Raw genomic sequence first — 49687 nt, forward strand, 5'->3', positions numbered from 1 at the left:
GGATTTTTCAGTGGCTTAGTTTGCAATACCCATTGTTCGGAATCGAAAAACAAAAGAAATTATCAATTAACCCCTTGACTTTTATTAGCTGGTCTTATTTAAGTAGATACCTATAGAATTAAATCTATAATAGGATAAAGCTACAAAATAAAATTTTCCATTGATGATTCCTTGTTCTTTTTCTTTCGATACCTACATAATCAACCACATTTTAATTCACATAATACTCTCTTCTCAAACATTGAACTTTGTCCTACTAGTGCACTCTGACAACATACGCAGTTTTTGCCTTAGCCTTAGCCTTTGCCTTTGTCTTTGTCTTTGTCTTTGTCTTTGTCTTTGTCTAAAAGCAGCCAATAAAGTAATAGTCGCACCGACAGCTATTCCAAAATATCCATATTGCATTTACCTTTAGCACGTATTTTTCCATCGTCATATATTGAGGCCTTAAAAAGACCACTTGTTAAATTAATAACGTTATCACACTCAATAACAATAACAATTTTACCACCTTCAAATATAATAATATGAGGTGGTTATATGAACGTCATACATCGTCATTACTTTGAAGGTATTAGTGATAGAGTCTTCAATCATCAACATCGATATTCAGGTCTTAGTAGCGAATCGCCTAATAATCCTATACATGTTCATGAGATATCGGGTTGTAGTACAAAAGATAATGGTCATAGGCACTACTACAAACTAATTACAGGTCCAAGCACCGAAATTGCTGGAGGGCATTTTCATTCTTATCAAGGTTTTACGACTACGGATCAAAGACACTATCATCTACTGTCAGGCAGCACTTTGATTAATAACTTCATGCCGAGTCCTCGTCAAAAATTCACTACCGCAGAAGCCCGGCAAATTGGCGAACAACTTGGAATAGATTGGAGCAAAAACCCATTTAATGTAGAACAATTCAGAATAGGTCTAGATGTGGAATTGGAACACGGTAGAAGAGATCGGGCGACTAATGTTACAGAAGATGACTCGATTACAACAGCCAAAATAGCTTTAGCCCATTTAAATGAGTTTCCGGATTATTACACGAGGTTAACTAAACTTGAAAAAGAAGCTAAAGCATTTTGGAAAAGATAATTCTCTTAGATATATCTTAAGTCAGTTCTGCACTCTAAAAGGTGACTACCTAGTAAGTTACTACAAACTTGAACAAGCCTCTTCGAATAGTTTGAAAGACTTGCTTCCAAATGAAATGAGAAGGCCTAAATACTTATTCGAGTCAAACTTCGCCGTGTTAATTCATATTCCTTTTAAGCTTAATCATTTATTTTACTATTTCACCTTTAAATATTATAAATTCGAACTCTCAATCGCAATTTGATTGTGAGATGAATTGGGCTGCTATTTATTAAAATCTCTAGTTCACTAGGCCTTCTCAGCACTAGCACCGAAGAAAACTAAATCAATGAACAACCTATCTGCCCTCTGCACATACAAAAGGAGCATTGGTCACTGCGTCATAGCAGTTACAACAGCTCCTTTTACAGCATCTCTTAGGAGTACTCAATATTATCCTTATACCCTCATCAGGAATGACCAATGTGCAATATCTCCCCAGGAAGTTTGGGTAGACTCATATTCTTCATAAACCAAAATAAAATGGGCTTATTTTTGACACTGCGAACAAAAGACCGTTGTCCGTCCGGCAAGGCGAACCCGTTCTAATTTCTGCCCGCAAACTTTACATGGTTCCCCTCCCCGGCCATATACTTGTAAAGCCTGTTCGAAGGATCCTTTCTCTCCATTGGCATCGCGATAATCTCGAAAGGATGTCCCTTGAGCATCAATCCCCGCTTGGAGGACGTTTCGGATTGCCTGATGAAGTTCAGATATTTCCTCTTCGGTTAGGGTATCCACAGTACGGTTAGGGGAAATCCTTGCTTGAAAAAGGGATTCGTCAACATAGATATTTCCTAAGCCTGCTAAAACATGTTGATCTAACAAAGCGGCTTTTACAGAGATTTTTTTCTTACCAAATCGCTCTTTCAAAACCTGAGGAGTAAACTCCAACTCTAAGGGTTCAGGTCCAAGTTTTCCTAAAGAAGAATCACTGATGCTCCGAGAGGTGGGTATTGCTTGGATACGCCCAAATTTACGAACGTCTGAAAAATGAACTTCACCCTTGTCTAAACAGAAAACTACATGAGTATGCTTGTCAGGGGGTTGTTTTTCTGTGTAATAGTTTAAACGCCCAGTCATTCTCATATGGGCAATCAGTGTTAGATCATTATCTAATCTAATTAATAGATATTTACCCCGGCGATCTATCCTTTGAATTTGACGATCGGTGACTAGTACTTCAAATGATTGATCTTCCCAACTGATAACTGCAGATGACCAAACTAGTTTAACTTCTTTTATTTTCAAACCATTAACATGCTGGGCTAATGTCCTTCGGATTGTTTCAACCTCGGGAAGTTCGGGCATATTATTTCCTCACCCCTTATATTGAATGAAACGGCTGCATTTCGTACCAGTTAGGGCCAACCTTACATTCCACCGTCATCGGCACGGTTAAAGGATAGGCATTTTCCATTTGTTCCTTTAACATGCGGGCAACATTTTCCAGATCTTCCGGAGCTACTTGAAGCAAGAGCTCATCGTGTACTTGGAGCAGCATAGTTGCTTGAAAAGGTTTCAATCCTTCGGCTACTTTAAGCATAGCTAATTTCATGATATCCGCAGCTGTGCCCTGCACCGGGGTATTCATTGCAATCCGCTCCCCGAACTGACGTTGAACTCGGTTGGAATGCAGGAGCTCAGGAATGCGACGCAAGCGATTTAACAGGGTACGGACTTGTCCGTCTATTTTGGCCTGGGTTACTACATCCTCCAGATACCGTTTAACTCCACTATAGCGTTTAAAATACTGCTCAATATAAAACTTAGATTCTTTGCGCGGGATGCCCAAGTCCCTGGAGAGACCGAATTCAGTTAATCCATAGACCAAGCCAAAATTGACCGCCTTTGCACTTCGGCGCATATCCGAGGTTACCTCTTCCAGTGAAATTCCAAACACTTCGGCAGCAGTTCTGGTATGAACATCTTGTCGCAGGGCAAAAGATTCACAGAGTAAAGGGTCTTGGGAATAGTGGGCTAAAATCCTAAGTTCAATTTGAGAATAGTCAGCAGAGAGAAGTACCCACCCTGGTTCAGTAGGGTGAAAAACCTTTCGCAGTTGTCTTCCCTGCTCTAATCGAATTGGGATGTTCTGCAAATTGGGTTCTGTGCTCGATAAACGTCCGGTTGTTGTCACAGTTTGCTGAAAGGTGGTATGAATCCGACCTTCCTTGGCCTGAGCGAGTAATCCATTTACATAGGTAGACATTAGTTTGTTTAACTGCCGATAGTCAAGAATCTTGGCCACAACAGGGTGGGCAGTGCGAAGTTCTTCTAAGGTCTCCGCATCGGTAGAATACCCGGTTTTCGTCTTTTTGGCCGTAGGCAAGCTCAACTTTTCAAAAAGAATGGTTCCCAACTGTTTCGGAGAGTTTATGTTAAAGGTTTCCTCAGCTAACGCATAAATATCCTGCTCCAGCTGTTTTAAGGTTAGACTTATTCCGTCCCCAAAGGCTTTTAATGTTTCAGAGTCAATGGCAATTCCGTGCCGTTCCATTTGCGCAAGAACCAAACTTAAGGGTTCTTCGATTTCGTGAAGAAGACTAGTAAGTCCCAGGGTACTGATATCTTCTTCAAACTTAGGGGCAACTTGAGCTAAGGCTGCAGCTTCCTCGGCAATATTAGCGAATACATCTTGACTGGGAAAATACTCTTTAACTAAATCCAGAGGCGCAAACTTCGGTCTCGAGGATTGAATAAGGTAGGATGCCAGGCTTAGATCTAAGGCTAACCCCTTGAGTTTCACACCTTCGTTAGCAAGTAATAAGGCTACCGTCTTACTGTCTGCCAAGGTTTTAGGAATCTCATCGCTTCCCATTAATCCCAGCCATGCCTGACAAACCTTTTCCGATGCCTCTTCACGATCCAGAGTAAAGGTCTCCCCTTGGTTAGCTACTCCCCATTCCAGCCATTGTCCCCCTTGCAACCCTGTCCCCTTGTATCGACAGGCTAGGGTAAGAGGTTTCTTTTGGGATTTCCATTCGGCTATCTGAAGGAGCCAGTCTTCTTCTGACATTGCTCGTTCAGGCCAGGTTTCTAACACTGCCTCCGAGTTTTCACTAAGAAGCCCTTCATCATTATGGCGCTCATGCCATAAACGAGTTACATTTCTCAGGTCATACTTCTGCAGAACCGGCAGCACTTTAGAGGCCTGTGGCCGTCGATAAATAAAATCCTCGCTAGAAAAAGTCAAGGGAACTTCTGTCAGCATCGTAGCCAATTTCTTGCTTAGGATAGCCTGATCGGCATATTCTTTTAAATTACTCTGAACCTTTTTCCCTGACACTTTCTCGACATTCGTTAAAACATTCTCGACAGTTTCAAATTCCCAAAGTAATTTCAGGGCAGTTTTCTCTCCAATTCCCGGGACACCTGGGATATTATCTGAGGTGTCACCCATTAGACCCTTAAGATCAATAATTTGATGGGGCCGCAGTTGATAGCGTTCCCACAGAGCAGTCTCGTCGTATCGTTCAATTTCACTGATTCCCTTTTTAGTCAGAAAAATATTAGTCCTGGGGGATATGAGTTGTAGGGCATCCTTATCCCCTGTATATATTTGGATCTCCATTCCCTGAGCTTCCGCTTGTTTAGTTATAGCGGCAATTAGATCATCTGCTTCGTAGCCCGCCAACTCCAGGAGTGGGACATCCATTTCTGCTAATATCTCCTTGAGATAATCAAATTGCGGGCGCAATCCCTCAGGAGTTTCTTTGCGCTGCGCTTTGTAGCCGGCATACTGTTCAATTCGAACAGTTGCCTTCGTTTTATCGAAAGCAACCACCCAGTAATCTGGGTGCTGCTCTTGTTCAAGTTTAAAGAGCATGGTCAAAAAACCATGGAGAACATTGGTTGGTCGTCCATCCGCTGTTGTTAACGGTGGAAGTGCATAAAAAGCACGATTTGCAAGGCTATTTCCATCTAAGATAAGCATACGCGGCATCCTGAATACCCCCATTCTTTATCATTTTACTATATCATACGGAATACCTTCTAACAAACTGTGGAAACAGGACTCCCTTCCACTTATCGAATTAAGTACGCCTTGTTTACAGACTAGCTCCTATGAACAAATCCTTATATTAAGAAGTAAAGCTGGGGAAAACGTGGTAAACTTAATGTGTCCTTTGAAAGCGAAAACCCAACAACATTAAAAAACTTGAGAGGAAGTGAAATATCCTGGTTTATAGCAGCATAAATGAATGAACTACTAAGGATTACCTTAACGATTAAGTAGATATCCTCTTTCCGGTATTCTGTGCAAAACATGTGTTGGAGTTGTTTCCAATCTTATTAGGGGTTATGAGCGTTTGGATACACCAAAACAAACCTTAGTAGCTGAAGTTCTGTAGTGCTGCCACTTTATTTAGTCGGTTAAGTGAATATGCTGGATGGTTTTTAGCATATGTGACCAGGAAGATTCTAATGTCCGATAAGCAGGTTCGATTACTGATGGTTCTAACAAGTCTACTTTGGTCCGGCGCATTTATAACCGGAAAATTCTCCATTCAGGATTTTCCGCCCTATGCCCTTACTTTCTTTCGCTTCCTTTTTGCCTTACCATTTATCTTCACAATTTTGTATATCAAAGAACCGAAAAACCTCTTCCCCCGCGGCAAACAATGGCCGGCTCTTCTCCTGCTCGGATTTGTCGGCACTTTCTGCTATCATGTCTTATTTTTCACTTCTCTGAGCTATACTACCGCAATTAATTCCTCCCTGATCGGAGCCATCAATCCCATGGTTACTACCCTTTTGGCTGCGATGTTCTTCAGCGAAAGATTGACCTTCTACAGGGTATTAGGGATTTTCCTTTCTTTCAGCGGCGTCTTTCTCTTTATTACCAACGGGGATTGGCAAATAATCTCTCAATTTCAAGTAAATCATGGCGATTTTCTAATGCTGCTTGGGGTATTTTGCTTTTCGACTTATTCCCTACTTAGTCGAAGATACATGAAGCAATATAATATATCGCCTTTCATGATCACAGCTTATACCTTTTTAATATGTGTTATTATCTCGTTTCCCTTTGTTTTATGGGAAAACCCTGCTACTTATTTATCAACAGCCACTGCCAGAGGTTGGCTCTCTATTTTATACATGAGCGTATTTGCTTCAGTATTAGGTTATCTCTTCCAATCTATTGCCATTCAACGTATCGGTGCCTCTCGAACCGCCGTTTTTATTAATCTTGTACCTATCTTTACAATTATCCAGTCAGTGACAATCTTAGGGGAGTCCATTACCCTTATTAAATTAATGTGTGCAGCCATTGTTATCACAGGTGTTTATTTGGCAACACGTCCCGATACAAGAACTAATATTTTAAATTTACCTAATAAAGTTGCTTAATTAAGCTTAGATAAGAAAAATCTATGATTAACTGGAGCCTTCTCCCAATGGAGGAATCGGCTCCAAATCAAGTTAGATATAGAAAATCAGATATATTAGGATAATTTACTGGATTCCGACAGGAATCCGGTTTTTTTATTTGATCCAGACGTGTGCTTGATTAGCAATCCAACATTCAGCTTACGTTCAGCTTACGGTCAATTTATTTTCAGGAAACTGCTTTATAATTATTTCCAGTTCTGCCAACAAGCAATAGTCCCTAAATTCAAATAGACTTAGGTTTTTCAGGAGGCAATCATGAAGCTGTTGTTGTTTATAGAAGATAAAACCAATTCTTCAAAGGCACTAAACACCCGCTTAAAAAAAGAAGGTTATGTGGTTGATAGCATTCTCGATAGCGAAATCGGATTAGAAATGGCCTTGCTTGGGTCATATGATCTTATTGTCCTAGATTCGTTTCTGCCAATGATTAATGGCCTAAATTTTATTAAGGAACTTCGAGCCCATCACATAGCTGCCCCTATTTTAGTACTTCACACTAATAATGATATTAAGTTTATGATTGATTGTTTAGATGCGGGTGCCGATGATTATTTGGTAAAGCCTTTTTCTCTTGAAGTTTTCTTAGCAAGACTAAGAGCACTTTCCAGAAGAATAGACAAAGATTATATTGACAATGAGCTGATAGTAGCAGGGTTAGTTTTAAACACACTAAAGTGTAGGGTAGCGAAAGGAAATAATGTCATTAAACTAAGTGTCAAGGAAACCCTATTGCTGGAAACTCTCATGCGAAACTACGGAAATGTTGTTACCAAGGAACGTATCTTCGAGAGACTTTGGGGAGCCAATTCTGTGATAGAATTTGCCAATGTAGATCTCTACATATGCTACCTGAGAAAGAAAATTGGCGCTTCAACGATAAAAACAGTACGTAACATAGGGTATTACTTAGAACAAACAGCTGACCAGTGAAAAATGCTCAAACCTCCAACTAATCTAATGAAGGTTTGAGCATTTTTGCGAAATTATCACTGGGTTATTCCCAGCACATTCGTTCTATGTATATTTCGACTATAACCTTTGGAATGTCTTGGAAACTACGACCCTTTTATCAGTTTAAGTCAACGAAGCTAGTACTTCCTTATAAATCTCTTGGAATTGACCTGCCGGTGGTGTTTGATTGCCTTTTGACCCTTCAGTTTGGTCTTTAGGCCGCTCATTGGGTTGCCCTTGGGGCTGATTCTGATTGTCTGGACGCTTCTCCCTCGGGGTTCCTCTCTCTGGGGACGTACTTAAAAATGTCTTCTGCTCCTCAGTAAATATCGCATTAATGTCGTCGGCTTTTTGCTGAAGGAAGTCTTGACCCGGGTTTTCTGTGTCAATTAGTACCTGTAAAATCGGTTTAATGCTCTCTTTCTGATCACTCGTCAGAACCAGCTGCTCATTTGCTTGCAAACGCCGTATACTCATAGCAGCCTCTACGGCTGGGTTAGGATTAGAAGGTCGAGCACCTGGGCCAGGATTTTGCTGATTGGATGATACTTCTTTTGAGTTTGAGGCCGTATCTGAGGCAGAAGTAGATGCAGCTTGTGAACTGCAACCACTTACCCCTAAGAGGACAAGAGATAGTATTAAACCAGAGATTAACCAAGACTTTCTTGTGGTCTTTTGAACTCGATTAAGTTTTTTCATTTAAATTTTCCTCCCTATTTTTTCAAAAATCCATAAGTGCAAATTATGCATTTTCCGAAACATAATCTCTCTCCTTAACGTTATTCATCTAATCGTTAGATACCCCTTCCACAAGTGGGAGTGATTCTCTGGATTCCCCTTGGTGGAGGTACATTCCCCCGCCTCGGATTCCACCCCGCAAATTACCGCAGCACTGAAAACTTTCAAAAGAAGCATTGCTAACAAGTAGCTAAAACCAAAGGTAATTAGGATTATCCCTGCATAATTGGCCAATTGAAGAGGTTTAACAGAGAGGGAAGTCAGTCCGTCTAAAAAAGGTTTCCAGGTACGGATACCAACGTCCAGATTTAGTGCTTTCATTGATAATGCTCCTTTTCAAAGTATACTTATCGTACATGCTTGATGGATTTGTCTTACTATACCTCTCATTCCTGAATTGAGACTAAATACTACCTGAAGGTTAATTGAGTGTTTCCTGAAAATTAGCTGAAAGCGAAGAATTTGGGAGGGAATTCACTCGCAAAAGTTGCTTTAATAGGCAAAAAAATACCCCTATCTATTTAATAGGAGGGTGTCTTAACATATCTCATCACACTTAGGACTTTTCCTTTGGGTTCCTAGATTTATTTCCAGATGTTATAATATTGGTAATCTTAAGCAATATTTCCTCAAGAAGTCAATCCAGTATTAAATCAAGGGTCTATACTCAACTGCCAATTATGCACTTTGCATATCCTTCAAGTATAGGAAAAGAGGAGATTTCATGCAATCTATTCTCGTATCCGGTGGGGCGGGCTATATCGGCAGCCTTACTGTCAAAACACTTTTAGAGCAGGGTTACAAACCCGTTGTTCTCGATAATCTTGTGACCGGGCATCAGCAATCCGTCATAGGTGATGTTCCCTTTTTTTCGGGAGACATTGCCGATCCATATCTTGTTCAAAAGATTGTCGAGCAAGAACAGATCAGTGCCGTAATTCACTTTGCGGCGAGGAGCTTAGTCGGGGAATCCGCAGAGAAACCTGATCTTTATTTCGAGGAAAATACTGCTAAGACCAACCGTTTTGTAAGTACGCTCCTTAAGTCAGGGGTAAAGCGCTTAATCTTCTCCTCCACGGCAGCAACTTATGGTATTCCTGAAGAAATACCCATTCCCGAAAGTGCACCTACAATTCCCATCAACCCCTATGGCCAGTCTAAACTTATGATTGAACAATCCTTTTCTTGGCTTGAGAAAGCCTATGGCCTCCAATGGATTGCTCTGCGCTATTTCAATGCTGCCGGAGCAGCACTTGATGGTTCTTTAGGTGAGGATCATCTACCTGAAACACACCTTATTCCTCTGATTTTAAAGACTGCATTAGGGCAACGAAAAGAAATACATATCTTTGGCACTGACTATTCCACTCCCGATGGTACGTGCATTCGCGATTATATTCATGTTCTGGATTTGGCGAAGGCACATGTTTTAGCATTGGAAGCTCTGGGAAAAGGGATTGAAAGCGGAGTTTATAATGTTGGAACAGGCTCTGGCTTCAGTGTTAGAGAGGTTATCGAAACGGCCCGCCAAGTCACGGGGCGAAGAATTCCTGTGGTTGAATCTCCACGTCGGCCAGGTGATCCGGATAGACTTGTAGCAAAAGTGGAAAAGATTAAAGAACTTTTGGGATGGAGTCCACAGCATAGTACTTTAGAACAAATCATTGAGAGCGCCTGGGCTTGGCACCTGAGCCATCCCAATGGGTATGATCAATAGGAAGATATTATTCTCATAATATCCAGCTAAAAAGTTCCCTTAAATAACCAAAGGAAGCTTTCGATTAAGCTTTCCTTTGGTTATTTTCATAATATTTTTTGATATTTCCTTGATTATTGTTAACAAAGTTTTTTTGCATTCATAAACAAAAAAGAGCAAACCTTTAATCAAAAACCGGGTTATTCTTCACAAGACTGGGGGAGCCATACATAAAACACAGTTCCCTCTTCCGCCAAACTTTCTACTCTAATTCTTCCGCAATGATGCTCCACAAGAGATTTTGTAATAGCCAGACCTAATCCCGCTCCCCCATATTTTCGAGTTCTGGAGGAATCACTCCGATAAAAACGATCAAATAATTTTGGCAGATGTTCCGCTGGAATACCTGAACCATTATCTCTAACCGTCAACTCCACACCACCTGAAACCATTTCCAAAGCGATCTGGATATCCCCTTTTTCAGGATCAGTATGCTGAACCGCGTTATGAAAAAGATTCAAAATGACTTGTTTCATCTTGTCCTCATCGAAGCAACATTTTGAATGAGAAGCAAGCTTTAAAGTGACTTTTCGATTCCCAGCTAATAATCTTAACTGAGGCGCCATTCCTGTAATGATCTCGTCAAGCTCCCCTTCCGCTAATTGGATATTTGGCGAGCGATCCAGCTTTGCAAGAAGAAGCAAATCCTGAACTAACTTTTTCATCCGTTCGGATTCAGTATACATGCTGGTTAACGATCTGTGCAATTTATCAGGTTGATTCATAGCACCTCGAAGCAAAACCTCTAAAAACCCATGAATTGACGTCAAAGGCGTGCGTAGCTCATGAGATGCATCAGCAACAAAGCGCCGCATTTGTTCTTTCGCTTCTTTTTCCGCGTCAAAAGACGTTTCCAGCCTTTCGAGCATACCATTAAACGAATCTGCCAAGCGGTCAATTTCTACTTGCCCTTGGTCAACCGGTAACCGTTCAGCGAGATTCCCTGCATCGATTTGTTCCACAGTATTGACCATTTTAGACAATGGAACCAAGGTTTTTCTTAAAACAGGGATGAAGGCTAACATACCTCCGATCAAAGCAAGAAAAGAAATCAGTAAAAATGTCAGCAATTGCCGAGTTAAAATATCCCTTAAAGGTTTAGTATTTATACTTACCTGAACCACTCCAACCAATTGATCCCTCGATCTGATTGGCTGAAGAACAATCAATTGCTCATGCCCTGAAGCTTGATCAATAACCTTATAGTTTAGGTTGGGTTTTGAACGCGTGGCATCTTCATAATCTTTTTCGTCAAGTTTAGTGGGGAGTACACCATCTGCTGAAGAATCTGAGAAAACCGAAAAGTTCCCCTTCAGATCATAGAAAGCAATTGTCGAGTCCTGCAGGAAGAAAAAAGGTGACTTATTATGACCATTACCGGGAAGTTTATCACCGAATTCTTCTCCGGCCTTAATATCCGGGATTATATCGGGTAGTTCATTGATATAGTCCCCCGCTAACCTTTCCCAAACATCTGGAGGCATGGATAATACCTGGTTTTGGACACTGATTACTTTATTTTGATAGATAAATCCTTGCATAAAGATATATTGAAAAAAACCTATGATCACCAATAATCCAGCCATAAGCAATAGCGAACGGGATAAAAGTTGAAAACGAAGGGAGTTGGTTTTAGGTATAGTTATAGTTCGAGTTATTTTTTTGATAATGGCTTTCATTTTAGAGATCAACCCGATATCCAGCCCCGCGCAAGGTTCGAATTAGACGGTGCTCTTTATCGTTTAATTTTTCCCGCAAGGACCTAATATACACCTCAACAATATTTTCATCCCCTCCGAAATCATAGCCCCATACCTTGTCCAAGATCTTCGCTTTGCTTAAGACCAATCCGTGATTCAGTACTAGGAATTTCAGCAGCTCATACTCCGTGGTCGAGAGTTCGAGAACCCTTTGCTCGTACAGAATTTCTTTCCGTCGATCGTCAACCCGAAAAGCGCCTAGCTCAACCTCACCAAGGAGATTAGGGAATTGATTCCGTATTCTAGCCTGAATGCGGGCCAGCAATTCTTCAAAGCTAAAGGGTTTCATCATATAGTCATCAGCCCCAAGGGTCAGTCCCTTTACTCGGTCATCCACTTCATCCTTAGCGGTCAACATGATAATGGCCACATTTTCTGTCTTTTTCAGCATTCGACATACTTCAAAGCCATCCATCCCGGGCATCATTACATCAAGAATAATAATGTGAGGCTGGAATTGCTTAGCAAGTGTTACAGCTGCCATACCATCTTGAGCTGTTTGAACCTCAAATCCCTCCTCTTGAAGCCCCATCTCCAGAAACTGCAAAATGTTTGGTTCATCATCGACCAATAGTAGTTTGATGCCCTTTAATTTCTTCATGCTAGTAAGCTCCTTTACAACAGGTAAAGATCATTAATAATTTTACGCAAAACAGAAAGTATGACTTGGTGGGCTTATGCCTAATTATGCAATAGGAGGTTGAATCCAACCTGAGGGAAAGCTGAAAGTTTCCTGAATCCTACCGACATTTTAACTCAAGTTAATAATGGTAATTCTCGTTACCATAATAGTATAATCTACTTAACTGGAATAGCAAACTCACCCTTAATCCAACTTGGAATCTGGAATTTTGCAAGGTAAGCGGGGATTGACAGATTGGTTAATCCATTCCTAATACTTAATGTATTTTTAGTTCATCCAATCTTAAATAAGAACTTTCATAATAAACTATTAAGTTCATTTTTGACACTTTGTCGTTGTATAATAAGCGTAAAATTATTCGAGGTGTTAAAAATGTGCATAGAGTCTGACGATAAAGCAAAGATGATTAAAACATGTCAAGCTATCTTAGAATCATGTGACAAACCTTTTGTCTGGGAAGAAGAAGGTACTTATCAATATGGAAATTACAAAAAGCCTTTTAATCTTGTTCTCCCACATCAACAAATAGATCTCGAACTACATAATTTATTAGAAAAATTCTCAGGCTCCAGCTATTTGTACGATCAGATTAATGCGGTGTGTAATCTTGATGAGGAATGGGTTGAATCTGGAACTTACGGCTTAGATAGAGACTTTAGCTGTGTTTTTAGAAAATATTCCTTAAAATCAGAATATGTTGAGCAAGTAAAGACCTATTTTAGTGAACGACTTAGGGAATTGCAGTTGTGAAAAAGGTGCGTAATTGACCATGGATTTGAACAACTTTACTCGGATAGGCTATGTATTCAAGCCCTCACTGTTGACAAAATAATGGCAAGACCGTAAAGGCGTAGGCACTTTACGGTCTTGCCATTATTTTGTTATAAATACCCTAGACAAGGGTAACCCCTGCCGGACAAGGTGCATAAGATAATAAGGACTAAGCACATTATGTATCTCACCACCGGCGGTGAATTGATGACAAAATGCCTCGCCAGCCGATGGCTGTTGATTTTGCTGCCCATGGGCCGCTCTTATGGATAAATACTCGGCCCGGCACCAAATTCGGAATCGATTCCGAATTTGAGCAGAAAACCGGCGGTGATCCTCCAGAGATAATGCTTAAAATATAGTTCGCTCTTACAGTAGATAGGTGAAAGGATATTTTGATTTATTAGGATGGAGCGGCGAAAAAGAGATAGAGGTTGATCAAATGGTTGGAAAGATCCCTCTAGGTGAGTATTTGAGAACTGGTTTAAATATTTTAAATATTGAGATCTAAGATTTAATTTCGGGGCTCCCTTTCTTTTTGTAGAAAAAAGCAGCCGGTTAAAGGCTGCTCAATTATTATTTTTGATTTGCTTGGATTCCTAAGTGTTCTTTTAAAGCGTCCTGAAGAATGGATGAAAAATTAACATTTTGAGCTTCCGCCTCTTCGTTAAGCCACGAGGGAATGGATAGTGTTTTTTTCACAGCCTTTGAGTTTTTATGTCGGCGATAGGCTGTCATATCAATATCAATCATTGTGACAAACTGTCCATCATCCAAAGGGATGTTATGCGACATTGATGGGGTAGGAATTTCTTCTTTTTCATCCAAGAGATAATCTAGCCAGGTTGCTAAAGAATCACGAGCCATATAGATAGCGTTTGCAAGATCATTGCCCTGACTATTGGTTCCAGGTAAATCGGGAAATCGTATGGCATATCCATTTTCAACGGGTGTAAATATGGCAGGAAAAACATAGATCATGGGGTGTTTCCTCCTTTTTATATTATTTATCTAGATATAAATCCTTTGAATGGGGGCTTATTTCAGCCCCGCATCTTTTAGGATTTGTTTTGCTGTAACTTCGTTGATTTCTCGGTGTCTTGGGACTTGAACGGCTCGTTTGTTAGAGGCTTTATATATCGTATGATCTCCGTTATCCCTTATTTTATTGAAGCCGTTTGATTCAAGTTTCCTAATCAAGTCCCGTCGTTTCATTTGCATCACCTACCCTCCAATATAATTATAATACGTAATATACGTAATGTAAATAAAATGTACATAAAATACGTATTTATTTTAAGGGAGATTGAGTGATCGAATGAGGTATATTATTTCTTGCTTTAAGGTCGTGTTCCTGATACTGATGTGTTAATCTAAATTTGCAGATTTCTTTGGTATGACTACAGACTACCTATTGGGTAGGAGTGAGTTTAAATGTTACGGACAGGAGTATTAATTTAGAAAAAGATTATCACCAAAATTTTTAAATCGCTTCGATAATCTTACTGTGTTATACGATGATAAAAATCATTCACATTTGCATGACCTAAATTCCAAAATGGTAGCAATCGACGAAAACTATACATCAATAATTACTGACTATAAACGCTAAAATAGTGAGCCAAAAATAAAGGAAACGCCAGGAAAAAAGTGAGCCACTTCTATAAAAAACCTTGTATAGTTCAGTAGAGAGAAAAGCTGACATACAGGGGTTCCGACTGCATTGCCTTTTCAAATAAGTCATTTAGCAGAATAAGATATCTATTTTTTTCTTCTTTTCTATCCACTAATTAACACCACCAACGAATAAATTATTGTCATACTATGTGGCAAGTTCTCGTGCGAATTTATATAACTATGGATTATCGACATGTGTCACAGACCCATCTATTGCATAGGGTTATACGACACATGTCGTTTATACCCCTATGCGCAAATTTCGTTTAAAAACATTAGGGGTTATCTGCGAAGCCTTTGGAACATCATCATATTTTTATACAAAATATCAAGTTACCCTAATCATCTCATAATTCTTGCGAAACAAGGGGAAACCTGTCTCAAAATCCAAAAAAGCCCTCTCTCCATTTAGGAGAGGGCTTCAACATGTAACCTAGCATCCACAAGATAACCATTTCTCTTTAAAATTTAAAATCTGTCCAAAGCAATACTCAATACTTCAAAACACAAAACACAAAACAAAAAAGGCCCGAAGGCCTTGAATTTACTGTGGTGGGCGAGGGGGGACTTGAACCCCCACATACTCACATATATCGGATTTTGAGACCGACGCGTCTGCCATTCCGCCACTCGCCCACTATGAATTTTGTCACACAAATCGTGGCGACTTAGATATAATAACACTAAACCAGAGACTTAGTCAAGCTTTTTTGTTGAATTTATCTCAGCAGATTCTCGAAACATTCCAATCTTCCTTAACTTCTGATAGCGGGTTTCACGAATTACTTCCGGACTTTCTGAACGTAGTCTAACCAGATACTTGGAAATCACCTCTGACAATTCATCAGCTGTTTGGTGAAGGTTATTATGGGCTCCCCCTTGAGGCTCCCGAACTAATTCATCAGCAACTCCTAATCTTAACAGATCCTTAGCCGTGAATTTCAAAGCTGCGGCAGCTTCCTTCGCCTTTGTTGTATCTTTCCAGAGTATCGAGGCACAGCTTTCCGGAGCAATAACAGAATAAAAGGAGTTCTCAAGCATTAAAAGCACATTGCAAACTCCCAGAGCGAGTGCTCCGCCACTTCCACCTTCACCGATAACCGTACTGATCACAGGCACATGATACCCTGACATTGCCAGCAAGCATCGGGCAATAGCTTCTCCCTGCCCACGTTCTTCAGCACCCAAGTCACAGGCAGCTCCAGGTGTATCTATAAAGGTTAAAATTGGGCGCCCAAACTTTTCGGCTTGATCCATCAGACGTATCGCTTTGCGATACCCCTCAGGATGTGGCATCCCGAAATTACGCTTAATATTTTCCTTGGTATCCTTACCCTTAACTTGGGCAACCACTGTCACCGGAACACCATGGAAAAGTGCAATTCCCCCCGCAATTGAATGGTCATCAGCAAACAGACGATCCCCTTTAAGCTCTATGAAATCTTCAAACAGCAAGGGGGCATAGTCATAGAAATTCGGCCGCTCGGAATGTCTGGCTATTTGCACTTTTTGCCAAGGCTCCAGGTTCCCGTAGATTTCCTTCTTCAATAAAAGAACTCTTTTTTCTAGGGTGTCCACTTCCTGGGAAAGGTCAATGCCCTTATCCGCAGAAAACTTCTGGAGCTCAGAAATTCTATGTTCTAATTCCGCTATAGGTTTTTCAAATTCAAATAGTTGAGCCATATTCAGCCCCTTCCTGATGGTACCGCAGTATACGTGCTAACTCCGGACGCATCTGAGTGCGGGCCACGATAAGATCAATTAAACCATGTTCCTGGTTAAACTCGGCGGTCTGCGCCCCGGTGGGGAGCTCCTGCCTCATGGTTTGTTTGATGATACGTGGTCCTGTAAATCCAATCAAAGCATTAGGTTCTGAAATAATAATATCTCCTAATGAAGCATAGCTGGCTGTCACTCCACCAAAGGTAGGATCCGTAAGAACGGAAATATATAATAAATGGTTCTCCGCTAACTTTCCTAAAGCTGCACTCGTCTTGGCCATCTGATATAGAGAAAGAATTCCTTCTTGCATCCGAGCGCCACCTGACGTAGAAAAAATAACCACCGGCAATCTCAATTCAATGGCGCGTTCAATAGCCCGAGCAATTTTTTCTCCAACGACAGAACCCATGCTGCCCATCATAAAACCCGCTTCATTAATAGCCACTACAAAGGGAATACCCTCAATCCGAGCTCGCCCGGTAACTACTCCTTCTAAGACACCGGATTTTTCCTGTGCCTCTAAAAGCTTTTCTTCGTATCCGGGAAACTCTAAGGAATCCAAGGGGCTCAAGTCAGAATCCCACTCTTCAAAGCTATTTTCATCGACTAATAATGCAAGACGCCCTTGAGCAGAAATTCTAAAATGGTGTTCGCAGGTCGTGCATACTCGTCCATTTTCATCAAGATTCTTATTGAAGAGAACTTCCCCACACTTTGGGCATTTAACCCAAAGGCCATCAGGAAGTTCTTTCTTACTAACAATTGCTGCCTCTTCCTGCCGAGGTACCTCAGAACTTCGATTTTGCTTCTGATTAGAATTGATAGTAACATACTTTGTCTTCCTGAATATATCTTTAAACATAGTTAGCTCCCCATTGCGCCAGTTATAATTTCATGGGCCTCTTCTGCTTCAGATTCTGGGACAAGAATTTCGACTGATGCATGCTCACCCAGGTGTGTTGATCCGATTGCACGAAGCTGGACAAGCATACCTTCGTCCGTGAGGATTTTTTTATACTTCTCGGCAATTAATTTATTGGGAGCAATATAAATAACAGTCCACATTTTTTGCAAATCCCCCTTTTTAAATCGATTTATGATACCACAGCCCTACTAAATGTGCAACAAAGGGGTTTAATCCACCTTCTTGGAGCTCGCTGCCAAACTGGCATACTTGGCAATCAGCGCCTTTTCTACATGCACAGGTACAAAGTCCGAAACTCCGGCATGTAATTTGGCAGCCCACTTGATTGCACTAGAACTGATAAATGAGTTTTCACTTTGGGTCATCAGAAATATAGTTTCAATGTCCGGGGCAATCTTTTTGTTCATTAAGGCCAGTTGAAATTCATATTCAAAATCGGATAAGGCGCGTAGTCCTCTGATTATAGCAATTGCTCCACATTGGCGAGCGAATTCAACTGTTAACCCTTCAAAAACTCGAACATTTACATTAGGCATGTCTTTGGTTGCTTCAATAAGCAAATCCAGTCTCTCCTCAGGCAGAAATAATGGAGTCTTATTACTATCTGAAGCAATGGCAATAATTAAACCGTCAAATAACTCTTTTGCTCGATCTAAGATATCGAGATGACCTTTAGTCACCGGGTCAAATGTTCCGGGATATATAGCAATTCTCACTTTTACACCTTCTTAATTTGGATGTTTTGTTGGTTTTCGCCTTAAAGACTTAGATTCCTGCAAGTGAGTAGCCATTAAGCAAAATTTTTAGCTTGTCTCCAAACCACATTGCACTTGTCCATCACTTCACAAAGTTCTTTTGTTAACTCATCCCTATCGTCAACCCAAAAACTCTGTTTCCCTTCAAGTACTTTTTTGCTATCCTCAAAATAGAAGTAGACGGGTTGACTCCCCGGAAAACGTTGTAAAACACTTAACACTGTTTCCATTAAGTCACTGTTTTGATTTGAAAACCTCAGATAAAGACGTTTGGGTTTTTCTGAGACTTGAGCTACTGCCGCTAATTCTTGCTTAGGAACCTGAACTGAGCTGGGTTTCAAGTCTTCTAATTTCGTAATTTTCTCAGCGAAAATCTTTTTTTCTTCATCCCTGATGTTGTACCGTCCCACTACAACAACTACATCATCATTACTAATAGAGGGAGCTTGGGCATACACCCTAGGAAACACTAAAACCTCAATTCCGCTCGTCAAATCTTCCAAAACGAAACTGCCCATCATCTCCCCCTTTTTCGTAATGTTCTGACGAAACCCGGTTACCAATCCTCCCAGGGCCACCTTCTTCTCTTCCTCCCCCTCCAGACAAGTCAAAATATCGGAAGACATATAATCTTTCAGCAACGGCAAGACAGATGACAGAGGATGTCCACTTAAATAAAGGCCCAGATACTCCTTCTCCATGTCTAAAATCTCCCGTTCCTTGAAGTCGGGAATCTGAGGTAAAACAGTACCTTCATCCATGTCTTCATCTAAATCAAAAAGAGAAAATTGCCCTGAAAGCCGGTCTTTCTGGCGTCGAGAAGTTGTCTCTAATACTTGATCTATAACGGCCAGAGCCTGCGCCCGTGTACAAATTGATCCAAAGGCACCTGAGCGAACTAAGCTCTCCATAACTCGGCGATTCAAAACCTTTTGGTCAACACGCAGGCAAAAATCATCCAGAGATTTGAACTTCCCCTCTTGCCTTGCTTCTAAAATTTTTTCTACAACGTTGACACCAACATTACGAATGGCCCCTAAACCAAAGCGAATCGCTTGTTCTTCTATCGAAAATCCTACCTGGCTATATTGAACATCAGGAGGAAGTACCTGTATTCCGCTGCTGCGAGCATCTTGAATGTAAAAGGATATTTTATCTGAAGAACCCATCACAGTGCTTAAGAGCGCTGCCATGAATTCTAATGGATAATTAGCTTTTAAATAAGCAGTTTGATAGGAAATAACTGCATATGCTGTTGCATGCCCTTTATTAAAGCCGTATTCCGCAAATTTTGCCATTAAGTCAAATATTTCTTCAGCATCTTCGAGGGTCAAGCCCAATCTCAAAGCTCCCGGAATAATCCATTCTCCACTGCTATCCTGCAAGCCATAGATAAAGTTCTGCCGCTCTTCTGCCATGATTTCTTTCTTCTTTTTACCCATCGCTCGACGGAGCAGATCCGCTCTTCCCAGAGAGTACCCTCCTAGATCTCGAGCAATCTGCATGACTTGTTCTTGATAAACGATAATACCATAGGTCGATTTAAGAATTGGCTCCAGTTTTGGATGCAGATAAGTAATGTTCCCTCCACGTTTCCTGCGGATAAATTCCGGGATCTGTTCCATAGGGCCGGGACGATATAAAGCCACGACGGCAATAATATCCTCAAAGGATGTTGGCTTAAGGTCCTTGAGGATGGCACGCATTCCGCCGCTCTCCAGCTGAAAAATTCCGGTACTGTTTCCGGATGCTAGTAACTCATAGGTTTTTGAATCATCCAAGGCTAAAGTTACTAAATCTAGCTTTAAACCATGGGTTTCTTCAATACGGCGGACAGCCTCTTGCAAAATCGTTAGATTTCTCAATCCCAAAAAGTCCATTTTTAGAAGGCCGATTTCCTCGACAGCCTTCATGGGAAACTGGGTCATGACAAAATCTTCAGAGGTCCTCTGGAGAGGGAGATAATTTGTCAGGGGGTCTTTAGCGATCACGACTCCTGCCGCATGGGTAGAAGCATGACGAGTCATTCCTTCAAGTGATTTGGCAAGAGTATAGAGTCTTTTAATTTCTTCATCCTCATCGACCATACGGGCCAAATCCGGGGACACCTCTAAAGCTTTTTCCAAGGTCATTCCGAGATCTGAAGGTATTGCTTTAGCAACTTTATCAACTCGAAATAAGGGGATAGCCAAAACTCGTCCCCCATCTCGGATAGCCGCCTTAGCACCCATGGTTCCGAAGGTGATAATCTGGCAAACCTTATCAGAGCCATACTTTTCTGTGACATAACGAATGACACGCTCTCGACCCTCCGGGTCAAAATCTATATCAATATCCGGCATAGAAATACGTTCGGGATTCAAGAAACGTTCGAAAAGGAGATCAAAGCGCAAGGGCTCGACTGAGGTTATGCCTAACAGATAAGCCACCATACTTGCCGCCGCTGATCCTCTTCCCGGACCAACCACAACTCCGTTCTCCCGGGCAAATCGACAAAAATCAGCCACAATTAAAAAATATCCTGAAAAACCCGTCTGAAAAATGACCTTTAGTTCGTAATCTAACCTCTGACATTCTAATTCAGTCATTTGAGGATAAAATCGCGGAAAGGCCTTACGGCATTCTGCCTCCAGATAATTATCTAAGGTATACCCTGGGGGAACCTCAAACACCGGTAAATAATTCTCCCCAAACTGAAAATTCATCTGACAACGTTCAGCGATCATAGATGTATTGCTCAAAAGTTCCGGATGTTCCCCAAAGAGGAGAGACATCTCTTGCTCAGATTTCAAAAAAAACTCTTGACTGGAAAAACGCAGGCGGGCTGTATCCTCCAAAGTTTTTCCGGTCTGGATACAGAGCAAAGCGTCTTGAACGAAGGCATCTTCACGATTAACGTAATGTACATCATTGGTAGCCACCATTGGAATTCCTGTACTCTCGTGCACCCGCCACATTCCTTGATTAACTTTGCGCTGCTCTTCTAAGCCATGATCTTGCAGTTCCAGAAAAAAGTTACCTTTTCCAAATATCTCCTCATACTCCCGAGCGGTTTTGATTGCCGTTTCCAGTTGGTCATGAACTAAGTAATCGGAAACTTCTCCGGCCAAACAAGCACTAAGAGCAATTATTCCCTGGGCATGTTTGCGAAGAATTTCCTTATCTACCCTAGGCTTATAATAGAAACCTTCAATATGAGCCATGGAAACTAATTTTATTAAGTTTCGATACCCTTGCTCAGTTTCAGCTAACAAGACCAAGTGATAATTTGAGTCGTCCTTCCCCTGTACTTTATCCGTTCTCTTATTTGGTGCGACGTAAACCTCACAGCCAATAATCGGTTTAATTCCCGCTTGTTTACAAGCCTTATAAAAGTCAATAACTCCATACATAACTCCATGATCAGTGATAGCCAAAGCCGACATTTTCAGTTCCACGGCACGCTGAACTAAATTTTTAATTCGTGCTGCCCCGTCTAGCAGGCTAAATTCTGTATGATTATGCAGGTGTACAAAGCCATGCATATTATGAGCTACTTGAGCCCTCATAAGGATCCCACCTACCTTCCTTAGAAAGCCCCCTCAATCCAGTGGACGAGGGGGCTTTAGCCACATCCATTTCCTAATGGGCTGTATCACTCACCAATTTCTTGTCCCCAATTCTAGCGGTCATTAATCCTTTGGCCACTAAATCGTTATTAGCCATCACTTCGACCTCAATATTACAGTGCTTTTTAGCAACTAATAACAGCTTAGCTGTAACCACAATTTCTGTACCAACTGCAATGGGCTGTAATTGATAAAGCGTAAAATTCTCGGTAATTGCATTAAGTCGATACTTCTTACGCAGGGAAATATAGCCTGCCATATTCATAACTGTCACAATAACTCCACAACTGGCAGATCCGTAATCGTCACTCATAGCGTTAGTGATTTCTCCTTCAATTGTGAGATGCTCGGCATCATCGACAAATCGGAACCCACTTAGCACAAGATTGTCTACAGTTTCACCAAACTGTGGTTGTTTTTGCACTTGCTGATAAGCTTCAATCACATCTTGGAGACTAATGATGCCAATCAATTTCCCCTGATCCGCAACAACGGCAATTTCCCATCCTTCCCAAACCATAATTCGTGAAATATGGGTTACAGGGTCATCTCGTCCGACTAGAAATGGACTTGCATTCATTAAGTCTTTAATAGGTGTCTTAACATCCGCTCCGGCAACATCCACGGCGGATACAATCCCTACCAGAGTCATATCCTTATCAACCACCGGAAAACGACTGTGATCAGTAGTTTGGGACAGTTTTCGCCAATCATCAACCGTGGCATCGATTGTAAGAAAACTAACATCCTCAACCATAATATCTTCAACTAAAATAAGTTCTTTCTGAATCAATCGATCATAGAGTGCACGATTAATCATTGAGGTGACTGCAAAAGTATCATAGGGAGACTGAATAATCACTAACTCATTCTTGCGTGCTAATTCTACAACTTCCTCATCCGGCTCCAATCCGCCGGTTATTAAAAGTGACGAATGGTTATTCAAAGCAAATATCTGGGCGTCTCTTCGATTTCCAACAATACACAATGCCCCAGCTTCTAAGTAACGTGCCATAGTGTTTAATTCCATCGCAGCAATAACGAACTTATTGGGGGAGCGATCAAGATGGGTGAAACCACAAACTACGACACCTTCAGCAATCTGTGAAACTTCACGCAATGTCAGGTCCTCGATTTGTCTCTCCTTCAGCCCTTCAATTCGAATGGTTCCAACCTTTGGAATCGAACGAACAAATCCTTTTCCTTCAGCCTCTTTTATAGCCCGATAAGCCGTTCCTTCACTTACGTCCAGTTCCTTGGCAATAAACCGTACGGAAACCTTACTACCAATTGCCAGATCTTCAATAAAGGTTAAAATTTGTTGATGCTTTGTCAACTATTAACGCTCCCCACTATTTACTATATCGGACTATAATTATATCACATGAATTACTATTCACCTATGTCTTCTACTATCCACTAACTATCTTTTCGACGCCTCTGAGTCATCAATCCTCCGATACGTCCTGCATCCTTGGCACTTAAAGAATGCCAGCCTTTATCATGGATCTGGTCAAGTAATCCTAATTCAGCCGCGATCTCCATTTTCAGCGGTTCTAAAGGATCTAGTCTCTTTACTTTTGGCTTCTTGTCCTTCATAGTTAGATCCTCCCCCTGCTCATGATATTAAAGTCTTCTTCGTAGTGAGGGCAGTTTGGACCACGTTCACCTAAAATATGTTCCAACCGACAGCGACCATTGATCCCATAAAGGCAACGAATTGTACATAATTTTCTTGTCATCATTTTCATCTCCTTAACTTATAAAACTCTCCTCACTCTTTAAGTTTGACCATTTCTCCATAAAAATATCCCACTTGGTAATCAAGTGGGATTAAAATCAACCTCTTTTTAAACTTCATAGTAAATCTCAACTTAAACTTCATATAAATCTCCTGGCTTAAGGGCCTTGCCTTGGCTTTCCGGCACTCTGCGCTGTAGGAGATGCAAGAATTCTCCAACATCTTGAGCAATCACCGGAAAGGTATTATAGTGCATGGGTATCACAACTTTAGGGCGTAATAATTGGGAAGCATGTACTGCTTCTTCAACACCCATTACAAAATTGTCTCCTATTGGCAGCATGGCAACCTCGATGGGATAGCGTCGGCCGATAAGCTCCATATCTCCGAACAGCCCTGTATCCCCAGCATAGTAAAGCCATTTTCCTTCCATCTGAATCAAAAATCCACAGGCTAAGCCCCCATAAATCATAGTTTCTCCGTCTGGACTTATTATCCCGGATCCATGCAAAGCTTGGGTTAACTTAATCAAACCAAAGGGAAACTGATGCTTTCCTCCAATATGCATTGCATGTGTTTTAGCCCCTTGACTCTGACAATAATGAGCCAGCTCAAAAACACAGATGATTGGAGCACCGGTTTGTTTAGACAATTCTATTGCATCCCCTAAATGATCATCATGCCCATGGGTTACCAAAATTGCATCTAAATGTGTAAAATCTTCAGGTTTGACTGTAGCGCTGGGATTTCCGTTTAAAAAAGGATCAATAAGAATTCGCCCTTCTACCCCTTCAATCTCGAAGCAGGCATGTCCATGGAAATGAAGTCGCATACTTAAAAAAACCTCCTATTTTATTTAGCGATTTACGTACTCTTCAAGCACTTCCCAAAAACGAGGATAACTTAGATTCATCTCCCAAAGGGCAACACCGCGGATCCCCTTCTGGGTTGCGAGTTCCAACTTATCTCTCAAGCTCCTTGGATCTTCAAAATATACTGTGTGACGAACCCCTCTGGTCTCATAGCGGAAATAGGTACTATGCTGCCTTTCATTCCACTGCAACGGAGCACCGTATCTCTTAGCCAGCTCAGTTGCTCGTTGATAGCCAATGACCTTCCCCGTCCCATCCTCAGGCCAATCATACCCATAGAGGGGAATCCCCATATAGATTTTATCCCGGGGAATATTAGCTATCGCATAATCTAAAACCTGAGTTACCCAAGGAATAGAGGCAACCGATCCCGGTTCGCTATGTGACCAATGTTCCTCATAGGTCATCAATATAACCTCATCTACAGCTTGCCCAATGGGCCGATAATCAAACGAACCTCTCCAAGCGTTTTGAGGATCACTGGAAGTCTTGGCAGGAACATCTATTGAGACCAGGAAATTTCCCGCTCTAAACATAGCAGACCAGTTTTGAATGAATCGGGTAAAAAGTGATCGGTCAGACGGTGCCGCCTTTTCTAAATCAAGATTAATTCCGTCTAATTGATACTCAACCAAAATATCTCGTATGTTCCTCCAGACTTGATTAGCAAAATCTTGATCCCGGATTAAGCGGGCCATTAACTCCGTAGAAAACTGTCCTTGGCGCGTTAAATTGCTGACTACCAAGAGTACTTTGATTCCCATAGCATGAACCTCATTAATAAGACTTCGGCTTGGACGCCCGAGAATCGTTCCATTATTCTGAATCGACACCTCAAAAATTGCTAATTGCTGTATGGTTCTGCCATAACGTTTTAGGTAAGGATAACCTTTTGTTTGCTCCGTTAAGCCATTATAAAAGGCAAATACATTTAATGGCATACTTATACCCCCTTTCCGACCATCATATGCATAGCCGGAAAAAGAAGTGTAGCGGCCTCATGTAGAAAGATAGGATTTTACCTATTGTAATGAAGTTATTTTGATTGGCGTCGACTAAATCCCATAAGCTTATCTGTACGACGCATAAGAATGGTCACCAGTAAAGCAAAGACAATCAGAAGCACGATCAGAGCACCAATCCATTGACCCTTCGCTCCAAGTACAGCTGCTATTCCAAAGCAAGCACTAATCCCGTACATTAAAAAAACAGCGTGCCTTTGGGTAAAACCCGCATCTAGCAGACGGTGGTGCAAATGCCCCCGATCCGCCATGGCAATAGACTGACCACGTAGTTTACGTCGAATTATCGCAAAGGTTAAGTCAGTGACCGGCATACCTAAAATCAAAAGAGGGAAAACCAAACCCAGAATTGTTGCCGTTTTAAGCAGACCCATGATAGAGATCCCACCAATGATGTATCCGAGGAACATACTCCCGGAATCCCCCATGAAGACCCGGGCCGGAGGGAAGTTAAAAAACAGGAACCCCAGAAGTGCGCCTGCTAAAGCCAAGGTAAGATTAGCCGCCGGAAAGGATTGGATTCTGTCCGCTGACCAAAATAATAAAATAGCGACAATAAAACAAATACCTCCGGCTAGTCCATCCAAGCCATCCGAGACATTAACAGTATTTACCAGGCCAACAACCCAAAAAATCATTAACGCCAAACCCACAACACTTTGATCAAACTCAAGGGGTTTCTGGAGGAAGGGAAGGGATATGGAATTCATGGAAAAATCAAAGAAGATAAGCACTACCGCTGCCGTGATCTGCCAATATAGCTTATATAAGGGGCGAATTTCGCGGATGTCATCCCAAATGCCTACAGCCACAATAATACTGCTTCCAATGAATAGACCCCAAATATTTTCATTCCACACTTGTGTATAAAAAGCCGCAAGCCAAAATGCAGCATAGATAGCTAAGCCTCCAAGACGGGGAATCGGTCGCCGATGTATATGCCGGCCACCCGGATAGGCAATAGCCCCCCAATATTTTGCTAGTCTCATGGAAACCGGTGTAGCGATTACTGCAATCACTAAGGCCATAAGAAATGTCAGCCCATACCCATTCATCATGATAGATCCTCTACCGCCTTTACTTCACACTTATTCTCTTTATGCTTAGGTGCCAATACCTTTTAATTCACTAATCTCTTAGACAAGATCCGGAAAACCCCATTGGCGTAACACTTCGTAAACAACAACCGCAACCGAATTCGAGAGGTTTAAAGACCGGGCATCTGAACGCATTGGTAATCGTATCTTTGTATCGGGATAGCGATCAAGAATTTCAGGAGCTAACCCTTTCGTTTCCTTACCAAAGAGCAGGTAACCGCCCACTTCATAGGAAATGTCTGTATAAGATCGAGAACCTTTTGTCGTCGCTAAGTAACGAGGACCTACAGGGTTCTTCTCCTCAAACTCAGCAAAATTTTCGTAAATATAAATATCCAGCAGGTGCCAGTAATCTAAGCCGGCACGCTTAAGATGTTTGTCATCAATGCTAAAACCTAAGGGTTTTACCAAATGGAGAGCAGCTCCGGTAGCAGCACAAAGTCGCGCTACATTTCCGGTGTTGGGAGGGATTTCTGGTTCAACCATAACTATATTAAGTCGCTTGTTCAAAAAGACTGTTCTCCTTTCAATGACATCCTGCACAATTACCACTGCAACTGGAAGAACAACTGCCCTTCCCGCCACCGCCAGGAATTCCAAGGCTAGAAAATCCTGAGATATTCTTTATAAGTCCTGTGGTATCACATTCACAGCACGATATATGTTCTCCGTTTTCACCCATTTTGCATAATTCTGTAGTGATTCCACCACAACTCGGACATCTAAATTCATACATTGGCATATAATGACCCCTCTTAACAATTTATCAACTATCCCAACTATTATAACCTGAAAATCTGACAAACCCAACCTTAAATCTAGCGAAACTTGTCATTAGAACTTTAAATTAAAGAAAATCACACAATTACTCTTACGGTTTCATCATGTAGAACAACTATTGATTATAAAACTTATAATTCAGAAAAATCAATAGCTGTTACCCAGATATTTTGTATACATATAGGAAAACCCTAGATGTTTCCTCTTGTTTTTGGTAAAGTTAATACCAACTTCAAAGGAGGAATTATCATGGGTCAAAATTTAGCTCAAAAAATACTCTCAACTCACTTAGTTTCCGGTGATTTAGCAAGCGGAAATGAAATAGCGCTACGTATTGATCAGACACTTACCCAAGATGCTACAGGTACAATGGCTTATCTACAGTTTGAGGCCATGAACCTTTCTAGAGTACAGACCGAATGTTCGGTAAGTTATATAGATCATAATACACTCCAAACAGGGTTTGAAAATGCTGATGATCACGCTTTCCTGCAAAGTACAGCGGCACGCTTTGGGGCTTATTTTTCCCGTCCCGGAAACGGAATTTGTCACCAAGTCCATCTGGAACGCTTTGCTAAACCAGGCAAAACACTCCTCGGCTCAGATAGCCACACCCCTACTGCCGGTGGAATGGGAATGCTGGCCATGGGTGCCGGAGGGCTTGATGTTGCTGTAGCAATGGGTGGCGGAGCCTTTTACCTTCCCAGCCCGAAAGTCCTGCGGGTTTGGCTGACAGGAAAGCTTTCCGAATGGGTTTCTGCCAAGGATATTATCTTGGAAGTACTCCGAATCCTTTCTGTAAAAGGTGGAGTCGGTAAAATAATTGAGTATGCCGGGCCGGGAGTAAAAACCCTTACGGTTCCGGAACGCTCTACCATAACTAATATGGGTGCTGAGCTGGGGGCGTCTGCTTCGATTTTCCCAAGTGACGAACAAACTCTTCGCTTTCTTGAGGCCCAAGGCAGAGGGGAAGACTATATTCCCTTATCTGCGGATGAAGATGCCACTTATGACGAAGAGCTGAAAATCGATCTATCTCTTCTGGTTCCCCTCATCGCCCAGCCCCATAGCCCTGATAACGTGGTTCCTGTAAGTAATCATTCTGCAACTGCTGTTCAACAGGTCGCGATTGGAAGTTGTACAAATTCATCCTATCAGGATCTAATGCGAGTTCGTGAAATTCTGAAAGGTAAGCAGGTCCATCCAAATGTGAGCTTAGTTATTTCCCCAGGTTCACGTCAAGTGTTGAGCATGCTTTCCAGCAATGGTGCCTTAACCGATCTTCTCGATAGTGGAGCACGTCTCCTTGAATCAACTTGTGGTCCCTGTATAGGTATGGGGCAATCTCCAGTCTCGCAAGGAGTCTCTGTCCGAACCTTTAATCGAAATTTTATAGGCCGCAGCGGGACTCAAGATGCTTCAGTCTTCTTAGCCAGTCCAGAAGTCGCAGCAGCCTCTGCTCTCACTGGATTTATCACTGATCCCCGAACTCTGGGGCTTTCCTCCGAAGTTGAGTTTCCGGAACGCTTTCGCCTTGATGACAGCATGATTATTCCTCCCGGTGATCCGGATACGATCATTCGGCGCGGACCCAATATTCAGCCTCTCCCAATTGCCTCTGCTCTGGATAATTCCCTTGATTTGCCAGTCATCTTAAAACTAGGCAATAATATTACAACCGATGATATCATGCCAGCGGGATCGAAAATCCTCCCCCTTCGTTCCAATATCCCGGCAATTTCTGAATTTACCTTTCACAAGATCGATGCTCAATTTGCCGAAAAAGCCAAAGGCCACAAACAAAGCATGATTATTGCCGGGCACAATTATGGTCAAGGCTCAAGCAGAGAGCATGCTGCTCTGGCTCCTATGTATCTGGGTCTTCGTGTTGTTTTAGCTCAGAGCTTTGCCCGCATTCATCGTGCTAACCTCATTAATTTTGGTATTCTTCCTCTTACCTTCGTCGATGAAAACGACTTAGACCGTCTCAGCGCCGGTATGACCTTGCACCTTTCCGATCTGCATCAGGCTGTAAAAACCTCCGAGCCTTTTGCTATTACCTTAGATAACGACTCAAAGCCAGTTTGGGTTAAACACGGTCTCACCGAACGTCAGGCTAAAATCCTTCTGGCAGGCGGACTCCTTAATTCGACCAGGGCGATTTAACAAACCTTATTATTGGATCTTTTATAATAAATAAAAACATGCTAAGATGTGTTATATATTAGAGGCAACTATGGTTATGGTCATAATTTTGGGCCATGACCTTAGTTGCAATTATGCTCAAAAACGTATACAGAATACAAAAAAAGCTTTGCTTTTTGAAGTATAAATAAAAGAGGTGGATTAAATGCTCAGTGATAAGGATCGAACCCTGCTTAAACTAATTGCTCAAGATTGTAGACTTAAACCTGAAGAGCTTTCGATTCAAACCGGGTTAACGGTGGAATATATTGAAAAGCGTATCAGTGATTGGGAAAAGGAAAAAGTAATTGTCGGCTACCAACCCATGATTAACTGGGATCGAACTGGCGATGATAAAGTATCCGCACTTATTGAAGTCAAAGTTTTACCCCAACGGGGCTATGGCTTTGATAAAATTGCCAAACGTCTGCAAAGATACCCGGAAATTAAAGCACTTTATCTGATGTCAGGAGGATATGACCTATCTGTCCTGATTGAAGGAAAAACCATGCAAGATGTTGCCCTCTTCGTAGCAGAAAAATTAGCTTCATTAGAACATGTGCAAAGCACAGCAACCCACTTTGTACTTCGTCGCTATAAGCAAGATGGAATAGAGCTTATGGGCGAAGAAGAGACTCTTCAACGTCTGGTGGTGTCACCATGAACAATTATTTGGCAACCCATGTTGCAACCCTGCCACCCTCAGGTATCCGCAAGTTCTTTGACCTTGTAGCAACCATGAAAGATGTCATCTCATTAGGTGTAGGAGAACCGGACTTTGTAACTCCTTGGACTGTCAGAGAAAGCGGCATCTTCTCACTTGAAGAAGGACAGACCATGTACACCAGTAATGCCGGTCTTTTTGAATTAAGGGAAGAGCTGTCCCACCATTTATCTAAAACCCTGGATCTTTCTTACGACCCTCATCATGAAATTCTCATTACCTCCGGAGCAAGTGAAGCGGTGGATCTTGTAATGCGTGCTGTACTAGAGCCTGGTGATGTAGTTTTAGTACCTGATCCGTCCTACGTTTCCTATGCCCCCTGCGCTATATTAGCCGGGGCAAGTGTGAACTATGTCCCTACTTATGCTAAAGATGATTTTCGTATGCGTGTCCAGGAATTAGAGCGAGTGTATACTCCAAAGGCTAAACTCTTAGTACTCTCCTATCCTAATAACCCAACTGGAGCAATCATGAATCGTGAGGATTTGCTGCCCATCGCTGATTTTGTAAGTAAGCATAATCTTCTTGTCCTTGCTGATGATATATATTCCGACCTAACCTATGATCAAACCCATGTCTCCTTTGCCAGTTTACCTGGAATGAAAGATCGCACACTGTTTGTGAGCGGATTCTCAAAGTCATACGCCATGACCGGATGGAGGATTGGATATGTGGCAGGGCACCCAGACCTGATTCAAGGAATGACCAAAATTCATCAATACACTATGCTTTGCGCTCCGATCATGGGACAATTTGCCGCCATTGAAGCTTTGCGCTCGGCAACTGAAGCTAAAAACGATATGGTCACTGCTTATGATCGCAGACGACGTTTATTGGTACACGGCTTTCGGCAAATGGGGCTGGACTGTTTTGAGCCTTTAGGAGCTTTTTATGTGTTCCCTAATATCTCAAAGACCGGACTAACTTCGGAAGAATTTGCTGAACAACTCTTAAAAGAAGAACAGGTCGCAGTTGTTCCGGGGACTGCCTTTGGGCCCTCGGGAGAAGGACATATTCGCTGTTCATACGCCTATTCTATGGAACAGCTTCAGGAAGCCCTTAAGCGCATTTCCAGTTTTGTAGAACGCAGATTAAATATATAGCAATTAGGCTTAGTCCACTTTCCTAATTTTCTTTTGCTTCTATATCGACATTAGGATTGTATTTTAAATTCACATGGAGTAAATATAATGCGAAATAGGCACGAACTCTTACCCATTCCGTGCTTATTTCGCATTTATATTTATTCTTACTGGCTCTATCCCCTTCTCCCCTTCTCCCCTTCTTGCTTGCTTGCTTGCTTGCTTTCTTGCTTTCCAAGATATTAAGCATATTATATAATGTTGCAAATAAGATAACTGATCTATCCTTAAAGTAGGAATTTATAAATATGGGTTCTGTAATCCTATATAAAGAAGGAGAAATCATTTTGAAAACATTGATCATCTATTCGTCCTCTCATGGCACAACAGAAAAAGCTGCTCAAATCCTCAGTGAACAACTTCAGGGAGAGGTGGAATTAATCAACTTAAAAAAGCTTTCTAACCCCAAATTGACCAACTATGATTCAGTCATAATTGGCAGTTCCATTTATGCAGGGTCTACCAAATCAAGAGTAAAGCAATTTCTCAAACAAAACCAAGCTGAACTGCTTTCTAAGGGACTAGGCCTGTTTCTATGCTGCATGTTTGAGGGAGATAAAGCTGTATCCCAATTTGAGGCAACATACTCCAAGGAATTGAGAGACCATTCAAGGGCAAAGGGTCTATTTGGCGGAGAATTTCTCATATCCAAAATGAACTTTCTAGAGCGACAAATCGTAAAAAAAGTCGCCGGCGTAACCAGCGATGTCTCTCAGCTTAATCTTAACGAAATCAGGCTATTTGCCGAAAAATTTAACCAGGCAGTTACTCCCTAAGAAACCAAGCAAGCTTTCACCTACTCTTGTTCTCTCTCTACATAAGGCAATATCCTGGGCGGAATTGCCCTAGCTATTGTATGGACGTTGATCCATTGCTTAGCACTAGTTTCCTCAACCTTTCTTAGCGCTAAGTATGCATTTCTCTGAAGGACTCCCTTTCCGCGCCATCCTGCTGCAGTTATCTTAAATCGTTGGCCAAACTCACCTTTAGTCAAGTTAAGAGTTTCGACTAAATCTACGCCTCGCCTGAGTGCAGGCCGGGCAGCGGAGGAGGAATCAGCAGCAGTTAAAGAAGTCTGTTCTTCCTCCAACCATTTTTGATTATGCGGACATACCTCTTGACAAACATCACAGCCAAAGATTTGGAGACCCAGGCTGGAAATCTCCTCGGAAGTAAGCAACTCTTTACTCTGAGTTAAATAAGAGACACATTTGTTAGCCGGAAAAGGTTCCCTGCCAATAATTTGCGCCGGACATGAAGTAGCACATTTTTGGCAATTTCCGCATAACTGGAGAACAAGAGGGTCATCCGGCCTCAACTCTTGATCTAGAAGAAGTAAGGCCAGTGTAACAAAAGATCCAACTCCCGGTATAATCAATTGTTGGTTGCGACCGATCCAGCCAATCCCCGCTCGTGTTGCAAATGCCCGCTCAACTAAGGGTCCCGTATCAACTTGAAAGCGACATAGCCCCAACCAATTGTTATTGACCATAGTATCAATTAGCTCCTGCACTTTTCGAAGAACCACCCGATGATAGTCCTCCCCCACAGCTGAGCGCGAAATCACACCCTCTCCTTCTTGAGGAGATACTGTAAAGGGGAGGGGATAGGCTAAGGCAACAACCGTCTGACAATCAGGCCAAACAGCCTTGGGGGCAACCCTTTGTTGGATCTCCTTACTTTCAAAAGGTGTCGCCCAATCCTGATCAACGCGAGCTTGAAGGATAGCAGCTAAATCTTCTATAGGTTCCGCAGTGGTAAATCCCACGGAGACAAAGCCCAACTTCCTTGCCCATTCTACTATCATCTTTTTCCAGTGTAGCTGTTCATGCAAATCCATGGGCCATCTCCTTGATGTAAGCAAATTTACTTCGAGGCCCTAAAAAACGCATAGGTCATGGGATCCCCTTCTTGCAGAATTTCCCCTGCCGTGACATCCCCTAGGAAGAGAGTATGGGTTCCTGCATCCAGTTGACCCGTTACCGTTGCTTCCATGGTTACAAGTACATCATCCAGAAGCAGAACTCCCGATTCTCCACGATGAACTGCTACCCCTTCAAACTTGTTAACATCCCGACCCGTGCGATATCCAAACCCACGGGCATAGTCTTGACCCGTTTGGCTTAGTACTGAAACACCAAATTTGCCACTTTTTTGAATCAGCTCATGAGTATAGTTTTGCTTATTGATTCCAATTGCTAATCTGGCTGGTTCAGAGGTGATTTGAAAACATGTATTAGCACATTGTCCATTGTCCTTACCATCAGCCTGCGCTGTTATAATAAACAGGCCATAGGAGATTCGATAGAGAGCTTGACGAATTGCCGCAGGTTTATCTAACTGAGAAGTTTCCGGCTTAGGTGCCACAACACCTGAGGTTGGAGCAGCAACATCCTTCTCCTCAGTGACCAGTTCAAAAAAGGTCGAATCAACTCCACAAACCGGACAGATTTCCGGCGGATTTTCGCCAGTATGTATATACCCACAAACGGTACAGCGCCACTTCTTTTCCATGAACAACATCCTCCTCTGTGTTATGATTTATTAATAATAATTATAACTTAGTAATTTATCCAGGTCAACCTTGATCTTCTATTGCCAAACTTTATGACAACACTTTTCCGAGAACATCCTTACTTTCAAGTACAATATTCAATTAAGAATATTGAGGGCGGGAGTCAATTTTTTACTTTAATCTGGGTTTATGATTATTCCAAGCCGATGATTCGGATTTACAGTAAAAGTTATATTCTTTTTCCAAAAACCGCAAATCTGTCAGACTATACTTATCATCAAACATGACTCGCTTGTGAACGTGTTCTTTGAATTGACCGAACATCTCAGCTTCAAGCCCTTTCTCACGGGCAAAACCCTCAAAAAATTTCCAATTCAAGAGGCGGGAACGCTCTTTGAGGAAAGTACAGGCAGATCGAATTTCACTCTGTATCCCTTCAAGACGGTATAGATTATCCTCGGCATCCTGCTTACCGCCAAGAAAATCTGCCTTCCAGAGATCGAGGAGATTCTCCACTCTTTGTGAGTTAAAACTCTGTCCATTCCAACCAATTTCCCAAGCAAAACGACGGGCTTTCAAGCGAGTTTTGGGACTATGTATCTCGCCCTTCAATTCACTCATAAAGGTTAAGTTTCCTTGCATATGATGCCCTACCAAAAAATGAAGTTCTCGTTCACCACTGTTTCCTCCAGGTAAAACCATACTCCAGCGAAACCTAGTTAGGAGTTCTTTAACCAAACGAGCGCTTTCCCTTTCATGCTGGAGGAAATGTCGTTTTCCATTCAAGACCATTTCAAAGTGTTTTTTAGGTAAGGTTTGTAGAGGTTTAATCCGTTTTACAACGATTGTCTCAGGGTAATTGTCCAACCTTCCGCCGTGAACCTCTACATTTTTATGTAACCAACGTTTCAGATTTTTTCCTATTAAGTTGAATTCATTGACTGTGTAGCCTCGTGCTGATGCCTTAATCTCCCCCCAAGTATAACATTCACGACTAGCCGTTTCCCATTTCCCAATATCATGTAATAGGGCTGCCAGCCGCAATAATACTGTCGACGGGGCATTCTTTACTACCCGACGGGTATGATCCCAAGCATCCTTGGTATGATATTGATTTTGAATAAGTCCTTTCAGCCTGGCAAGTTCAGGGATATACATATTAAAATATCCTAAGTCATCAAGAAGTCCTAAAGCATTTTCGATTTCCTCAAGCATAAGAATCTTAGCTAATTCTTCGGTTACTCGTTCTAAGGCTACTCCTCTAAGGAGTGAAATTTGCTTGGCTGCGGCTTGCCAAGTATCGGGAGCGATGTCAAAACTATAGCGAACCGCAAACCTAATTAACCTCAAAATCCTGATTCCGTCTTCTTGGAAACGTTCTTCTGCTCCTCCGCATGACTCTATTCTTTTTTCCCTTAAGGCTTGGAGTCCACTTAGGGGATCTTTGATCTCTCCGGTTTTCACATCCTGAAAGATTGCATTTATGGTGAAATCTCTGCGCAGAGCATCCTTTTCCAAATCTCCGGAAAAGGTTGCAATATCAACTCTGTCCTTGCCTTGGAATAAGCTCACCGTTGGCTGATGTACCCCTATTGTATGTGGTTTATATCCCCAATCCGATAATTTAGTTACGATCTGATCAAGAGGAAGTACCGTAACTACATCAAGATCTTTGGAGGGAAATCCCAAGAGTGAATCACGAACAGCTCCGCCTATAATATAGACAGGGCTAAGATCACTTAGTTTTCTCAAGACCTCCTGTTGAAAAGGTGTTCCGATCATGAAATCCCTCCAATTAGCAAAGCACGGAGATTTTGGGCCCAATCTTAATAGCCCATGAACTCTCCGGGCCGTACTCTCCATCTAAATCCGATTGAATAGGGCGATCCGTAGATATCTTAAGTTCTTTAGTTTGGAATTCCTTGATCTTTCCAGAACTTGATTTGTCTCCCCGCAAAACATTCAATAGCAATCGTATTGTTTCCGGCCAGCCTGAGGCCGGCACAATTAGCACTTCAAGCAATCCGTCTGTAAGTGAAGCTTTGGGCACAAGCTTCCTAAGTCCTCCAACTGAGTGGCCATTCACAGCCAGCAACAAAACTACCTCTTCGATATAGGGTTGCCCATCTTTCTCATACTCAATACGAAATGGTCGAAAGGAAGGGAGTGTTTCTATCCCCTTAAGAATGTAAGCTAATTGTCCAAGTGTGTTTTTAACACGAGTATCCACTTTTTGTGATACGTCTGTTAATAGACCTGCACTGGCTACGTTAACAAAATATCGATCATTGACTTGTCCGGTATCCATTCTAAACACATTTCCTTTGGCGATCACCTTACACGCCTCAGGAATACTTTTTGGTAACCGCAACGCATAAGCTAAATCATTCGCGGTTCCAACAGGTAGAATACCTAACGCCGGACGTTGATCCTCCGGAATTCTAAGCAACCCATTGCAAGCCTGATGAATACTGCCATCTCCACCGGCAATGACAAATCGGTCCACATCTCTGCTCTGAAATGCTATTTCTTCCATATCTTCAGGGGAGCAAGCCCTATGTACACAGACCTCATTGCCGCTTTCCTGGAAGATTCGAATTACGGTATCTAGTTGGGCAGTTAATTTTCTTCGACCTGCATAGGGATTATAAACTAAACGCAATCGTTTCCCGTTCATGGACGTATAATCGACTCCTTGCTAATTGAATATCTAATGAACTTTAGTTTCATAATTATTGTAAGATAATATCTTAATTCTTTTATTTAATTTGAGACACCCACTTCTTGTAAGTGGGTGTTCCGATTCACTCTAGCCTCTTAGGTTTTCCGGATTTAAGGCCTCAAGCTCCGGTAAGACAAAGCGCCCATCTTTTCGAACTAATACACCATCAAAGAATATCTCTCCCCCGCCATAATCAGGTCTCTGGATACAGACCAAATCCCAATGAATGGCAGATTTGTTCCCATTATTACACTCATCGTAACAAGATCCTGGAGTGAAGTGAAAGCTTCCATCAATTTTCTCGTCAAAAAGTGTATCTCTCATAGGAGTACTAATATAAGGGTTAACACCTATTGCAAACTCTCCAACATATCGCGCTCCCTCATCGGTGTTAAAAACGGATTCGATGCGTTCTGAATCATTCGCAGTAGCCTTTACAATCCTTCCCTTTTCAAATTCTAAGACAATATTGTCATAGGTGAACCCTTGATAAAGTGAAGGTGTATTATAACTAATTCGCCCATTGACGGACTCTTTGAGAGGAGCACTAAATATTTCTCCATCCGGAATATTCAGATGACCATCACACTTTATAGCAGGCATCCCTTTTATTGAGAACTCTAAATCGGTTCCCGGACCAACAATATGCACTCGATCCGTCTTCTCCATCAGCTCTTTCAAGGGATCCATAGCTTTTGACATCTTGGAGTAATCTAAATTACAGACTTTAAAGTAAAAGTCCTCAAATCCTTCTATGCTTGTATTAGCCAACTGAGCCATTGCAGCATTAGGGTACCGCAATACACACCAGCGAGTATGGGGTACGCGTTGCTCTGAATGAACAGGTTTTTGATAATAAGATGTATATATTTTCATACAGTCATTAGGCACATCTGACCATTCATTGACATTATCTCCGCCCCGTATGCCAATATAGGCCTGCATTTCTTTCATACGCCCTCGATCCCAACGAGTCATTGCCTCAGCTTGTTCCACTGTGAGTTCTTTTAATAGTTCCCGTAGTAGGGTATGATTAATACTAGATAAAAACGGAACTCCACCAGCTTGATAGGCATAACGCACGCAGGCTTGGGCTAGTAGAATATCCGGACCAATCACTTCAATAAGAATTTTTTCGCCGGGCTGAAGAGAAATAGAATAATTTATTAAGGAATCGGCAAGTTTTTCTATGCGAGAATCTCTCACGTTAGGGCCTCCTTAGCACTCATTTCAATCTTATTACTATTCTGCACACAACATAATTTTCCTTTTTACTATTATTTAAAAGTATGTACACTAGATCCGTTTTTACTCTTTATTTTTTATCTTGAATTCAGGTGAATCCGAACTATGGACTAGGAGGACTTATGAATACACCACCCGATCTTTGGGAGTATCGTTTACAAGCGGAAGACTCCGGTCAAAAATATATGGCAATCTTACGTCATAAGTTTCACTTTTCGGTGAAATTACTACAGCATTTGAAACAAGGCGAACGGGTTTGGGTAAATGGGAAATTTTCTTATCTAACTGCCCGAGGAAAAGAAGGGGATACCCTATCCATTCAGCTTTTTTCCAGTGAAGAAGCCAATATTCAAGGGGAAGATCTACCTCTTGATATTCTCTATGAGGATGAATACATGCTAGCCGTCAACAAACCCGTTGGACAAGTCGTTCACCCCAACCGCCGCTATCCAATAAACACCTTAGGTAATGCTGTTGTTGGTCATTGGGAACGCAAGGGAGAAAGTCGGCTCTTCCGTCCCATCCACAGAATTGACCGGAATACTTCCGGTGTCGTTGTTATAGCCAAGAACCAATTCGCTCATCAACAACTTGCTTGGCAGCTAGAGAGAGGGCATATCCACAAACGCTACCATGGTTTTGTCGAAGGGGTTGTCGAGGAAGACAATGGAATTATTGATCTTTCCATTGGATTTGCACCGAATAGCTTTATCAAACGTCAGATCCAAGCTGATGGTATGTCGGCACGCACACTTTTCCGGGTTCTCCATCGCTATACTAATGTCACTTTTCTGGAATTCATCCTAGAAACCGGTCGCACCCATCAAATTCGAACCCATTGTGAAGGCTTCGGACATCCATTACTCGGAGATGATTTGTACGGTGGGACTCAAACACTTCTCTCTCGTCATGCCTTACACTCTTCAATGTATGCCTTTCTCCATCCTGCAACTAGACTTCCCATGGTAATTCGCGCGCCTTTTCCTAAAGATCTTCGCTTATTACTAATCAAGCTGCGAGATTGGGATGCTGACAATTGATAACCCCAGACTAGTTCTGTTTCTTAAGCAAATCTCTAATTTCAATGAGGAGCTGTACTTCCATACTAGGGATTGATGGAGCTGCAGCTTCTTCTTTCTTTTCTTCTCTCTTCAAAGAATTGATTAGTTTAACGATTAAAAAGATCGAACCAGCAATAACTAGGAAGTCAAAGGTAGTCTGAATAAAATTACCTATGTTCAGGGTAACAGCATCCTGAGTAATTTTTCCCGTGCCGTCAAACAGAGCATCCTTTAGTTTTAGTTTAATATCTGTGAATTTTATCCCTCCTACGATAACTCCTAGAGGAGGCATAATAATATCAGCTACAAGTGAAGAGACAATCTTCCCGAAAGCCCCGCCTATGATAACCCCAATAGCCAGATCCACAACGTTTCCTTTTGTTGCAAATTCTTTAAATTCATTGATAAAGCTCATAATACCACTCCTTTTAAATTGGTATTACTAGCTTAACCGAAATTATAAAAGTGTTGATTTTTTTACTAAATATTTTTTAGCAATTACTAATTCACGAATCATTCACAACAACAATAATCCTGTAATTAAATATGTTTGGTTTTATCAAATTTGGGGAACATAAGACAAGATCATAATAGGAGGTTGATAACAAATGGATTTATTTTCAAAGGTTCTATGGCGAATTTCTAAACTCAGAAATTGGTTTATGCTAAGATATATTATTATTCGAAAACGTTGGAAGGTCTAATGTCTGGGTAGGTCTTTTTACCCCTGCTCAGTTATAATTAAGGGCTTATCCTTAGTTACAGCAATAGTATGTTCATATTGTGCCGAAAGACTGCCATCCATAGTTCTGGCCGTCCACCTATTAGAGTCAATCTTCAAATGAAATCTTCCAATATTAATCATAGGTTCTATGGTGAAAACCATACCCTCGCGAAGCCGCTCTCCTCTATGGGGTCGACCATAATGGGGAACCTGCAAATCTTCATGCATTATTTGGCCAATTCCATGTCCCATAAAGTCTCGAACAACGGAAAAGCCCTCTGATTCGGCGTGAGTTTGTATGCTATGGGAAATATCTCCGATTCTATTGCCGATAATCGAAGCCTCTATGCCAAGGTAGAGGCATTCTTTGGCAACCTTTAACAGCCTTTCCGCTTCCTGCGATATTTGGCCCACGGAATATGTCCAAGCAGAGTCTGCCAGCCACCCTTTCAAATTGACCACCATATCAATTTTTACAATATCTCCATCCTTCAAAGGTTTTTTGGTCGGAAATCCGTGACAAATCTCATCATTGACTGAAGCGCAGGTAGCATATGGATACCCTTTATATCCTTTTTGCTCTGGAGTTGCACCATGGGAACGAATAAAGTTCTCGGCAAATTCGTCAATTTCCAAGGTAGTGATTCCAGGCCGAATTATCGAACGGATTTCTCTGTGACAAGCAGTCAGGATTTTTCCTGCTTCCGCCATATATTCAATTTCTTTCTCAGTCTTGATGATAACCAATGCTATACCTCCTCAGGAAAACTCTTTTTGTTAACTATTTCTGAGCCTTCCCTTTTGAATTTTGTCTAGTATCAGAACCTGCGGATTTATTGTCTGTCCAAATACTTATTATAATACGTTATAGAAAGCGCATGCAAACATGCTTCACAAATGCAATAGCCACAATTCCTTCTCAAGGAATGTGGCTATTGACTTTACTACCGGAGATTATTCTTTAGATCCACTTTGAAAAATTTTCATAATTAGTTTTAACAATTCGCCAAAGATTATAATGCTAAATGTGTAGCCAATGATTTTAACCCACATAACTAAGTCTAAAGGAACGGTTTTGAATACATCTCCACCAAACTGTGTTACTAAAACCTGAACCAGGAAAGTTAGAAAAACAACCCCTACCATCATCTTGTTTTTAAGAAGATTTGGGAAGATGCTCCTTGACCCAAACTCTCGACTGTTAAAGGCATTCCACAACTGGAAGAGTACAAAGGAAGTGAACACGATCGTCGATTGTTGTGCCGCAGTCCCGCCAAGTAATTGAGTGTCCATGAGCAGGATTAAGGCTGTTACAATAAACAGACCATTAGAAATGATTTTAAACAGCATATCTTTCGTTACAATGGAAGCATTTCTCTTAATCGGCTGCTTTTCAAGTAAATGCTCTCTGGGGGGCTCTAGACCTAATGTTAAGGCCGGAGGGCCATCCATAATAATATTTACCCAGAGTAATTGTAAGGTGGTAAAAGGCATTGCATAACCCATTACTTCTGCCAAGATTACTGTGACAAAGGCCACGACATTGACAGTAAGCTGGAACTGAATAAAGCGCTGAAAATTCTCGTAAATACCGCGCCCCCACTTAATTGCCTTAACAATTGTGGAAAAAGAGTCATCCAACAATACTATATCCGAAGCTTCTTTCGATACTTCCGTGCCTGCTATTCCCATGGCAACTCCCACATCGGCAGCCTTTAAAGCAGGTGCATCATTAATCCCATCGCCAGTGACAACCACAGAAGCATTAATTTCCTGTAAAAGCTTAACGACTCTCATTTTTGCCGTTGGGTTAGAACGAGCGATTACCACAATGTTAGGCAACTTAGTTTTTAAATCTTGATCACTCATGGCGTCAATGTCGGTAACTTCTAATACCAAGGAGTCCTGCTTAACAATTCCTAACTGAGTAGCAATAGCTCTAGCAGTGTTAATGTTGTCTCCTGTTAATATTTTGACCGAGATGCCAGCTTGTCGGCAATTAGTAATTGCTTCTTTAACATCGGAACGCAACGGATCTTCGATTCCCACGAATCCTGTATATATTAAATTCTTTTCCACATTATAAATATCTTCCCACTGAGGCTCTTCACTAAAATCATTAAAGGCAAAGGCTAACACCCTTCTGGCATTATCCTGAAGCTGAGTTATCTTAGCTTCAATCTCTTTAATATGCTCTGGAGTCAAGGGGATAATAGCACCCTTATAAAGAATCCGATTGCAAATGCTTAGTACCTTTTCCGGGGAACCCTTGGTATAGAGTCTATAACCCTTTGTTGTCTCATAAGCAATGGACATCATTTTTCGAGCAGAGGTGAAATTGTATTCACTCACAGGCTCACTATGCTCTTTACGATAATGCAGATAGTTAATATTATTCTTATCAGCACATACCAGCAGAGAGCATTCCGTCGGATTTCCTAAAAACTCATATTTTCCGTCTTTTTTAGAAATATCCGCTGTAGAGTTAAGACAAAAATTCTCCAGCATTTCTTCACTTCGTAGTTGATCTACTGGAACTTCTTTACCGTCCGCCCAAACTTCAACGACTGTCATCTTGTTTTCTGTTAATGTGCCGGTTTTATCTGAGCAAATAACATTTACAGATCCAATGGTTTCACAAGCGATAAGTTTGCGCACTAAAGCGTTGTTTTTGGCCATTTTTTGCATATTAAAGGCTAAGGTAATGGCAACCATCGTTGGCAATCCTTCAGGCACAGCCGCAACGATAAGGGCTACAGAGGTAACAAAGGCATCTTTAATTCCCGGAAGGGCAGCTCCCAGATTATCAAACACTAAGATACCCTGGTTATACATCTTGAAAACTTCGAAAAGGAAGATTGCAGCCGCGACTACCGATCCAATTATCGAAATTCTTTTGCCCAGATCAGCCAGTTTTTGCTGAAGCGGAGTCTCAGAGTTCAACTCACCTTTTAATTCGTCAGCAATCTTGCCCATTTCAGTTCCATCGCCAATTGATGTTACAATCGCAATGGCTCTTCCTTCAAGCACCATAGTCCCTGAATAAAGCATATTTTTACGTTCAGCCAGAGGGCAATTCTCTCTATCAATCTTCAGAGTGTTTTTAGAAGACGCTTCAGCTTCCCCCGTGAGCATAGATTCGTCGATCCCTAAACTTGATGCGTGTATGATACGAGCATCCGCAGGAACCTTATCTCCTGTTTCCAGGTGGATAATATCTCCAATTGTCAACTCACTTTGTGCTAGGAGAACGATTTTCCCCTCACGAACAACTTTGACATGGACATCTTCACTTAGCTTAGATAATGCTTCAAAAGCTTTATCCGATTTGCCTTCTTGAATAATTGAAATCGAGGTCGCAATCAGTACGGCAACAAAAATCCCTATGCCATCTACAATGTGCCCCATAGCTAAGGATATTACCCCTGAAATCAAGAGAATGAGAATTAGAGGCTCCGTCAAACTCTCAAATATTTTTTTGAAAAAACTTTCCTTTTCTTTAGGAGTAAAAAGGTTCTTCCCATAACGTTCAATTCTACTCTCAGCTTCCGCCGCTGATAGACCCATCTCTTCATTACTTTTTAATTCAGAGATGACTTCGGTAACTTCTCTTCGGAAATAATCCACAACATAGTCCTCCTTGTTTTAATTTGATCTCATAACTAGCTTAGTATTTTATAGTATTTACGAAATAACCACTCCTTACTTTATTTTGGCAACGTGTTTATAGATAATAAACAAAAAAGACTTTTAACACAGCCTAATGGCCATGTTAAAAGTCTCGTTACCGAAATCGGCTTACAAAGACAGGTAAGGCACCTTACCGGGTATGTTGCCTTTGTAATAAAACTACTCCCTCTTAACAAGATCAGTGTACCTCAAATAGGATAGCTTGTCAAATATTCTTAAGTCAATAACTCTAGGTTAATTCCTTTATACTACTAAACAAGGCTCCCATTAGTCGATGAAATCCATGGGAGTTTTGTGCAGGTACCCTATATTGTTTGTTAATCTCTAACTGAACCGCCGGTATAGCCAATTCCCGGGCTACGTAATTAGCCACCGTGTTGGGCCCAGAGGCAGCGAAATAATCATAGGATATCTTCGATAACCCATAGTTCCGTAGGTTTTGTCCAATAATTTCTATTATATTTTCTTTGCCCAAGAGGTTTTTTCCGCAATTAATTCCTAAATCAATATCAAACTCTCTTTCTCGAGCAGCACCATGAATGTCTAAAATGAACTTCACTTTGTTAGCGACGCAAAAATTAGAGATTTTTTCTTTGTAAATACATGGATCATCAGAATTGGGATCTCCTCCATAGAGCTTAGTTGTTGCTATGGCATGACAACCAGTAAGCTTATGTAATAGATAGACAATAGAACCTGTGAATTGGTCGGACATTTTTATCTTCTTTTGCCGAAAATGTCTAACGGCATGAGGTGCCGAAACTAAAACAGGCAAATCCCCAACATTGAACCAAAAGGGCTCCTCCTGTTTAGGATTAATACGTTTATCCGTCTTATAAAAATGTATCTTTTCTATATTCACTGCTTCTTCGTTGAGGCGCCTCCGGTTAAACTCATTAAGAACCTCTTCATATTTATCCATAATTCTTACTCCCGCAGGTTCATTTTTTGAGTTTCTTATAACCTGTAATACTCAGTTTGGCGATATGATCTCGATGTTCATTAAACACATCCACATTGTAATTAGCAATATTTTTAGAACTAGAAAGTTCTTTGGCCTCAGCTATCAAGGACTTTCCTTTTGATGCCATAAAGTAGGATATATTAGAATTTATTGCCACGGTCACACTACCGGTAGCGTTGGCAGCAGCCGCAAAGGCAAAATCGGCCAAGGTAAAAATCACACCTCCTTGGATAATGTCCACGCCGTTTAGATGCTTCTCCGAAATTTCCATCTGGGTTATCGCATAGCCTGGCTCTACTTTTATTATCTCTATGCCAACATAGGCTGCGAACCTATCATTTTTCATAAGTTTCATTAGATCACTATCCATGACGGTTCTCTCCCCTGTCAAACTTATTAATAAAGCTTTTCCCTGCCTTTTTCGAAACAAACAGTCTCTTATATTCAGGCTTGAGGTTACATCTCTAAGTATAAATTTTTTCTACAAGAGTAGCAATAAGATTCATGAGTATGCCTATAATTAATAGGTCTTTAGTCCCATGCTCTTGGGACTAACTGTCTATACTTTTTAGATTTAGTGAATGTTACTATGGACTAAGATTATTTATTCGGAGGGATCTTTTTGTTGTGGCATAAAATCAATACCAAAAAACAAAACCTAATTATTATTGGTGGAACCATCATATTCTCTCTGCTTGTTGTTGGAATAACTAATGTAATCGTACACATCGGATAAGATAGGCGTTTAGGTATAAAGCGAACCCCCTAAAGAGAACGGTCAGAGCCTTCTTCTTTAGGGGGTTTTAGATATCTATGGTCAGTTAAACGAAACACAAAGATCAAACGAGCGCAAGCGAGAGTTTAAATTAATAAGTCTCTTCAAAAACTTCAAAGTATGCTTGTGGATGAATGCATGCCGGACATTCGTCGGGTGCACTAGTTCCTTCATGCACATAGCCACAATTTCCACACTTCCAAAGTTTACTTCCATCTTTCTTAAATACTTTGCCATCTTTGATGTTCTGTGCTAGTTTATTATATCTGGTTTCATGCCTTTTCTCAGCCTCAGCAATCATCTTAAAGGCAAGGGCAATCTCCGGAAAGCCTTCTTCTTCTGCGACCTTAGCAAAATCCGGATATAATTCACTCCACTCTTCATTTTCCCCACTTGCTGCGGCCATCAAATTATCTAGTGTTGTACCCTGAGCGACAGGAAAAGAGGCACTTATTTCTAGGGTGGCAGGAAGTTCATTCTGGAAACCGGCTAATAAGAATTTATAAAATCTTTTCGCATGTTCCTTTTCGTTATCGGCAGTCTCAATAAATATGTTCTTAATTTGCTTGTACCCTTCTTTATCCGCTACTGAAGCGTAATAAGTATAGCGGTTACGTGCCTGAGATTCCCCTGCAAACGCTTTCATTAGATTCTCAGCAGTTTTAGTCCCTTTTAAACTATTCATTTAAAAAACCCCTCACTTTGTTTTCTTTAAGCTAGTGCCGCTAATAGTAAACGCCTTCCAATAACTTTATTCATCTACACCAAACTAACGGTGTATTTAAAATTATTACAAATACATTATATTTTTAAATAACATATACGTCAATACAAAATTATACATTTTATCTCTCTGAATGGAAAAAATCTTTCTTATTTACAGTTCACTCATTGCCTTTAAGGCTTGTAAATCTATAATTCTAAAAGTTGACAAGTGGAAATCAATAACTCCCTCCTCCTTCATTTTGCTCATTTCCCTTGACATAGATGGTCGAGAAACATTTAAAAAATCCGCCAGTTCGTTGCGATTTAACGCTAATTCTATTTCTTTGCTCCCAGATTTGTTGTAATGATCAAGTAAAAAAGAACATATTTTCCCTCGGATACTTTTTATCGTTAAGTATTCAACCTTTTTGTTCAATACTATTGCTCTTTCAGAGATTACTCTCAAAAAGTTTTGTATAAAAATCCTGTGCCAACTGCACATCTTATCACAATCTCCAACAATCTTACTCCTTGGTAAGAAGAGAATCTCACATGCTTCCTGGGCCTGAACCGTTGCAGGCCATGTCGCCATACTCGAAAATGCAACTATCTCACCGAAGATATCTCTCTCCTTTAATAGAGTCATTACAATTCTATTTCCTGAAATACTTTCTTTACTAACTGTCGCGGTTCCTTTAAGGACTACTCCAACATTTTCATAGGTTTGACCACTGGTGACGATATAATCGCCCTTTTTATAGATTCCTACTCTCGGCTTTAAACAATTCAGCATATTCGCAATGCCCGTTCTCTCAATACCGTAAAATAAACTTACATTTACGATCACGTCAAAGTATTTATCTAACATCGTCTTCACCGGCCTATTCTGTATCTCCAGATACCGATTTTGTCTCTATTATTGTAATATAATGAACCTGTAAATAACAATTAAACAGGGGGAATAATAATGTTAAGAAAAATTATCAAAATAGATGAAGAAAAGTGTAATGGGTGTGGGTTATGTGTTAACGCTTGTCATGAAGGTGCTCTACAGTTAATAGAGGGCAAAGCTCGCCTCATTTCCGAAAGCTACTGTGATGGTCTCGGCGACTGTCTGCCTGAGTGCCCTACAAAAGCTATTATACTTGAGGAAAGAGAAACCGTAGAATACGATGAGGAAGCTGTCAAGAAACATATAGAAAAGAAACAACAGCCTGCCAATCCAACACCATGCGGTTGTCCGGGTACTCATGCCAAACTACTTGTTAACAAACAGGATAACACTACTCCGATACCGTCAGAAAGCACACCATCACAGCTCGCTCAGTGGCCCTGCCAGCTAAAATTAGTTCCAGTAACCGCACCTTATCTCGATAACGCACATTTACTAATAGCAGCAGATTGTACAGCTTTTGCCTATCCAAATATTCATCAAAAGTTCATGCGCAATAAGATCACCTTGATAGGCTGTCCGAAGTTAGACGATGGCGATTACTCTGAAAAACTTACTGCCATACTAAAACAGCACGAAATCAAAAGCGTATCAGTTTTACGAATGGAGGTTCCCTGCTGTGGTGGTATTGTTCAAGCCGTAAAGAAGGCACTTATAAACTGTGAAAAACTTATCCCTTGGAATGTGGTTACCATATCAACAGACGGAAGGGTTATCGAAGAATAGTAAATAAGAGTTATAAGACCCACAGCAAATTGTCCTGTGGGTCTTATAACCTTGGCCGATTCGTACTCTACATTTTCTGTACTTGGAAATACCTATTGATTTTCTCCCATTTTTTCAGGTAAGAGCTGGTTACCACTTCCGATGTTGTCCATGTCATTTTCCCGAATGTTTCTATCAGGAGCCCATCCTTTCTTACTATGAACTCCATCACAAAAGGGGCGGTTTTCGGAATATCCGCAGCGGCATAAAGCTATACGACCGCCTTCCTTTAACACTTTCCCGTCAATCCCTATTAGAAGAGACGAACCTTCAACTAAAAGCGGCCCGTTCGAACATACTTTTATCTTAACTTCTGATGGATTCCTATCCTCATAGTTAAGATTGCCAACACCATTAGCCCTTTGGGCATTAACTTTCGAACCCTTAGGTAGGGAGTATCTTAAAGCGCCTGAGGGGCATTGATCTATAGCCCTGATGATTTCCTCTGGTTCTGCGGCATCAACGTTAACCCAGGGGCGTTGTTCAAGATTAAACACCTTTGGCAAAAGCCTCAAGCACGTCCCGGGATGTGAACACAATTCCGGATACCAGTGAACTATGATATGTTCATTTCTATATTCTTTCATAGAACTTATTCCCTTCAACACATAAATTCACCTAATTCTATCATAACTACCCTTAATTTACCTTATTTTTTTCAAATAGTAACTAGTCTTTTGGGCCAACTGCCTGAATAAGTATAGATGCAAAAAACCGCACTTTAAGTGCGGTTAAATTCTTATGGAGCGGGTGATGAGAATCGAACTCACGTAGCTAGCTTGGAAGGCTAGTGCTCTACCATTGAGCTACACCCGCAGGTGTGGTAGCAGGGGGGGGATTTGAACCCTCGAATGAGCGGGTATGAACCACTTGCCTTAGACCACTTGGCTACCCTGCCATGGCTCCCCGAGTAGGACTCGAACCTACAACCTACCGGTTAACAGCCGGTTGCTCCACCATTGAGCTATCGAGGAATATATTTTATGGCGGAGAAGGAGGGATTTGAACCCTCGCGGCAGTTACCCACCCTAACGGTTTAGCAAACCGTCCTCTTCAGCCACTTGAGTACTTCTCCAAAACATTCATTTTTGGTGCGGAAGACGGGACTTGAACCCGTACGGAGTTACCCACACGCCCCTCAAACGTGCGCGTCTGCCAATTACGCCACTCCCGCATTAGTTGGAGCCATTGACCGGGATTGAACCGGTGACCTTATCCTTACCAAGGATACGCTCTACCAACTGAGCTACAACGGCACGTGATTTTTAGTATGGTGCGCTCGGAGAGATTCGAACTCCCGGCCTTCTGATTCGTAGTCAGACGCTCTATCCAGCTGAGCTACGAGCGCATTTTTGGAGCGGGTGACGAGATTCGGACTCGCGACTTTCACCTTGGCAAGGTGACACTCTACCACTGAGTTACACCCGCGAATTATGGTGGGCCATCCGCGACTCGAACGCGGGACACCCTGATTAAAAGTCAGGTGCTCTAGCCGACTGAGCTAATGGCCCATAATTATGGCTGGGGTGGGAGGATTCGAACCTACGAATGCCAGAGTCAAAGTCTGGTGCCTTACCGCTTGGCGACACCCCAATATAATGGTGGGCAGGGATGGATTCGAACCATCGTACCTCGCGGAACAGATTTACAGTCTGTCGCCTTTAACCACTCGGCCACCTACCCAAAACCAGCTTTTTAATGGCGACCCCGATCGGACTTGAACCGACGATCTCCTGCGTGACAGGCAGGCATGTTGACCACTACACCACGGGGCCTAGTCATTTTAAAGTCTTAGTAAGTCCATCACTTAAAAATGAATTACTAAGCGTTATTGGTGACCCGTACGGGATTCGAACCCGTGTAACCGCCGTGAAAGGGCGGTGTCTTAGACCGCTTGACCAACGGGCCACTATTAAGAGACAAATAGTCTCTCAAAACTAAACAACAGCTGTTTCCAATGAGTTGCCGATCCCTCGGCGTGAGTCTTGCGACTCTTATTGATCTCTCGTTGAACTCAGTTTTTCAACCGATATTCTTCGTGAGAATCGACCAATAGGATGTTCGTCTAAAGCCTAAGCTCTAAACCGTTCTCCTTAGAAAGGAGGTGATCCAGCCGCACCTTCCGATACGGCTACCTTGTTACGACTTCACCCCAATTATC

Annotated in this window: 48 protein-coding genes, 14 tRNA genes and 1 rRNA gene; 13 read left to right on the forward strand and 50 right to left on the reverse strand. The window is 41.6% G+C overall.

Going from position 1 to position 49687, the window contains the following annotated elements:
- Positions 1 to 540 precede the first annotated feature (540 nt).
- Positions 541 to 1104, forward strand: a complete 564-nt coding sequence (locus BLS16_RS19955) for a DUF5661 family protein (protein ID WP_092335410.1) — start codon at positions 541 to 543, stop codon at positions 1102 to 1104.
- Between the two features lie 528 nt (positions 1105 to 1632).
- On the opposite strand, the gene mutM is transcribed toward BLS16_RS19955, so the two are convergent.
- Together mutM and polA are read right to left on the reverse strand one after the other, a co-directional pair.
- On the reverse strand, positions 1633 to 2454 hold the full coding sequence (gene mutM, locus BLS16_RS19960; protein ID WP_092335411.1) for a bifunctional DNA-formamidopyrimidine glycosylase/DNA-(apurinic or apyrimidinic site) lyase: 822 nt from the start codon (positions 2452 to 2454) through the stop codon (positions 1633 to 1635).
- 16 nt (positions 2455 to 2470) lie between these two features.
- Positions 2471 to 5089: a DNA polymerase I gene (gene polA / locus BLS16_RS19965; RefSeq protein ID WP_092335412.1), complete on the reverse strand. Its 2619-nt coding sequence runs from the start codon at positions 5087 to 5089 to the stop codon at positions 2471 to 2473.
- Between the two features lie 482 nt (positions 5090 to 5571).
- On the opposite strand from polA, the gene BLS16_RS19970 reads away from it, so the two are divergent.
- Together BLS16_RS19970 and BLS16_RS19975 are read left to right on the forward strand one after the other, a co-directional pair.
- On the forward strand, positions 5572 to 6498 hold the full coding sequence (locus tag BLS16_RS19970; RefSeq protein ID WP_092335413.1) for a DMT family transporter: 927 nt from the start codon (positions 5572 to 5574) through the stop codon (positions 6496 to 6498).
- A gap of 297 nt (positions 6499 to 6795) precedes the next feature.
- Positions 6796 to 7470 carry a response regulator transcription factor gene (locus BLS16_RS19975; protein WP_092335414.1) on the forward strand — a complete coding sequence of 225 codons (675 nt, stop codon included), beginning with the start codon at positions 6796 to 6798 and terminating at the stop codon, positions 7468 to 7470.
- A 144-nt stretch (positions 7471 to 7614) separates the two neighbouring features.
- On the opposite strand, the gene BLS16_RS19980 is transcribed toward BLS16_RS19975, so the two are convergent.
- Positions 7615 to 8190 (reverse strand): hypothetical protein, encoded by a 576-nt coding sequence (locus tag BLS16_RS19980; protein ID WP_092335415.1) that lies wholly within the window; start codon positions 8188 to 8190, stop codon positions 7615 to 7617.
- Positions 8191 to 8274: 84 nt separating this feature from the next.
- A complete protein-coding gene (locus BLS16_RS19985; RefSeq protein ID WP_092335416.1) occupies positions 8275 to 8550 on the reverse strand; it encodes a hypothetical protein in 276 nt (91 codons plus the stop codon).
- Positions 8551 to 8953: 403 nt separating this feature from the next.
- On the opposite strand from BLS16_RS19985, the gene galE reads away from it, so the two are divergent.
- The gene (gene galE / locus BLS16_RS19990) at positions 8954 to 9946 is read left to right on the forward strand and encodes a UDP-glucose 4-epimerase GalE (protein ID WP_092335417.1); all 993 of its coding nucleotides are present in this window, start codon (positions 8954 to 8956) and stop codon (positions 9944 to 9946) included.
- 179 nt (positions 9947 to 10125) lie between these two features.
- On the opposite strand, the gene BLS16_RS19995 is transcribed toward galE, so the two are convergent.
- Together BLS16_RS19995 and BLS16_RS20000 are read right to left on the reverse strand one after the other, a co-directional pair.
- Positions 10126 to 11664 (reverse strand): sensor histidine kinase, encoded by a 1539-nt coding sequence (locus BLS16_RS19995; protein ID WP_092335418.1) that lies wholly within the window; start codon positions 11662 to 11664, stop codon positions 10126 to 10128.
- A gap of 1 nt (position 11665) precedes the next feature.
- A complete protein-coding gene (locus BLS16_RS20000) occupies positions 11666 to 12346 on the reverse strand; it encodes a response regulator transcription factor (RefSeq protein ID WP_092335419.1) in 681 nt (226 codons plus the stop codon).
- A 414-nt stretch (positions 12347 to 12760) separates the two neighbouring features.
- On the opposite strand from BLS16_RS20000, the gene BLS16_RS20005 reads away from it, so the two are divergent.
- The 3 genes from BLS16_RS20005 (at position 12761) to BLS16_RS24720 (ending at position 13670) form a co-directional block, all read left to right on the forward strand.
- Positions 12761 to 13138, forward strand: a complete 378-nt coding sequence (locus BLS16_RS20005; RefSeq protein ID WP_092335420.1) for a nitrite reductase — start codon at positions 12761 to 12763, stop codon at positions 13136 to 13138.
- A gap of 251 nt (positions 13139 to 13389) precedes the next feature.
- Positions 13390 to 13521 (forward strand): hypothetical protein, encoded by a 132-nt coding sequence (locus BLS16_RS24715; RefSeq protein WP_282433777.1) that lies wholly within the window; start codon positions 13390 to 13392, stop codon positions 13519 to 13521.
- A 20-nt stretch (positions 13522 to 13541) separates the two neighbouring features.
- Positions 13542 to 13670, forward strand: coding sequence for a hypothetical protein (locus BLS16_RS24720; protein ID WP_282433778.1), 129 nt, complete (start codon positions 13542 to 13544; stop codon positions 13668 to 13670).
- A 65-nt stretch (positions 13671 to 13735) separates the two neighbouring features.
- Here the strand turns inward: BLS16_RS24720 and BLS16_RS20010 are convergent, their stop codons facing one another.
- The 16 genes from BLS16_RS20010 to BLS16_RS20085 all read right to left on the reverse strand — a co-directional run bounded on the left by BLS16_RS20010 (position 13736) and on the right by BLS16_RS20085 (position 27320).
- A complete protein-coding gene (locus tag BLS16_RS20010) occupies positions 13736 to 14140 on the reverse strand; it encodes a type II toxin-antitoxin system HicB family antitoxin (RefSeq protein ID WP_092335421.1) in 405 nt (134 codons plus the stop codon).
- 57 nt (positions 14141 to 14197) lie between these two features.
- Positions 14198 to 14380 carry a type II toxin-antitoxin system HicA family toxin gene (locus BLS16_RS20015; protein ID WP_345788546.1) on the reverse strand — a complete coding sequence of 61 codons (183 nt, stop codon included), beginning with the start codon at positions 14378 to 14380 and terminating at the stop codon, positions 14198 to 14200.
- Between the two features lie 1006 nt (positions 14381 to 15386).
- Positions 15387 to 15472 (reverse strand) — tRNA-Leu (locus BLS16_RS20020).
- 60 nt (positions 15473 to 15532) lie between these two features.
- Positions 15533 to 16519 (reverse strand): acetyl-CoA carboxylase carboxyltransferase subunit alpha, encoded by a 987-nt coding sequence (locus BLS16_RS20025; RefSeq protein WP_092335422.1) that lies wholly within the window; start codon positions 16517 to 16519, stop codon positions 15533 to 15535.
- A complete protein-coding gene (accD, locus tag BLS16_RS20030; RefSeq protein WP_092335423.1) occupies positions 16503 to 17420 on the reverse strand; it encodes an acetyl-CoA carboxylase, carboxyltransferase subunit beta in 918 nt (305 codons plus the stop codon). Before accD ends, BLS16_RS20025 begins: the two co-directional genes overlap by 17 nt.
- A gap of 2 nt (positions 17421 to 17422) precedes the next feature.
- Entirely contained in the window at positions 17423 to 17623 is a 201-nt protein-coding gene (locus BLS16_RS20035; protein WP_092335424.1) for a glutamate decarboxylase, read from the reverse strand.
- Positions 17624 to 17692: 69 nt separating this feature from the next.
- Positions 17693 to 18199 (reverse strand): pantetheine-phosphate adenylyltransferase, encoded by a 507-nt coding sequence (gene coaD, locus BLS16_RS20040; RefSeq protein ID WP_092335425.1) that lies wholly within the window; start codon positions 18197 to 18199, stop codon positions 17693 to 17695.
- Between the two features lie 74 nt (positions 18200 to 18273).
- Positions 18274 to 21786 (reverse strand): DNA polymerase III subunit alpha, encoded by a 3513-nt coding sequence (locus BLS16_RS20045; protein ID WP_176786244.1) that lies wholly within the window; start codon positions 21784 to 21786, stop codon positions 18274 to 18276.
- A 73-nt stretch (positions 21787 to 21859) separates the two neighbouring features.
- Positions 21860 to 23182, reverse strand: a complete 1323-nt coding sequence (locus tag BLS16_RS20050; RefSeq protein ID WP_092335426.1) for a DRTGG domain-containing protein — start codon at positions 23180 to 23182, stop codon at positions 21860 to 21862.
- An 83-nt stretch (positions 23183 to 23265) separates the two neighbouring features.
- Entirely contained in the window at positions 23266 to 23445 is a 180-nt protein-coding gene (locus tag BLS16_RS20055) for an alpha/beta-type small acid-soluble spore protein (RefSeq protein ID WP_092335427.1), read from the reverse strand.
- A 2-nt stretch (positions 23446 to 23447) separates the two neighbouring features.
- Positions 23448 to 23588, reverse strand: coding sequence for a cleavage protein (locus BLS16_RS20060; RefSeq protein WP_081963013.1), 141 nt, complete (start codon positions 23586 to 23588; stop codon positions 23448 to 23450).
- Positions 23589 to 23720: 132 nt separating this feature from the next.
- Complete coding sequence (locus BLS16_RS20065; RefSeq protein ID WP_092335428.1) at positions 23721 to 24419, reverse strand: metal-dependent hydrolase; 699 nt, start codon at positions 24417 to 24419, stop codon at positions 23721 to 23723.
- A 24-nt stretch (positions 24420 to 24443) separates the two neighbouring features.
- Positions 24444 to 25400: a glycosyl hydrolase family 18 protein gene (locus tag BLS16_RS20070; RefSeq protein ID WP_092335429.1), complete on the reverse strand. Its 957-nt coding sequence runs from the start codon at positions 25398 to 25400 to the stop codon at positions 24444 to 24446.
- A 95-nt stretch (positions 25401 to 25495) separates the two neighbouring features.
- The gene (locus tag BLS16_RS20075; protein WP_092335430.1) at positions 25496 to 26539 is read right to left on the reverse strand and encodes a glycosyltransferase family 4 protein; all 1044 of its coding nucleotides are present in this window, start codon (positions 26537 to 26539) and stop codon (positions 25496 to 25498) included.
- Between the two features lie 78 nt (positions 26540 to 26617).
- Positions 26618 to 27064 carry a tRNA (cytidine(34)-2'-O)-methyltransferase gene (locus BLS16_RS20080; RefSeq protein ID WP_092335449.1) on the reverse strand — a complete coding sequence of 149 codons (447 nt, stop codon included), beginning with the start codon at positions 27062 to 27064 and terminating at the stop codon, positions 26618 to 26620.
- Positions 27065 to 27104: 40 nt separating this feature from the next.
- Positions 27105 to 27320, reverse strand: coding sequence for an FmdB family zinc ribbon protein (locus tag BLS16_RS20085; protein WP_092335431.1), 216 nt, complete (start codon positions 27318 to 27320; stop codon positions 27105 to 27107).
- Between the two features lie 287 nt (positions 27321 to 27607).
- Between BLS16_RS20085 and BLS16_RS20090 the strand changes: the two genes are divergently transcribed.
- The 3 genes from BLS16_RS20090 (at position 27608) to BLS16_RS20100 (ending at position 31369) form a co-directional block, all read left to right on the forward strand.
- Entirely contained in the window at positions 27608 to 29524 is a 1917-nt protein-coding gene (locus BLS16_RS20090) for an aconitate hydratase (protein WP_092335450.1), read from the forward strand.
- Between the two features lie 184 nt (positions 29525 to 29708).
- Complete coding sequence (locus tag BLS16_RS20095) at positions 29709 to 30206, forward strand: Lrp/AsnC family transcriptional regulator (protein ID WP_092335432.1); 498 nt, start codon at positions 29709 to 29711, stop codon at positions 30204 to 30206.
- Positions 30203 to 31369, forward strand: a complete 1167-nt coding sequence (locus tag BLS16_RS20100; protein WP_092335433.1) for an aminotransferase class I/II-fold pyridoxal phosphate-dependent enzyme — start codon at positions 30203 to 30205, stop codon at positions 31367 to 31369. The genes BLS16_RS20095 and BLS16_RS20100 overlap by 4 nt, the downstream gene beginning before the upstream one ends.
- 22 nt (positions 31370 to 31391) lie before the next feature.
- On the opposite strand, the gene BLS16_RS20105 is transcribed toward BLS16_RS20100, so the two are convergent.
- Positions 31392 to 31712: a hypothetical protein gene (locus BLS16_RS20105; RefSeq protein ID WP_092335434.1), complete on the reverse strand. Its 321-nt coding sequence runs from the start codon at positions 31710 to 31712 to the stop codon at positions 31392 to 31394.
- Between BLS16_RS20105 and BLS16_RS20110 the strand changes: the two genes are divergently transcribed.
- Positions 31696 to 32184, forward strand: coding sequence for a flavodoxin domain-containing protein (locus tag BLS16_RS20110; protein WP_092335435.1), 489 nt, complete (start codon positions 31696 to 31698; stop codon positions 32182 to 32184). The genes BLS16_RS20105 and BLS16_RS20110 overlap by 17 nt on opposite strands.
- A 20-nt stretch (positions 32185 to 32204) precedes the next feature.
- Here BLS16_RS20110 and queG read toward each other — a convergent pair whose 3' ends face one another.
- From queG to BLS16_RS20135, 5 genes are all read right to left on the reverse strand, one after another.
- Positions 32205 to 33248: a tRNA epoxyqueuosine(34) reductase QueG gene (queG, locus tag BLS16_RS20115; protein WP_092335436.1), complete on the reverse strand. Its 1044-nt coding sequence runs from the start codon at positions 33246 to 33248 to the stop codon at positions 32205 to 32207.
- 26 nt (positions 33249 to 33274) lie between these two features.
- Positions 33275 to 33922, reverse strand: a complete 648-nt coding sequence (locus BLS16_RS20120; protein WP_092335437.1) for a flavin reductase family protein — start codon at positions 33920 to 33922, stop codon at positions 33275 to 33277.
- Between the two features lie 172 nt (positions 33923 to 34094).
- Entirely contained in the window at positions 34095 to 35705 is a 1611-nt protein-coding gene (locus BLS16_RS20125) for a tRNA nucleotidyltransferase/poly(A) polymerase-related protein (RefSeq protein ID WP_092335438.1), read from the reverse strand.
- Between the two features lie 13 nt (positions 35706 to 35718).
- Positions 35719 to 36600, reverse strand: a complete 882-nt coding sequence (locus BLS16_RS20130; protein ID WP_034602508.1) for a diacylglycerol/lipid kinase family protein — start codon at positions 36598 to 36600, stop codon at positions 35719 to 35721.
- A 132-nt stretch (positions 36601 to 36732) separates the two neighbouring features.
- On the reverse strand, positions 36733 to 37851 hold the full coding sequence (locus tag BLS16_RS20135) for an aminopeptidase (protein WP_092335439.1): 1119 nt from the start codon (positions 37849 to 37851) through the stop codon (positions 36733 to 36735).
- Between the two features lie 161 nt (positions 37852 to 38012).
- Between BLS16_RS20135 and BLS16_RS20140 the strand changes: the two genes are divergently transcribed.
- On the forward strand, positions 38013 to 38930 hold the full coding sequence (locus BLS16_RS20140) for an RluA family pseudouridine synthase (protein WP_092335440.1): 918 nt from the start codon (positions 38013 to 38015) through the stop codon (positions 38928 to 38930).
- Positions 38931 to 38940: 10 nt separating this feature from the next.
- On the opposite strand, the gene mscL is transcribed toward BLS16_RS20140, so the two are convergent.
- The 7 genes from mscL to BLS16_RS20175 all read right to left on the reverse strand — a co-directional run bounded on the left by mscL (position 38941) and on the right by BLS16_RS20175 (position 46677).
- The gene (mscL, locus tag BLS16_RS20145) at positions 38941 to 39366 is read right to left on the reverse strand and encodes a large-conductance mechanosensitive channel protein MscL (RefSeq protein WP_092335441.1); all 426 of its coding nucleotides are present in this window, start codon (positions 39364 to 39366) and stop codon (positions 38941 to 38943) included.
- 306 nt (positions 39367 to 39672) lie between these two features.
- Complete coding sequence (gene map / locus BLS16_RS20150; RefSeq protein WP_092335442.1) at positions 39673 to 40422, reverse strand: type I methionyl aminopeptidase; 750 nt, start codon at positions 40420 to 40422, stop codon at positions 39673 to 39675.
- 207 nt (positions 40423 to 40629) lie between these two features.
- Complete coding sequence (locus BLS16_RS20155; RefSeq protein ID WP_092335443.1) at positions 40630 to 43302, reverse strand: calcium-translocating P-type ATPase, PMCA-type; 2673 nt, start codon at positions 43300 to 43302, stop codon at positions 40630 to 40632.
- 292 nt (positions 43303 to 43594) lie between these two features.
- Positions 43595 to 44287 (reverse strand): hypothetical protein, encoded by a 693-nt coding sequence (locus tag BLS16_RS20160; protein ID WP_427846390.1) that lies wholly within the window; start codon positions 44285 to 44287, stop codon positions 43595 to 43597.
- A gap of 19 nt (positions 44288 to 44306) precedes the next feature.
- Entirely contained in the window at positions 44307 to 44699 is a 393-nt protein-coding gene (locus tag BLS16_RS20165; RefSeq protein WP_014903701.1) for a PaaI family thioesterase, read from the reverse strand.
- Positions 44700 to 45195: 496 nt separating this feature from the next.
- A complete protein-coding gene (gene rbr / locus BLS16_RS20170; protein ID WP_014903702.1) occupies positions 45196 to 45789 on the reverse strand; it encodes a rubrerythrin in 594 nt (197 codons plus the stop codon).
- Between the two features lie 192 nt (positions 45790 to 45981).
- Entirely contained in the window at positions 45982 to 46677 is a 696-nt protein-coding gene (locus BLS16_RS20175) for a Crp/Fnr family transcriptional regulator (protein WP_092335445.1), read from the reverse strand.
- A gap of 99 nt (positions 46678 to 46776) precedes the next feature.
- On the opposite strand from BLS16_RS20175, the gene BLS16_RS20180 reads away from it, so the two are divergent.
- A complete protein-coding gene (locus BLS16_RS20180; protein ID WP_092335446.1) occupies positions 46777 to 47487 on the forward strand; it encodes an ATP-binding protein in 711 nt (236 codons plus the stop codon).
- A 92-nt stretch (positions 47488 to 47579) separates the two neighbouring features.
- Here the strand turns inward: BLS16_RS20180 and BLS16_RS20185 are convergent, their stop codons facing one another.
- The 15 genes from BLS16_RS20185 to BLS16_RS20255 form a co-directional block, all read right to left on the reverse strand.
- Positions 47580 to 48113 carry a (4Fe-4S)-binding protein gene (locus BLS16_RS20185; protein ID WP_242876385.1) on the reverse strand — a complete coding sequence of 178 codons (534 nt, stop codon included), beginning with the start codon at positions 48111 to 48113 and terminating at the stop codon, positions 47580 to 47582.
- Positions 48114 to 48268: 155 nt separating this feature from the next.
- Positions 48269 to 48342: transfer RNA gene (locus BLS16_RS20190), tRNA-Gly, on the reverse strand.
- Between the two features lie 5 nt (positions 48343 to 48347).
- Positions 48348 to 48424 (reverse strand) — tRNA-Met (locus BLS16_RS20195).
- Position 48425: 1 nt separating this feature from the next.
- A tRNA-Asn gene (locus tag BLS16_RS20200) sits at positions 48426 to 48500 on the reverse strand.
- Between the two features lie 10 nt (positions 48501 to 48510).
- Positions 48511 to 48601 (reverse strand) — tRNA-Ser (locus tag BLS16_RS20205).
- A gap of 14 nt (positions 48602 to 48615) precedes the next feature.
- Positions 48616 to 48700: transfer RNA gene (locus BLS16_RS20210), tRNA-Leu, on the reverse strand.
- A gap of 6 nt (positions 48701 to 48706) precedes the next feature.
- Positions 48707 to 48782: transfer RNA gene (locus BLS16_RS20215), tRNA-Thr, on the reverse strand.
- A 15-nt stretch (positions 48783 to 48797) separates the two neighbouring features.
- Positions 48798 to 48874, reverse strand: a tRNA-Arg gene (locus tag BLS16_RS20220).
- A gap of 5 nt (positions 48875 to 48879) precedes the next feature.
- Positions 48880 to 48954 (reverse strand) — tRNA-Gly (locus BLS16_RS20225).
- 6 nt (positions 48955 to 48960) lie between these two features.
- Positions 48961 to 49037, reverse strand: a tRNA-Lys gene (locus tag BLS16_RS20230).
- 7 nt (positions 49038 to 49044) lie between these two features.
- Positions 49045 to 49119, reverse strand: a tRNA-Gln gene (locus BLS16_RS20235).
- 6 nt (positions 49120 to 49125) lie between these two features.
- A tRNA-Tyr gene (locus BLS16_RS20240) sits at positions 49126 to 49209 on the reverse strand.
- A gap of 16 nt (positions 49210 to 49225) precedes the next feature.
- A tRNA-Asp gene (locus tag BLS16_RS20245) sits at positions 49226 to 49301 on the reverse strand.
- A 57-nt stretch (positions 49302 to 49358) separates the two neighbouring features.
- A tRNA-Glu gene (locus BLS16_RS20250) sits at positions 49359 to 49434 on the reverse strand.
- Between the two features lie 189 nt (positions 49435 to 49623).
- Positions 49624 to 49687 (reverse strand): 16S ribosomal RNA (locus BLS16_RS20255); the annotation flags it as partial.

It is taken from the genome of Desulfosporosinus hippei DSM 8344 (assembly GCF_900100785.1).
In the GTDB taxonomy this organism is placed as follows: domain Bacteria; phylum Bacillota; class Desulfitobacteriia; order Desulfitobacteriales; family Desulfitobacteriaceae; genus Desulfosporosinus; species Desulfosporosinus hippei.

Excerpts from the sequence above, each read along its gene's own strand:
- BLS16_RS19995 (WP_092335418.1), bottom strand. The coding sequence starts at position 11,664 with ATGAAAGCCATTATCAAAAAAATAACTCGAACTATAACTATACCTAAA.
- BLS16_RS20055 (WP_092335427.1), bottom strand. The coding sequence starts at position 23,445 with ATGAAGGACAAGAAGCCAAAAGTAAAGAGACTAGATCCTTTAGAACCG.
- galE (WP_092335417.1), top strand. The coding sequence starts at position 8,954 with ATGCAATCTATTCTCGTATCCGGTGGGGCGGGCTATATCGGCAGCCTT.
- BLS16_RS19955 (WP_092335410.1), top strand. The coding sequence starts at position 541 with ATGAACGTCATACATCGTCATTACTTTGAAGGTATTAGTGATAGAGTC.
- BLS16_RS20175 (WP_092335445.1), bottom strand. The coding sequence starts at position 46,677 with ATGTTAGATAAATACTTTGACGTGATCGTAAATGTAAGTTTATTTTAC.
- BLS16_RS20140 (WP_092335440.1), top strand. The coding sequence starts at position 38,013 with ATGAATACACCACCCGATCTTTGGGAGTATCGTTTACAAGCGGAAGAC.
- BLS16_RS20105 (WP_092335434.1), bottom strand. The coding sequence starts at position 31,712 with ATGATCAATGTTTTCAAAATGATTTCTCCTTCTTTATATAGGATTACA.
- BLS16_RS20070 (WP_092335429.1), bottom strand. The coding sequence starts at position 25,400 with ATGCCATTAAATGTATTTGCCTTTTATAATGGCTTAACGGAGCAAACA.
- BLS16_RS20005 (WP_092335420.1), top strand. The coding sequence starts at position 12,761 with ATGTGCATAGAGTCTGACGATAAAGCAAAGATGATTAAAACATGTCAA.
- rbr (WP_014903702.1), bottom strand. The coding sequence starts at position 45,789 with ATGAATAGTTTAAAAGGGACTAAAACTGCTGAGAATCTAATGAAAGCG.
- BLS16_RS20160 (WP_427846390.1), bottom strand. The coding sequence starts at position 44,287 with ATGGATAAATATGAAGAGGTTCTTAATGAGTTTAACCGGAGGCGCCTC.
- BLS16_RS20060 (WP_081963013.1), bottom strand. The coding sequence starts at position 23,588 with ATGACAAGAAAATTATGTACAATTCGTTGCCTTTATGGGATCAATGGT.
- BLS16_RS20180 (WP_092335446.1), top strand. The coding sequence starts at position 46,777 with ATGTTAAGAAAAATTATCAAAATAGATGAAGAAAAGTGTAATGGGTGT.
- BLS16_RS20025 (WP_092335422.1), bottom strand. The coding sequence starts at position 16,519 with ATGGCTCAACTATTTGAATTTGAAAAACCTATAGCGGAATTAGAACAT.
- BLS16_RS20120 (WP_092335437.1), bottom strand. The coding sequence starts at position 33,922 with ATGGAAAAGAAGTGGCGCTGTACCGTTTGTGGGTATATACATACTGGC.
- BLS16_RS20130 (WP_034602508.1), bottom strand. The coding sequence starts at position 36,600 with ATGAACGGGAAACGATTGCGTTTAGTTTATAATCCCTATGCAGGTCGA.
- BLS16_RS20185 (WP_242876385.1), bottom strand. The coding sequence starts at position 48,113 with ATGAAAGAATATAGAAATGAACATATCATAGTTCACTGGTATCCGGAA.
- BLS16_RS20015 (WP_345788546.1), bottom strand. The coding sequence starts at position 14,380 with ATGCAAATGAAACGACGGGACTTGATTAGGAAACTTGAATCAAACGGC.
- BLS16_RS20065 (WP_092335428.1), bottom strand. The coding sequence starts at position 24,419 with ATGCGACTTCATTTCCATGGACATGCCTGCTTCGAGATTGAAGGGGTA.
- mscL (WP_092335441.1), bottom strand. The coding sequence starts at position 39,366 with ATGAGCTTTATCAATGAATTTAAAGAATTTGCAACAAAAGGAAACGTT.
- BLS16_RS20100 (WP_092335433.1), top strand. The coding sequence starts at position 30,203 with ATGAACAATTATTTGGCAACCCATGTTGCAACCCTGCCACCCTCAGGT.
- BLS16_RS20090 (WP_092335450.1), top strand. The coding sequence starts at position 27,608 with ATGGGTCAAAATTTAGCTCAAAAAATACTCTCAACTCACTTAGTTTCC.
- BLS16_RS19980 (WP_092335415.1), bottom strand. The coding sequence starts at position 8,190 with ATGAAAAAACTTAATCGAGTTCAAAAGACCACAAGAAAGTCTTGGTTA.
- BLS16_RS19970 (WP_092335413.1), top strand. The coding sequence starts at position 5,572 with ATGTCCGATAAGCAGGTTCGATTACTGATGGTTCTAACAAGTCTACTT.
- BLS16_RS20080 (WP_092335449.1), bottom strand. The coding sequence starts at position 27,064 with ATGGTTGAACCAGAAATCCCTCCCAACACCGGAAATGTAGCGCGACTT.
- BLS16_RS20095 (WP_092335432.1), top strand. The coding sequence starts at position 29,709 with ATGCTCAGTGATAAGGATCGAACCCTGCTTAAACTAATTGCTCAAGAT.
- mutM (WP_092335411.1), bottom strand. The coding sequence starts at position 2,454 with ATGCCCGAACTTCCCGAGGTTGAAACAATCCGAAGGACATTAGCCCAG.
- queG (WP_092335436.1), bottom strand. The coding sequence starts at position 33,248 with ATGGATTTGCATGAACAGCTACACTGGAAAAAGATGATAGTAGAATGG.
- BLS16_RS20125 (WP_092335438.1), bottom strand. The coding sequence starts at position 35,705 with ATGATCGGAACACCTTTTCAACAGGAGGTCTTGAGAAAACTAAGTGAT.
- BLS16_RS20045 (WP_176786244.1), bottom strand. The coding sequence starts at position 21,786 with ATGAGGGCTCAAGTAGCTCATAATATGCATGGCTTTGTACACCTGCAT.
- accD (WP_092335423.1), bottom strand. The coding sequence starts at position 17,420 with ATGTTTAAAGATATATTCAGGAAGACAAAGTATGTTACTATCAATTCT.
- BLS16_RS19975 (WP_092335414.1), top strand. The coding sequence starts at position 6,796 with ATGAAGCTGTTGTTGTTTATAGAAGATAAAACCAATTCTTCAAAGGCA.
- polA (WP_092335412.1), bottom strand. The coding sequence starts at position 5,089 with ATGCCGCGTATGCTTATCTTAGATGGAAATAGCCTTGCAAATCGTGCT.
- BLS16_RS20075 (WP_092335430.1), bottom strand. The coding sequence starts at position 26,539 with ATGATGAATGGGTATGGGCTGACATTTCTTATGGCCTTAGTGATTGCA.
- BLS16_RS19985 (WP_092335416.1), bottom strand. The coding sequence starts at position 8,550 with ATGAAAGCACTAAATCTGGACGTTGGTATCCGTACCTGGAAACCTTTT.
- BLS16_RS20165 (WP_014903701.1), bottom strand. The coding sequence starts at position 44,699 with ATGGATAGTGATCTAATGAAACTTATGAAAAATGATAGGTTCGCAGCC.
- BLS16_RS24715 (WP_282433777.1), top strand. The coding sequence starts at position 13,390 with ATGGCTGTTGATTTTGCTGCCCATGGGCCGCTCTTATGGATAAATACT.
- BLS16_RS20035 (WP_092335424.1), bottom strand. The coding sequence starts at position 17,623 with ATGTGGACTGTTATTTATATTGCTCCCAATAAATTAATTGCCGAGAAG.
- BLS16_RS20085 (WP_092335431.1), bottom strand. The coding sequence starts at position 27,320 with ATGCCAATGTATGAATTTAGATGTCCGAGTTGTGGTGGAATCACTACA.
- BLS16_RS20000 (WP_092335419.1), bottom strand. The coding sequence starts at position 12,346 with ATGAAGAAATTAAAGGGCATCAAACTACTATTGGTCGATGATGAACCA.
- BLS16_RS20010 (WP_092335421.1), bottom strand. The coding sequence starts at position 14,140 with ATGATCTATGTTTTTCCTGCCATATTTACACCCGTTGAAAATGGATAT.